The sequence below is a fragment of the Phytoactinopolyspora limicola genome, assembly GCF_011320225.1.
Taxonomy (GTDB): Bacteria; Actinomycetota; Actinomycetes; order Jiangellales; family Jiangellaceae; genus Phytoactinopolyspora; species Phytoactinopolyspora limicola.
Genome location: NZ_JAAOEN010000003.1, coordinates 173015 through 229331, shown reverse-complemented (window position 1 = coordinate 229331; position 56317 = coordinate 173015). Strand labels below are relative to the sequence as shown.

Sequence of the window (56317 nt, the reverse complement as noted above, 5' to 3'; positions counted from 1 at the left end):
GGACCTTGTCGGGCGGGATGCTCAATTGAACAGCCATGCACGACCCCCTAAGTATTGAGACCAGTGGCCTAACCTGACGGGAAATCTTCCCACGGTCGACGTCGGCAACCGCAAGTCTTACGGTACCAGCCGGACATCGCCGCGGCCGATACCCCCAACTCCCGCGCCACCGCGGAAAACTCGATGCAACGGCGTCGGGTTCGGCTACGCCGACATTTCCATCACCACCCTCTCCGTGATCTAGGGGATGTTTATGACAACGATCATGACTATGTCATAGCTAGCGGTCGCACAAATGTCCCCGCGGATTCCACAATCTGCCTCGACAGGCTTGGAGAAATGATTTATTTCATGATCGATTTTCTCCGGCCGAAGGGCTCTGACCAGGCACGATTCCATGTTTGCCCAGGTTGGGGCGAGGTTGACATGTTCGGCCTACTGGAGCAGAGTCGCATGAAGTCCACCAGCGGACGAACCGTTATGGGTAGACGTCCCGGGTCAGCAGCGTGACCGGGGCCGAGGCGCCTAGCGGTGGACATCGCGGCGCCTCAGCAGCCAGGCCCGCGCTTGCGCGGCGGGGCCCGGCATGTCGCCCGTGGCGGCACGGGGTGAGACCAGGTCGGGCCCGGCCGTCCAGTAGACAACGGGTCGTGAGCCGCATCCGGCGGCATCGCGATTCGGTCCGAAGGGCGGCCGGGCCGCGTCCCTGGCTTGATGTCCGTTCTGCCCTGATCCGGGCACTACACCGGTTTCCCGTTCGTTGTACTGTCCTCTGAGGACAAAACGCGAGCTGGTGGATGGAGCCCGACACGTGAATGCCAGTGCCCCGGGCCAGGTCGCCCGGAACTCCGCGTGGATCCGGGCAGCCGGCGCCGCGATAGCCGGACTGGTGCTGGTTCTGGCGTTCTCGCCATTCGATCTGTGGTTCCTCGCCCCGCTCGCGCCGGCTGGTTACGTCCTTCTGGTCCGCGAGCAGGGCTTGAAGCGTTCGGCCGCCTACGGCTTCGTGTTCGGCCTCGCGTTCTTCCTGCCGCTGATGTGGTGGACGGGCCTCGAGGTCGGCCCCATTCCGTGGATTCTGCTGGCCATACTTCAAGCCGCGTTTTTCGTTCCGCTCTCGATTGGCCTCACGCTGGTCCAGCGGCTGGCCGGCTGGCCGGTGTGGATCGCCGCCGTATGGGTAGCGGTCGAGGCGCTACGCGGCCGGGTGCCATGGGGCGGGCTCACCTGGGGAAAGCTCGCGTTCTCCCAGGTCGACGGCACCTATATCGGTTTGGCGGCATTGGGTGGGACCCCTCTGGTCTCGTTCGCCGTCGCCTTGACCGCCGGATTGCTGGCCTGGATCGTGATCCGGCGTGACCTAGGCGTCCGCCTGGCCGCGGCCACCTGTGCCGTAGCCCTCCTCCTGGCCGGCTTGCTGGTGTCACCACCAGCCGCCGACGGTGAGACCATCACCGTCGCCACCGTCCAGGGCAACGTGCCCGTCATGGGCCTGGACTTCAACTCCCGCGCCCGGGTGGTGACCAACAACCACGTCGAAGCCACGACGCAGCTGGCCCGCGACGTGCGCGCCGGGCTGGTGGACCAGCCCGACATCGTCGTCTGGCCGGAGAACTCCTCCGACATGAACCCCTACCGCGACCAACGGACGTACAACAACATCCAGGGCGCGGTCGACGAGATCGGCGTCCCCGTCTTCGTCAACGTACGGGTCCCCACCGACGACGAGCAGAACATCGAGAACACCGCCGTTCTCTGGCACCCGGGCCGTGGCCCCGACGAAAGCTATGTCAAACGCCACCCGATGCCGTTCGGCGAATACATCCCGATGCGCCGGTTGGCCCGGATGGTCACCGCCGAGGTCGACCGTCAGCCACGTGATTTCGTCGCCGGAGACACCGTCGGCCTGTTCGATACGGCGGCCGGAGCCATCGGTATGGCGATCTGCTTCGAGGTGGGCTTCGACGGGATCGTCCGCGACACCATCGCCGAGGGCGGGCAGCTCCTCGCCGTGCAGACCAACAACGCCACCTTCCGCGACTCACCCATGACCGAACAACATCTGGCCATGTCCCGGTTCCGCGCGGTGGAGCACGGACGCACCGTCATCGTGTCCGCGCTAGCCGGAGTGAGCGCCATCGTCGGCCCCGACGGCACCGTCCTGCAACGAGCCGAGCTGTTCACCCAGGACGTGCTCGTGGCCGACGTCCAACTGTCCGACGCGAAGACCCTCGCCACCGTCGTCGGTGCCTGGCCCGAAGGGATTCTGGTCGTACTCGCGTTGGGTGTCCTCGGGGCCGCCGGGTTGGTTACGCTACGCCGCAACCCGCGATCCGACCCCGAGCCGGAGGAGCAGCCCGTGATGGTGGCCGCCGCCCTGCCGTCCGACGCGAGGGAGCGGTGATGACCGAGCCCGAAGCGGGAGCCGCGCCGGACCTCGAGGTCCTCGTCATCATTCCCACGTACAACGAAGCACTCACCGTCGAGAAGACCGTCGCACGGGTCCACACGGCCACACCCGACGTACACGTGCTGGTGGTCGACGACAACTCGCCGGACGGCACCGGTGCCTTGGCCGACGAGCTCGCCTCCCACGACACCCGGGTGCACGTGCTGCACCGCACGGCCAAGAACGGCCTCGGGGCGGCCTATGTGGCCGGATTCCGGTGGGCGTTGGATGCCGGGTACCGGTACGTGGTGGAGATGGACGCCGACGGCTCCCACCAACCCGAAGAGTTACCCCGCCTACTCGCCGCATTGGCCGACGCCGACCTCGTAGTGGGCTCGCGTTATGTGCCCGGAGGCACTGTCGTCGACTGGCCGCGCCACCGGGAGATCCTGTCCCGCGGTGGCAACACCTACACGCGGATCGTGCTCGGTATGCAGCTGCGGGACGCGACCAGCGGCTACCGGGCATTCCGGGCAGAGACCCTTCGATCGATCGACCTCGACGCGGTAGCCTCGCAGGGGTACTGCTTCCAAATCGACCTCGCCTGGCGCACCGTGAGCGCCGGGCTCCGGGCCACCGAGGTCCCCATCACCTTCAGCGAACGCGAGCAAGGGGAATCGAAGATGGGTGCCGCGATCGTCCGCGAGGCGCTGGTGCGGGTGACCCGCTGGGGCCTGGAATACCGCCTGGGCCAGATAACGTCCAAGCTCAGGTTACGACAACGGAGGAGAAGGTGATCATGAGCCAGGATCAGGTGCGGCGCCGCCGCCGGCGGACCGTCGGCGCGTTCGCCCCGTTCCTCGGCGGCGTGCTTGAGATCGTCGTGTTCGTCGCGATCGGACAGGCGATCGGTTTCGGCCTGGCGATCATCCTCGCCCTGGCCACAAGTGTCATCGGCCTGTGGCTCATGCGCCGGGCCGGGTTCAACGCCTGGAGGTCATTGCGAGCCGCCGCGGCCGACGCGGCACGTGTAGCCGATGCGAACACCCGCAACCCGCTCGCGCCGCAGGATGGCCCGACCCCGCAGGAACGCATCGCCGACGCTGGGGTCACACTTCTCGCCGGGACGGTTTTGGTCTTTCCCGGGTTCATCACCGACGCGGCGGCGTTGCTACTGCTGGTACCTCCGGTGCGGCGGAAGGTCGGCCGCCGGCTCGCGGCGGCCGCGCTACGCACCCTTCCCACCCCGACCGGACGTGGCCCCGCGAGTGGTGGCGACGTGGTCGAGGGAGAAGTAGTGCCGGACAGTCCTATCCGCGATCAACTGTCGGCCGATCCTGAAGAACGGGACAGCTGAACCGGCGATCAGGCGGTCTTCTTGCGCTCCCGTGCGTTGGCCGCCAGGTGTGCCGCGCCAGGCAATAGGCCGGCCCGCAGCAACTCCAGACGCTCGTCCAGCAGGGCTTCCAATTCTTCGATGGAGCGGCGTTCGAGCAACATGTCCCAGTGCGTCCGGGCAGGCTTCAACGGCTTCTCTTCGGGCCGCTCGCTTGCCTGACGCAGCGCCTCCGCGCCGCAGCGCGGGCAGTCCCAGAGGGCAGGCACCTCAGCCTCGGTGGAGAAGGTCACGTCGAAGCGGTGACCAATGGGGCAGCTGTAGGCGATGACCTGTCGTTCAGCGAACTCGACGCCGCGCTCGTCCTCGTAGCTCCGGGCGCCAAGGCGGGAGCCACGTAGGGTAGAACGCTCAGACATGTAGAAACCCTTCCGGAGCCTAGGCCCCTGAACAACCTCTTGGCGGACATGGTCGGCACTAGAAGAACGAGTAAAGCCACGCCAGTGTTCCGGACAACTCGGTGCTGACGCCAACCGAACCGCGTGATCTCGCTCACTCCGCCGTTGAGGCGACTACCTCGTTGTTCGTTCTCCATGGTAGCGCGGGCGGTCGCCGCACGGCGACGATTCACCCTCGACATGCCAGACCGGCGCGGCTTTTGGACCCCGCCTTTGAGGGTTGGCCGAGGAGGTTAGGGTAGTCGGGCGGTCGAACAAGAAGGAGAGTTGAGCGACGTTGGCGGTCCGTGAGATCCGGTTGTACGGCGACCCTGTGCTGCGCACTGTCACCGACGAGGTCACCGAATTCGGCGAGTTCAGCCGATCCCTGGCCCAAGATCTGCTCGACACTCTCGACCTTCCAGGGCGCGCCGGCGTGGCGGCACCCCAGATCGGCGTGCCTGCCCGGGCCTTTTCGTACGGCATCGAAGGACAACGTGGGGTGGTGTTCAACCCCGTCCTCGTAGAGACCTCGGGTGACCAGGGCGGCGACGAGGGGTGTCTCTCGGTGCCGGGGCTGTGGTATCCCACCCAACGGGCCGCGTACGCCGCGGTCGAGGGGGTCGACGCCGACGGCCAGCCGGTCCGCGTCGAGGGCCAGGGCGAGCTGGCCCGATGCCTCCAGCATGAGGTGGATCACCTCGATGGCATCGTGTACATCCACCGCCTGGAGCCGTCGACCCGGCGAGGGGCCATGAAAGCGATCCGCCGAAGCGCGTGGTTCACCGCCTGATTCCCTGATGGTCGGGGCGCTCACGCCGCCTGCGCGGTAGGCCGGTCGATCCGCCCCACCTGCCCAGGCGTCACCAGGTAGACGCCGTGGCTGGTGATACCCGCGGCCATCGTGGCCGAGCCGAAGGCGTCGCTCCAGTCCACGTCGCCGCGCTGGGTCGGGTCGGGGCCGGAGCGGCTGATGGCCATCAGCACGCTGTGCACCGTCATGACATCAGCAAGGGCCCGCAGCGAGCTCTGCAACACATGGATCCGCTCGGCCAGCGGCGGGTCCGGGGGAACCTCGTCGACGAAGATGGCGATCGAGGCGAATCCGTGGACGTCGCCGACCAGCACGTGCAATGAGCAGTCTGGCAGGGCGCCGGCGTCGCGCGCCGCGGTGAGGTGGTGGCGGACATCGTCAGCGGAGGGAAGGTAAAGCGATTTCGTCATGTGGTGATGTTCGGCCGGGCCGCCTGTGGATCGCACGTTGCTGTCCACAGGCACATCGTGATATTCGCAGGTTGGCTACGACGGTTCCGCTGGCCTCACCCGGGCCAGGCACCGCGCTGGATCAGAACGTCCCGGAGGACGTCGGCCCGGTCGGTGACGATGCCGTCGACACCAAGATCGAGCAACTGGTGCATCTCGGCGGCGTCATTGATGGTCCACACGTGTACCTGTCGCCCGCCGCGGTGGGCCTGCGCCACCAGCCGGCTCGTCACCACCGGCAGCGAACCGAAACGTACAGGCACCTGGAGGCAATGGACTCCAGCCAGCCAGCGTTGCGCCCGGCTGGCCAGACCGGCCCGGCACGCCAACACGAAACTCGACACGAGTGAACGTCCCGCCGACGTGGCGACCGCACGCGAGAGCCGGCGGGTCGTCGCACGGCGACGCGCGTCGGAGAAGGACGCGATGCACACACGATCATGAGCCTGAGTGCGCTCGATAGCACGGACCGTGGGCTCTACCGCGGCCGCCGCCTTGATGTCGATGTTCACCCGCAACTGTGGCCACGTTCCGAGGACGTCGTCCAGCCGTGGCACCGGCTCGGTGCCGCCGATGTTCGCCCGGTTGACCTCCGGCCACCGCAGTTCGGCGATCACCCCTGAACCGTCGGTGACCCGATCCAGGGTGGTGTCGTGGAAGGCCACCGCGACGTCATCGAAGGTGGCATGGACATCGGTCTCGATGTAGCGGTATCCAAGGTCCACGGCCGCGGCGAAGGCAGCCATGCTGTTCTCCAACCCGGCGCGGGAGAAACCCCGATGGGCAAGGGCGAGCGGCCCGGCATGGTCGAAATACGGGTGTGGAGGTTGTGGGCGTCGCAAGGCCACAGAACCAGCCTAGTGCCTCGGGGGAGAGGTGCCCCGCGGCCCGGCGACACCACCGCCGCACGAGGGGCGGTGTCGCCGGTCGGCGTGAGCCGCTATCGTGAAGGCCGTGGCGACTGGCGCAAAACGAGCCGCGATATGCGGCTCGAGGTGGAACTGACCACCGGGGAGCTGACGGCGGAGGCACCGCGCGCCTGGGTGTTCCGGACCACCAGCGGACGAGGGAAAGGAAGTGACCACCGCGTCATGACCGCAACTCCGAACCATCTGCGCAGCGTCGACCCCCAATTGGCCGGACTCATCACAGCCGAGGAGGCCCGTCAGCGCGACACGCTCAAGTTGATCGCCTCCGAGAACTACGTCTCGGCGGCGGTGCTCGAAGCCAGCGGCACGGTGCTGACCAACAAATACTCCGAGGGTTATGCCGGTCGCCGCTACTACGAGGGCCAGCAGGTCATCGATCAGATCGAGACGTTGGCGGTGGACCGGGCCAAGGCGCTGTTCGGGACCGAGCATGCCAACGTCCAGCCCTACTCCGGATCACCGGCCAACCTCGCCGTCTATCTCGCCGTCGCCAAACCGGGCGACACCGTGATGGGTATGGCGCTGCCGATGGGTGGGCATTTGACCCATGGCTGGAGCGTGTCGGCCACCGGCCGCTGGTTCAACGCCGTGCACTATGACGTCGGCCGCGAGACTGGCCGGGTCGACATGGACGAGGTCCGCGACCTCGCCCGCCGGGAGCGGCCCACCCTGATCTTCTGCGGCGGTACCGCCATCCCGCGGGTCATCGACTTTCCCGCCTTCGCCGAGATCGCCCGTGAGGTCGGCGCCGTGCTGGTGGCCGATATCGCGCACATCGCGGGTTTGGTCGCTGGTGGCGCCCACCCCTCGCCCGTGGGCCATGCGGACATCATCACGACCACCACCCACAAAACCCTGCGGGGGCCTCGCGGCGCCATGATCATGGCGGCCCCGGAGCACGCCAAAGCCATCGACAAGGCGGTCTTCCCTGGTTTGCAGGGCGGCCCGCACAACCACACCACCGCGGGTATCGCGGTGGCCTTGCACGAGGCGGCTCAACCGGGCTTCGCCGACTACGCCCACCAGATCGTCGCCAACGCTCGGGCGCTGGCCGAGGAACTACAGGCGCGCGGATTCGACCTCATCTCCGGCGGGACGGACAACCACCTGATCCTGATCGACCTCACCTCGAAGGGGGTCGGCGGCAAACCGGCCGCGCAGATCCTCGACCAGGCGGGGCTTGAGGCCAACTACAACACCGTGCCGTATGACACCCGCAAGCCGTTCGACCCGTCCGGGCTGCGGCTGGGCACGGCGGCGCTGACCAGCCGGGGCATGGCCGAGCCGGAGATGCGTGAGGTCGCCCGATGGATGGATGAGATCGTCTCCACCCTGGCCGGTGACGACACCGAGGCGGTCGAGAAGGCCGTTGCCAGGGTGCACGGTGAGGTGTCCGAGCTCACCGGCCGGTTCCCGGTTCCTGGCCTGGACTGACCGGCGCAGACGTGGTGCGGCGCTGGGCCTGGCAGGCACCCGCGGGCGGGCCCAGCGCCGCACGGACATTCATCGGCGGCCAGATCGATGGGCGGCCAGCGCCCTAAGCCGTGGGCGCCACCATCCGGCTATGCAACTCGACGCTGGCTGTGCTGCCTGGTCCTAGCAGGCGACTCGCCGCGAGCCAGGCGGCGCCGGCGGCTCCATCACGAGCGGCGCTGATCGTGGCTTTCGGCCACTGTTCGACCAGCCGTGGCTCCAGCAGCCGCCGCAGTGGTGTGTCCGAGGTGAGCAACGATCCGGCGAGCACCATCGGCGTGCCGTCCGTAGTGCGCACGGTTGACGCCGAGGCGAGCAGGTGGTCCGCGGCACGTTCCAAGACGCGAGTGGCGTCGGGGTCGCCAGCGGCGTTGTCGCTGACCAACGGGGCTAGCTCGGCCAAGGCGATGGGCGGTTGTTGGTGCACGTTGAGCACGATCCGGTCGGCCAACGCCCGGTAGTCGGTGGAGGTCGACAACCGTTCGAGGGCCGCACCTGCCGGGTCGGCTTCGTCGCCTCGTGGTGTCAGCAGCGCTGCCAGTACGGCGCGGCCGAGCGGACCGGGCCGTTCGTGGCGGGCCAGTACGTCGAGGGTGGTCCGAACCGCTTCGCGGCCGAGCCAGAATCCGGATCCGAGATCACCGAGCAGCCAACCATGCCCGTCCACCGTGTGCACCCGTCGTTGCTGCTCGAATCGGGCGGCGATAGCGCCGGTGCCGCACAGGAGCAGCGTGCCGTCCGGCTCGGCGGTACCAGCGACGAACGCTACCCGGGCGTCGTCGGTGATCTCGTAGTCGCAGCGCAGCCCGAGGTCACGCCAGATCTGGTCGAAACCGGCGGCGACCTCTGGCTGGGTGAAGTTCTCCGGACCTGCCGTACCGATCACGGCGGCTTGAACTCGAGCTGGGTCGAGGCCGGTCAGGGCCACGCGCAACGCCGTCGACAACGCGTCGAGTGATTTGTCGGCGCCGTGCGACGTGACGTTGGCGCCGGGTCCACGCCCGGTGCCTTCTCGCCGGCCGTTGGTGTCGGCGACCAGGACCCGCGTCGAGGTGCCGCCGATGTCGAGACCGAGAACCAGACCTGCCGGATGTGCCACACGCCACCTCACGTCTCGTTCGAGCCGGCAACGATGTCACGCTTTCGGCAACCTATGGAGAAAGTCTTGACACCGGAGAGCTGCCAGAAATAGTTTTCAGAACATTATCGCACGCCATGAGATGTGAAACTCACAACCAAGGGTCGCTCAACCGCCATCACTGGCCGATACGCCGGTGCCTACCAGGACAGTAACGCTCAGCTGCGCACGAGGGAAGCAAAGGAGCCAACCGTGACGGAGCAATCGGCCCCGCCGTCCGGACCGACATCCGGTGACGACGCGGGGTGGCCGGGGGAGCGGCTCAGCGGTGACGCCGTCCTGGCGCGGACTCGGGCGATGCTGCCCAACCTGCCGACCGCGCTGCAACGGGTGGGGGAGCAGGTCCTGTCGGCCCCGGCGTGGGTGGCCAGATCCACCATCTTGGAGACGGCCGAACGTAGCGGGACGTCTCCGGCGACGGTGACCCGTTTCTGCCGGGCGCTGGGTCTGCCCGGGTATGCCGATCTGCGCCTGGCGATGGCGGAGGAGACCGGGCGATCATCGTCGGTCGCCGGCTGGGAGATCGACATCGGGCGGGAGATCAGCCCCACCGACCCGCTCGACCGGGTGGCCAGCCTGGTCGCGACCGCGGAGATCCGCGCCATTCAGGAGACGGTGGCCCAACTCGACCTCGCAGCGGTGGACCGCGCGGCCGATGCCATCAACAGTGCGGGCCGGGTCGACCTCTACGGTGCCGGCGGCAGCACCCTGGTGGCTGGGAAGATGCAGCTCGGCCTGCATCGGATCGGTGTACCAACCTGGGCCTGGGGCGACGTCCACTCCGGCTTGACCAGTTCGGTCCTGCTCAAACCCGGAGACGTCGCCATCGGCATCTCGCACTCCGGCGCCACTCGGGAAACGCTGGAGATGTTGTCGGTCGCCGCCAGCAGCGGCGCCACGACCGTGGCGCTGACCAACGTGCCCGACTCGCCACTGGTGGAGGTCGCCGACATCGTCCTGACCACGGCCACTCACGAGACGACCTTCCGCCCGGCGCCGATGGCGTCCCGGCTCCCGCAGATCATCGTCCTCGACCTCGTTTACGTGGCGGTGGCTCAGCGGCGGCACGAGCAGACGATCGCCGCGCTGAAGATGACGGCCGACGCCGTCAGTGGCCATCGAAAGGGTCCACGAGTGAAGAAGGTAGGGCAGTAGGTGGACGACGACATCGCGAAGCCGCCAGATGCGCACCCGACCACGAGTCCGGCCGGGCCGGTAAGTGCACAGGCATACCTCACCGAGATGCGCGACGCTATCCAACGGGTTACCGAGCAGGAGATGGAGAACGTCGCTCGCGCCGCCGACCTGCTCGCGGAGTCCATCCAGCGAGGCGGGGTGATTCAGGCGTTCGGCACCGGCCACTCGCAGGCAGTGGCGATGGAGATCGCCGGCCGAGCCGGTGGCCTGATCCCGTCCAATCGGATTGCACTGCGCGACCTAGTGGTGCAGAACGGGGAGTCGCCGGGTATTCTCGCCGACCCGCATGCCGAACGTGATCCCGACATCGGGCGGCGCCTGTACGAGGCAACCCCGGTCGACCCGGCTGACGCGTTCGTGATCGTGTCGAACTCCGGGATCAACGGGAGTGTGGTGGGGTTGGCCAGCCTCGCAAAAGAACGTGGTCACGCTTTGGTCACCATCACTTCCCTCGCCCATAGCGCACGAGTAGAGTCGCGACATCCTTCTGGCAGGAAACTTTCCAATTTTGCGGATGTGGTGCTCGACAACGGTGGCCCGTTCGGAGATGCCGTGCTGCCCCTACCCGGCGGCGGCGCGGTCTGTGCGGTGTCGACCATCACGTCGGCACTGCTGGCGCAGTTCCTCACGGCAGAGGTGGTGCGTCGGCTGCTCGCGGCCGGCGAGGACCCCCCTGTCTACCTCTCCGCCAACGTGCCCGGCGGGGACACCCACAACGAAGCACTACTCAAGCGGTACCAGGGCCGAATCCGGCGCGGCGGCTGAGCGTCGCCGTCCAGCGCCGGCCGGGCACCTGCCCCATCAAGCCTGAACAGAGCGGTTCGAGAAGGAGTGGCAGAGATGGCGAGTAGCACCAATCGGAAGTTGATCACCTCGACCGAGCCCAGCCGGCGCACGTTCCTGCAACGGCTGGCCGTCGGTGGCATGGCGTTGGGCCCGGGGAGCGCCTTCCTGGCCTCGTGCGCCACCGGAGGCGGAGACGACAACGGGGACGGCAACGGCGACGATAGCGGCGACCCACCGCCCGAGGTCAGCGACGACAACCCCTTGGGAATCCCGGAGAACGAGCCGGTCGAGATCTACATCTTCGACGGCGGCTTCGGTGACACCTACGCCACCGACGTGCACCAGCCGATCTTCGGCGAACGCTGGCCCGACGTCGAGATCAACCACCGAGCCGCCGTTGATATCGGTGGTGAGCTTCAGGCTCGGTTCGCCGCCAGCGACCCGCCGGACTTCGTCAACAACTCCGGCGACGGCCAGATGGACACCGGCCAACTCATCGCCGACGGCCTGGTCCAAGACCTGACCGACCTGCTCGACGCACCCAGCTGGGACGACCCCAGCGTCCCGGTGCGGGACATGCTGCTGCCCGGCACCGTCGAGCTGGGCAGCCGCGACGGGATCCCCTACGTGTTGAACTACACGTTCACCGTCTACGGCACCTGGTACAACAAGACCCTCATGGACGAGAACGGCTGGCCGGTCCCGACCACCTGGGACGAGATGCTGGACGTGTGTGCCGACATCGCCGATCACGGCATCGCCCCGTGGGTCTATCAGGGAGTCACGGCACCGCGGTACATGAACTGGCCACTGCTGTGTATGGCCACCAAACTGGCCGGGCCCGACATCCTGGTCGCGATCGACAACCTGGAAGAGGGTGCGTGGGGCCACGAGGCCATCCGCGAGGCCGCCCATGCCCTGTGGGACCTGGGGCAACGCGGCTACTACCTCGAAGGTGTCGAAGGCATGGAGTTCCGGGACGCCCAGGGGCTCTGGGCCCGAGGTGAAGCCGTGTTCTGCCCCTCTGGTTCGTGGATCGAGAACGAAGAGGCCGACGCCATCGCCGAGGACCCAACGTTCGAGCTGGCTATGATGCCCGACCCGCTGCTGTCCACGGACGCGGTGCTGCCCGTGGAGACGCTGCGGGCGACGGCGGGGGAGCCCTACTTCGTTCCCGCTCAGGCAAACAACCCCCGCGCGGGTATGGAGTACATGCGGGCGATGATCTCGCTCGATGGAGCCCGCGGCTTCACCGAGACGGTCACCAGCCTCACGTCGGTGGTGGGTGGTTCGGAAGGTGTCGAGCTGGAGGCCCCTGGGTTGTCGTCGGCCCAGGCGGCTTTGGAGGCCGCTGGTGAGAACATCATCAACTGGCTCTACCCGACGTGGTACCCGACGATGGAGAACCCGGGGATCGACCAAGCCACCGGTGCGCTGCTGCGTGGCGCCGTGGACGTCGATGAGTGGGTCGAGCGGTGTGAGGACGTCGCACGGGAGTTCCGCGAGGACGACTCCGTGAACAAGCAGTCCCGGTAAACACACCGTCGTCGAACGCTCGAGGACCCATCAGTATGACGCTGTCGACACCGGCCGGCCGGGCGCCCGCGAAACGCGCCCGGCCACACCGGCCCCAGACCCGACGGGCCAGCGACCCGATGAGGCGCGGCAAATACCTCTTCATCGTGACGTTCCTGCTGCCTCCGGTCGCGGTCTACGCCATCTACATGTTGTCGCCCTATCTCCAGGCGATCTATATCTCGATGACCGACTGGAGCGGGTTGACCGCTACCCAGAACTTCATTGGGTTCGACAACTACGTCCGGATGTGGAACGACGACCAAATCAGGACGGCGCTGCGGAACAACCTGATCCTGTTGGTGTTCGTGCCGGTCCTCACGCTGGCGCTCGGGCTGTTCTTCGCATCGATGCTGAACGTGGGTGGACGGCGGCGCAACGCCGCCGTCGCCGGAGTACGTGGCTCGTCGATCTACCGAGTGGTGTACTTCTTCCCGCAGGTCTTGTCCATCGCCATCGTCGGGGTCCTGTTCAAGTACGTCTTCGCCCCGGAGAGTGCGGGCGGGATCATCAACACCTTCCTCAGCAAGATCGGTCTCGAGTCGCTGACCCGGCTCTGGCTAGGTGAACCCCGGTACTTGATCTGGGTTGTTGTTCTCGTCATGACGTGGTCGTTCGTCGGCTTCTACGTGGTGTTGTTCTCCGCGGCGATGCAGTCGGTTCCACGTGACATCTACGAGGCGGCCCTGCTCGACGGGGCCAGCCGGTTCACGACCTTCCGCAAGGTGACGTTGCCACTGGTATGGGACACCGTCCAGGTGGGCTGGGTCTACATGGCTATCCAGGCCATGGACGGCTTCGCCATCGTGCACATCATGTTGGGGGTCAATGGCGGCGTCGAGGGTGCCGGCGACGTCTTAGGGGTCGCCATCTACCGGGAGGCGTTCGCCAGCAGCCGGTTCGGTTATGCCGCCGCCATCGGCGTGTTGATGTTGTTCCTGACGATGACCATCGTCGTCATATTCATGCGCGTGTTGCGCCGCGAGCGAGTGGAGCTAGGGTGATGGCGAAAGACCTGGTGACCCCACCCCCCACGGCGCAGCGACCGTCGGCGGGTGGCCCCGCGCCCGGACGTCGCCAGCCGGGCGTCGGCATCGGCGCGAAAGCCGTCGGCATTCTCAACGGTGGTTTCCTTCTGCTCTGGGGGCTGATCACGACCCTGCCGTTGCTCTGGGCGATCATCTCGTCGTTCAAGACCAACGGCGAGTTCCGCACCGATCCGATGGGTTTCCCCAGCGGGCTGGAGTGGGACAACTTCGCCCGGGCGTGGTCAGCGGCCAACATCGGCCAGTACTTCCTCAACAGCGTCATCGTCGTGTCGATGTCATTGACCATGACGATGCTGTTCGGCGCCATGGGCGCCTACGTGTTGGCGCGCTACGACTTTCCCGGCAACCGGATCATCTACTTCGGGTTCGTCGGCGGACTCGTCCTGCCGGTCTTCCTGGCGTTGGTGCCGATGTTCTTCATCGTGCGCAACCTCGGCGACCTTCCGTTCGTCGGGCAGTTCCTCGGGTTGAACAGCTACTTCAGCCTTGCGCTGGTGTATACGGCATTTTCGATGCCGTTCACGGTGTTCTTCCTGACCGCGTTCTTCCGCACGCTGCCGACGGCGGTCGCCGAAGCCGGCATCGTGGACGGCTGCTCCCATTTCTCGCTGTTCTTCCGGGTGATGTTGCCCATGGCCAAGCCCGGGTTGATCAGTCTTGCCCTGTTCAACTTCCTTGGTCACTGGAATCAGTACGTGCTGCCGTTGGTGATCATGCAGGACAGCGACAAACGGGTACTCGCACAAGGTCTGGGTGTGCTCGCCGCGCAGACGGGGTTCCGGGCCGATTGGACCGCTCTGTTCGCTGGCCTGGTGATCGCGCTGCTGCCGGTGTTGATCGTCTACATCCTGTTCCAGAAACGTATCCAGGCCGGGCTGACCGCGGGTGTCCTCAAATAGCCGGTGCTCGAATAACCTTCGATCACCGGGAACCGGCGATGAGCGCCTCGATACCGTCGAGGATGACGTCCAGGCCGTACGCGAGATCCTGATACGCCTCATCGTGGGCAGGGTCGGCCGGCACCTCGCCGAGCTGCTCCGGATCCTGCACACTCGTACCGCGGTAGGTGAAAGCACGGTCCTTCACGAGTTCGGCCACCGCGGGGAACTCACGTGGGTCGACCACCTCGGCCAGCATGGTCGTGTAGACGGACTCCCATTGTTCGGGATTGACGCCGGTGCGCACCGCACCGCGTCGCATGGACTGGTCGAGCCGGCCGACGCTGAGTGTGTACATGCTGATCAGCATCAGCACGCCGAGCTTCTGTTCAGCCGCTAGACCGGACGGGGCCAGCGCCCGCAGCATGAGGTCCATCCACCGGATGTGGTGGGGGCCCATGGGCGGCGTGCTGATCGGCAGATCCAGCCACCACGGGTGGCGCCGGAACATGGTGATGTTGTGCCGCGCCCACCAGTGCACCGCGGCGCGCCAGTCGGCCGGCATGGATTCGGGGTCGACATCGGCCGGAAACTCCGCGGCGGCGTCCTGCATGAGGTCGAGTAGGTCTTCTTTGCTCGGGATATGCCGGTAGATCGACATGGTGGTGAAACCGAGCTCTTCGGCGACCCGACGCATCGACACGGCGTCGAGGCCCTCCTCATCGGCGATCCCGATAGCGGTGCGGACGATCTTCGGCACGCTCAGGGTTGGCTTGGGACCACGGCTGGACGGGGCGGTACGTCCCCATAACAGCTCCAGGGTGCGCAAGGGGTAGCTGTCAGCTGGCAGGTCCGCGCTCATACCGTCCTCTCGATGGATCCGTGTTGACGCCAATCCTAGAACTGTGTATAGCATAGATCTTAGTCTATAGCGCATACAGTTTACAGCGCACACACATATCTGAAGGGGAACGGCAACTCATGACCGAATCGCCACCAGCTATCGAAGCCAGCGGACTGCGAAAATCCTTCGGCAAGACGGAGGTGTTGAAGGGCGTCGACCTCGTCGTCGAGCGCGGTGCCGTGCTGGCCCTGCTGGGGCCCAACGGGGCCGGCAAGACAACCGCCGTGCGGATCTTGAGCACGCTCCTCCCGGCCGATGGGGGAGTAGCCACCGTCGGCGGACACGACGTCTCGCGGGCACCGAACGAGGTGCGTAGCGTCGTGGGGATCGCCGGACAGTACGCAACCGTCGACGAGATCCTGACCGGACACGAGAACCTCGTAATGATCGGCCGGCTTTACCACCTCGGTAAGTCCGCCGCACGACAGCGGGCGGACGAGTTGCTCGAGCAGTTCGACCTGGTCGAGGCGGGAAAGCGGCCGGTCAAAACCTACTCGGGCGGGATGCGTCGCCGACTGGATCTCGCCGCCAGCCTGATCGCCAAACCGCCAATCATCTTCCTGGACGAACCCACCACAGGGCTGGACCCACGCAGCCGCCAGAGCATGTGGAACGTGATCCGTGAGCTGGTGGAGTCCGGTATCACCCTCCTGCTGACCACCCAGTATCTGGAAGAGGCCGACCAACTGGCCGATCGGGTAGCAGTGATCGATCACGGCCGCATCATCGCCGAAGGTACCCCGGCCGACCTGAAGTCGACCATCGGAAACGAACGGCTGGAGCTGGAGTTCGCCGGCTCGGCCGAACTCACGGCGGCAGCCGGCGTCATAGGCGTCGACACGATCCGCCGGCACGAACCGGACACGAAGCTGAGTTTGGCCGTGGACGGACCGGACGACGTCCGGCAGATCCTGACCGCACTCGATGCGGCCGGTGTCAAAGTCGCGGATCTCGCATTGCTGAAACCGACCCTCGACGACGTGTTCTTCAGCCTGACGGGCACCATCCAGGACGACGCGGAAGGAAACGCGGCATGACCGCCATCATCGACCAGGCACCCGCCCACAAGATCCGTCGACACAATCCCCGACCCCGGCTGCGGTGGGCGGTCAGCGACGCGTTGGTGCTCGTGGGCCGCGGCATGCGCCACACGATCCGCAACCTCGACGCGCTGTTCATGAGCGTGTTCCTGCCGATCATGCTTCTGGTCTTGTTCGTCTACGTATTCGGCGGCGCCATCGAGGTCGGCACCGAATACATCAACTATGTCGTTCCGGGCATCATCCTCCTGTGTGCCGGCTTCGGCGCCGCCGTCACCGCGGTCAACGTCACCAACGACATGGCCACCGGCGTCATCGACCGCTTCCGCACCTTGCCTATCGCGAACTGGATCGTGGTGTTCGGGCACGTGGTCGCCAGCATGGCGCGGAACCTGTTCGCCACCGGCTTAGTGATCAGCTTGGCCCTGGTCATGGGGTTCCGCCCGACCGGCTCGGTGCTGGACTGGTTGGGTGCGGTCGGTGTCATCGCCCTGTTCATCCTGACGATGACGTGGGTGTCGGTGATGTTCGGACTGATCGCGAAGAGTCCGGACGCGGCGTCGGGGTTTACCTTCTTCATCCTCTTCCTGCCGTACGTCAGCAGTGCGTTCGTGCCCACCGATACGATGCCGTCGGTTTTGCACGGGTTCGCCGAACACCAGCCGATCACCCCGATCATCGAGACTGTGCGTGGCCTGCTGATGGGCACGCCGATCGGGAACAACGCCTGGCTGGCCGTGGCCTGGTGCGTCGGGATCCTCGTCATCGTCGTCCCCGTCTCTGGACAGCTGTTCCGGCGGCGTACCTCACGGTGATCGGCCGGGCGGCGGTCGAATCTGCTGGGCTGGTGAGAAGATCGGGGGCGTGGTGGCTGAACCTGTTCTCGACATCCTCACCTGCCCGGTCTGCCGTTCCCACCTGTCGCCGGGCAACCAGGGGCTCCACTGTCTAGCCGGCCATTCGTTCGACCGGGCCCGGCAGGGGTATGTGAACCTGCGCTCCGGACGGCGCGGCGCCGTCGCCGGCGACACCGCGGACATGCTGGCCGACCGCGCCGGGTTCCTGGGTGCCGGGTACTACGCGCCGATCGCCGACTCGGTCACCGCCTCGGTGGCCGCCGGGCTGCCGGCGACCCCGGGGGAGCGGCCGGTGGTGCTCGACGTCGGTGCGGGCCCCGGCTATTACCTGGCCCGCGTCCTCGACGCCGTGCCCTCGGCCTGGGGAGTGGCGATGGACGTGTCGACACCAGCGCTGCGGCGGGCCGCCCGCGCCCATCCACGTGCGGCCGCGATCGGCGCCGACGCCTGGAGCACCCTGCCGATCCGCGACGGATCCGTCGCCGCGGTGACGGACATCTTCGCCCCGCGCAACGTCACCGAGTTCCACCGCGTTCTGCGGCCCGGCGGGTGTCTCGTCGTGGTGACGCCCGCGGCGGAGCATCTGACCGAGCTCGTCGAGACGTTCGGCCTGATCAGCGTGGACGAGAACAAGGAGCGACGGCTTGACGAGGTGATGAGCGGCTGGTTCACGGCTGAGCGCAGCGACGAACTGCGCTACTCGATCCACCTCGATCGGGCCGCCGCCGAGCAACTGATCGGAATGGGGCCCAGCGCCTTTCATCTGACCGCCGCGGAACGCGCCAGCCGGCTGTTGGCCGTGGCCTCCCCGCTGCGCGTGACCATCTCCGTCCATGTCACCCGGTTCCGCCCCGCCATCCGATGACGGGGCGAGGCACCACCCCCAGTATTGATCCCACCCTGACAAGATCATGAAGAGCAGGTCGGGGATCTCCCTGTCTTGTCCCTGACGTTGTGCCGCCAGGGTTGCCCCGCGGAGGACGGGCCCAGCAGTCTGGTGATCACGAACGGTTCGTCGACCCGTCAGGGCACCGGCGACGAGGGGAAGCGACCACAATCATGGCTCTTTGGACGACGATGGCTCTGGCGACGTTCCTGCCCCAGGTGGACACCACGCCGCCGGCACCCGACAACCCAACCGAGCTCGACAACCTAGCCGAGCCCGCGGATTCCGACGGATAGACGGGGCCCGCGATATGAGGAGACAGCCATGCGCTCGAAGCAGCGCCAACCAGCTACGGATGATCTGCTGCGGTTGGAGGACGTCCACAAGGTGTACGGGCGGTCACGCAACACCGTGACGGCGCTGGCCGGGGTGTCGCTCAGCGTCCAGCGCCACACGTTCACCGCGGTGATGGGGCCCTCCGGCTCGGGCAAGAGCACCTTTCTGCACTGTGCCGCCCTCCTGGACCGTCCGACGTCGGGCAGTGTCGTGCTGGAGGGCAGGGATCTCACGGCGATGAAAGAGCGTTCGCTGACCAAGCTGCGCAGGAATCAGATCGGGTTCGTCTTCCAGAGCTTCAATCTGCTGCCCGCACTGAACGTGGTGGACAACGTCACGTTGCCGATGCGGCTGGCGGGCAGCCGGCCGAACCGAAGGCTCGTGGACGACGTCATCGAACGTACGGGGCCTCACCTCCCGCCGCAAACACCGCCCGGGTGAGCTCTCCGGCGGCCAGCAGCAACGCGTGGCGATCGCCCGGGCCTTGGTCACCCAACCGGTCCTGTTGTTCGGCGACGAACCGACGGGTGCCCTGGACACCCAGACGGCGCTGGAGATCCTGGGGCTGTTGCGCACGGCGGTGGATGCCGGTGAGCAGACCGCGGTGATCGTGACGCACGACCCGGTGGCCGCGGCGCACGCCGACCGCGTGGTGTTTCTGGTCGACGGCCGGGTGAGCACCGAACTCGAACGCCCCTCGGTTCAGCAGGTGGCCAGCCAGATGACCCAGCTCGGGGCGTGGGCCGGGATGCACCGGCCCGCGGCCCCGGACCGGGCGCGCTGATGTTACGCGTTGCGCTCAAGACTCTGCGGTACCGCAAAGGCGGGTTCGTTGCGCTCCTGATCGCGCTGTTCATCGGCGGCGTCGTCGTCCAAGCCTGCGGCGGTCTGCTGGAAACCGGCATCCGCGGACACGTCGAAGCCGAGCGGCTGGCCGCGGCGCCCATCGTCGTCAGCGGAAGCCAGGGGTATCCCGGCGCCAACCCGGTCGGCAACCATACCGAACCGATGACCGAGCGGGTGCTGCTCGACGAGAGCCTCGTGGACGCCGTCGCCGAGGTGCCCGGCGTGGCCGCGGCGGTGCCGGACGTGTCGGTGCCGATCACCGCGGTGGATGGCCAGGCGGTCACCGCGGCCGGGCACGGATGGTCCAGTGCGTCGCTGGCGCCTTTCACGCTGGTCGCGGGGGAGGAGCCGAGGGGGGCCGGAGAGGTCGTTGTCGACAGCATCACCGCCGGCCGGCTGGACCTAGAGCTGGCTGCGCAGGTGACGGTGTCGGTGCGTGGGACCCCGCAGGACTACGAGGTCAGCGGGATCGCCGAGAGCCGGACCGGCACCCGGGCCGCGCTGCTGTTCACCGACGACGAGGTTATGCGGCTGTACGATCGGCCCGGAAAGATCGACGCGATCGGGGTGCTGGCTGATCCGGGCACCAACCTAGCGGCGCTGGCCGGCGCGGTCCGCGACACCGTGGCCGACCGTGGAGCGCGGGTGTTGCGCGGCGACGAACGCGGGCGCGCCGAGTACCCGGAGTCGATCACTGGCTCGCAGAACCTGATTCCGCTCGCGGGCGCCTTCGGTGGTCTGGCCACCATGGTCGCGATCTTCGTCGTGGGCAGCACCGTGGCCTTGCTGGTGCAGCAGCGTCGCCGGGAGATGGCGCTGCTGCGCACCGTCGGAGTCACGCCGGGGCAAGTGCGCCGCCTGGTGATGGCGGAGACCTCGGTGATCGCGCTGCTGGCGGCCGGCCTGTCGCTCGCGCCGGGCGTGGCGTTCGGTCGGTTCATGTTCGACGTCCTGGTCCGGCAGGATCTGATCCCGGACGTCATGATCTTCAGTCAGGGCGTCATTCCGAGGCTCGCCGGCGCCGGCGCCACTCTGGTCGCGGCGCTCGTCGCGGCCTCCATCGCCTCTCGCCGGGTGTCGAAGGTCCGACCGACCGAGGCGATGGCCGAGGCGACGTTGCAGACCCGCTGGGTCAGCCCGATCCGGGTGATCCTGGCCGTCCTGTTCTTGGGCGGGGCGGCCGCGCTCGCGATCGTGACCGCCCTGGTGATGACCGGACCGATCGCGGCGAGCACATCCGCGCCCGCCGCGATGCTCTGGGCGGTCGGGATCGCCCTGGTGGCCCCCGGTCTGTGCCGGTGGCTGGCGGCACTGCTGCGCTGGCCGGTCACCTGGCTCACCGGTGCACCGGGCCGGCTGGCCATGCTGAACGCGTCCGTGCGCAAGGTCCGGCTGGCCTCGGCGGTCATCCCGATCATGCTGGTCACCGGGCTGGCAACCGCGTTGATCTTCCTACAGACCAGTCAGGAAGATGCCAGCAGCCGGATGTTCGCCGAAGGCCTGAACGCCGACGCCGTGGTCAACTCGGATACCGGCGCGCTGCCGCCGGAACTCGTCGATGACCTCTCCAGCCTGCCGGAGGTCGCCGGAGCATCCGCCTCGGTGCCCAGCCAAGGTCGGCTGGAAACCATCCTCGGTCCGGGTAAGGACAAGTACGGGAACACAGCGGATGAGCGGGTCAGACCTAGCCGGCTCGAGCTACAGGGAGTCACGGCGTCGGGCGCACCGCAGACGATCGCACATCCGGCGGAACAGGGCGACTACGAGAACCTCACCGGCAACAGCATCGTGCTGCCGACGAAGGTACTCGACGACAGCGGCACGAACCTCGGCGACAGTGTCCAGCTGCGTTGGGGCGACGGCGAGGTGACCACCATGGAGGTGGTCGGATCGTTCAGCCCGCCCGACGGTTTCGGCTACGCGATGGTACCCGCGATGACGCTGCTGCCCCACACCACCAACGGCGCGTTGCCGCAGATCCTGGTGAAGGCCGCGCCCGGCGTGTCACCGGCGGCGCTGACCGCGGCGATCCGTGCGGCGGTGGATGGGGTGCCCGGCGTCGTCGTCGCGGACCGAGCCGCGGCGAGCGCCGCACATGCGCAGGGTGACGAGACCGGTCGGGTGGCGAGTTTCCTGCTGGCGGCGGTGGTGGTCGGCTACGCCGTGATCGCGCTGATCAACTCGCTGATCGTGGCGACCGCCGAGCGGCGCGACGAGTTCGCCCTGCAACGGCTGATCGGCTCCACCCGCGGCCAGGTTCTGCGAATGATGTCGGTCGAGGCGTCGGTGACGGCGCTGATTGGAGTCTTGCTCGGCACCGCGGTCGCCGCTGGAGCTCTCATCCCGTTCGGGCTGGCCCTGGACGGGACGATCCTGCCCAGCGGGCCCGGGTGGATCTACCCTGTGATCGTCGGGGCCACGGTGACACTGACGTTCGCGACCATCCTGTTCCCGACCTGGGTCGCGCTGCGGGCGGCGCCGGTGGAGGCCGCCGAGGCTCCTTGAACCGTCCATCGGGAGGAGATAGGATACTCGGAACCGATTGATTGGAGGCGACGTATCGATGTCGACTTCCGGACGCCGCCCCGTCTCGAACATGCTCGGCCTGGCCATCCTCGGACTGCTACACGAACAGCCGATGCATCCCCACGGCATCGCGGCCGAGCTCCGTGGGCGCGGCATGGATCGCTCCTTCAAGCTGCGTACCGGGTCGCTCTACGACACGGTACGGGCGCTCGAACGGGCCGGATGGATCGAAGCTCAGGAGAAGGTCCAGATCGGCGCCCGACCGGAGCGAACGATCTACGCACCCACCGCCGACGGGCGGACGGCGTTCGTCGACTGGATCGATGAACTGGTCAGAGAGCCACGTGACGAGTTCCCCACCTTCGGTTCAGCGGTCACCTATCTCGGTGCGTTAGGTACGTCGGGAGCGCGGAGCGCATTGCGGGAACGCGCCCGCCGGCTGCGCACCGAGATCGACCAGCTGCGGGCAGAACACCAGGATGCGCTGGGGGAGCTGGAGGCGGCCGGACACCCGCGACTCTTCGTCCTCGAAGTGGAGTACGCCCTGCACATGCAGGAAGCCGAGCTCGCATGGGTGGAGCGCACCATAGACGAGATCGACGCTGAAACTCTCACCTGGCCAGCCGATCTGGTCACTGGCAGCGCATCGTTGTGAGGGTGTCAGGCCGGAGAGGCTGAAGTGAGAGTCTAGGGTCATGGGCGATCCGAGCCAGCGGATGCTGACGCTGCTCTCTTTACTGCAGACCGGACAGCAATGGACCGGCCCCGAACTAGCCGCCCGGATGGACGTACCGCCCCGCACATTACGCCGTGACCTCGACCGGTTGCGCAGACTGGGCTACCCGATCGTGGCGCGCACCGGCCCCGGCGGCCACTACCGGCTCGAGGCGGGCGCCGCGATGCCGCCGCTGCTGCTCACCGACGACGAGGCGGTCGCGGTGGCCGTGAGCCTCCGGACCGCAGCCGCCGTCGCGCCCACGAACGGTGGGCTCACTCACGCTCCTGACGACGAAGCTCCCATCGACGACGCGGCCGGCCGGGCGCTGCGCAAACTCCAACGAATCCTGCCCGTACGGCTCCGGGCAACGGTCGCAGCCGTCCGCGACGTCACCGAGGCCGTACCGCCTGCCGCGTCCGCCACGATCCCGGTTGAGGTGTTCGGCGTCGTCGGCCGGGCGGCCCGCAGCCAGCGGCGGATCCTCTTCAGCTATCGCGACCGCGATGGCGCACCCACCACACGCGAGATCGAGCCATACCGTCAAGTCCTCAACCGCGGACGCTGGTATCTGCTGGGGTGGGACGTTCAGCGGCAGGACTGGCGTACCTTCCGGCTGGACCGGGTCGCCGACGTCACGCTCACCCCACACCACTTCACCCCGCGTGAATTGCCGGCCGACACCGGGGCGGCCTATGTGGAGATGTCGTGGCGGGAAGCCAGATACCGGGCGGTGATCACCTTCGGCGCACCGGTCGAGGTGATCGGAGCCCGCCTCGGCGCGCGGGACGGGTTGCTGGAACCCCTGGAGGACGGGCGGTGCCGCTACACAGCCTGGGTCGACTCGTTCGAGTGGCTCACGGCCGTCGTGATCATCGCCGGTGTCGACTTCGTCGTCGACGAGCCGCCCGAGTTCATCGAGTACTGTCGCGGCCTGCGGGCCCGGCTGAGCGGAGCGATACCGGAGTCAGATCCGGGGTAAAGACAAGGACATGGCTGAAGACCGACGCACCAAAGAGCCGGTGACCCCGGGGGAGGACCCACGGGAGATCGACCGCGAACGTCAGAGCGAACAAGCGGTCGCCGAACAGGAAGCACAAGATTCGCTGTTGAACCCACAACCACGAACCGGTGGCCTGGGAGTCAGCTCGGATGCACCGGGACACGATCTGCGGGATCTCGACGACGCACCCGACGTACCCAAGTACCGCGACGAGCACTGATCGACGTTCGTGCACGGAGTGGAGATAGTGCAACAACGGAGCGGCGAAGGTGTTGCTCTGGCGACACCGGCGCCACTCCGATCATGCACCAACTCCATTATTGCGCGCCGATAATGTACATTATGTCAAGTAGAAACCGCCGGGGCGGAGACCACGGTGGGGCTGGCGGTGATGGGTAATACTGTCGATATCACCTCAAACCGGTACGTCGAAGGAGACGGTGATGACGAGCCGGCTGACATTAACAACAGTTACGCTCGGTGCGCCGGATCCGCGGGTGCTCGCCCACTTCTATCAGCGGCTGCTCGGCTGGGAAATCTCCGTCGAGTCGCCGGACTGGGTGACGTTGCCTGATCCTTCCGGTGGAGTCGGGCTGGCGTTCCAGACGGAGTCCAACCACACGCCGCCGGTCTGGCCCGATCCTGGACCGACCGATCAACAGATGCAGGTGCATCTGGAGATCCGGGTCGACGATCTCGAAACGGCCGGTGCCCATGCCCGGACGTGCGGAGCGACCCTCGCCGGGGTGCAGCCTCAAGAGAAGGTTCGGGTCTACAAAGATCCGGCCGGTCACCCGTTCTGCCTCTGGGTCGGTTGACACCACGCGCGAGGAACGCGCCCTCGCCTGTTTCACGCCACGAACGGCTGCTCCCCTGTTTCGCTGACCATCGGCAAACCCGCCGAATCCCACGACTCCATACCTCCGGAGACGTTCACCGCCGACCGGCCGATGCTGTTCAGCCACGCTGCGGCATGTGCCGAACGCCCACCCACTTTGCACACCACATACACCGGATCGCCGTCTGGCACGTCGTCCACGCGGTCGATGAGTTCCCCAAGGGGGATGTGGACCGCCTGCGGTGCGTGACCTGCGTGCCACTCCCCTGGTTCGCGCACGTCCAGGAGCACACCGTCGTTGGGAACGGCGTCGACGCCGACCTCATGAACTGTCATGCCGACCATTGTGGCAACAGCTGCGCGTTGGCCAGTCGCCGGTTCGGATGTCCTTGCGCATGGGGCGCCGCCCGGCGCACCCTGGTATTGAGGGGTCGCCCTCCGCCGGGACCCCTTGAACAGTTGACGAGGGAGGACGACGTGCAGGCACACACCGGAGACCATCTCGTCGTGGAGGGAGCCAAAGTCGGACTGGCCCGCCGTGACGGTGAGATCCTCGAGACACATGGCCCCGACGGCGCTCCGCCGTTCCTGGTCCGGTGGACCGATAGCGGCGCCGAGGCACTGGTATATCCGGGCCCCGACGCCCACATCCAACCGGCTGAGGAGCACCCCGCGAGGTAGGCGGGGCTGCCCCTTTTCGCGCAACGATCCCCCACAGCCACGAGGTGATCGTTTACGATCGGTGAAGAGTCCATGTACCTCGGGTAGGGAGGCACATGAAGGTACCGGCGCCCGTTGTGGCAGGCCTCGTCGTCGGCCTTTTCGCTTTTATGATGGCGAACAACGGCTCAGCCGACGAGTCCCCTGGGGCTGCCTCCCCCACGTCTGGAGCCGACCGCACCAGCGCCCCCGAAGGCGACGGCACCAGCGGTGATGCTGGCAGCGGCAGTGATGCGGACGAGTCCGGGTCGTCGCGTTCCGGTGGTGGTGCGTCGTTTCCCGACACGGGTGGCCTGGCAGTACCGGACCCGCCCGACGCACCGGGGGCCGACGCCGTTGTGACTCTGACGTTCGACGACGGCCCACATCCGGTCTACACCCCACAGATCCTTGACCTGCTGGCTGAGAACGATGCCACAGCCGTGTTCTGCGTCGTGGGCGAGCAGGTTCGCCGACATCCCGACCTCGTCCGCCGGATCGCCGACGACGGCCACGCCCTGTGTAACCACACCGACACCCACGACCATCGTTTGGCCACCCGATCGGCTGACCGGATCGAACGAGAGATCGCCGACACCGCGCAGGCCATCGCCGACGCCGCTCCCGGCCTGGGGGCGGCGTTCTTTCGCCAGCCTGGTACGGCGGTCACCTCCGAGGTCGCACCGATCGCCCGGCGCCACGGCTTGACCGTGCTCAATTGGACGGTGGACCCGAGAGACTGGAGCCGCCCCGGCGCGGAGGCCATCGCCCGTGCGGTGGTGGAAGGGGTGGCGCCCGGCGCGGTCATCCTCCTCCACGACGGGGGCGGCGACCGGAGTCAAACCGTGCAGGCTCTGGCGTATGTGTTGCCGGTGCTGCACGAGGCCGGGTACGCCACGGGAACGCCACCGCCACCCGCCCGGGGTCGCTGAAACCGGGCGATCGCCGAGCCGTCATCCCGAGAACACCTCGGCGCCCCTCGCCCAGGTGATGTCGAGCGCTGAGTCCGGAGGAAATCGCCCGTCGATCTCCAGGATCACCATCCCGTGGGCAAACGACCACAACGCCTGGGCACGATACGGGTCGCCGGTGGCGTGGTAGAACGGAGCGCCCGCCCAGTCCTCCAGACCTGGTGTCAGCCGGGCCCGGGGAAGCTCGCCCGCGGTGCATAGCCGGTACAGGTTCGGCCGGCTGGTGGCCTGTGCACGGTAGGCCCGGAGCAACCGGTGTACAGCCCCGCCTTCGCGGAGGGGACGGGGTGGTTGAGTCTCCGGCGGCTCGCCGTCGCCGAGTGCGGCATACAGGTGTTCGGCCATGGCGAGCAGGCCACGCTCGATCAGGGCGGCTTCGAGAGCTGGCTTGTCCGGTAGGTGTTTATACAACGACGGCGCGCGGATGCCGAGCCGTTCGGCGAGGGTGCGCATGGTCAGAGCCTCGGGCCCAGAATCTTCCAGCAGGTGCAGGGCGGTGTCGACGATCTGCTCCGCGCGCGGCGTGAGTGGCGACAGTGGCGGCGCCGACGGCCAGCCCATCAGTGGGTTCCCTCTACCCGCGCCTTCAATGCTTCGTTCATGGCCACAAAGTTATCGGTGACGTCGAGGGCGCTGCCGGCGAAGGGCACCAGAATGCCGGTGAACTTCTCCCCGTGAATCATTCTGGTGCCGCCGTCCGGAGTCGGTTCGAGGACGAAGTAGTGCTCACCGTCGATGATGCCGGGAACAACGAAGCGGCCCAGCCAGCGGAACTCGCGGCCCGGGTCGGCCACCGTGATGGTCGGCTTGATCGTCATAGTGCTGTTCCCATGGCTCATGAGCAGTTCGTTGACCAACCTCTCCCCCACCTCGACGGCGCCCTCGGCGCTGACGATGAATGGGTTCCACGCCGGGTAGTCGTCAAGGTCGGTTAACACCTCCCACACCTCGTCGGGTGTGGCATCGATCTCGATCTCGGTATGGATCTGCCCCGGCGAGATCCGCGTCCAGGTATACAGGCCGGCTCCGATCACGACGAGTGACCCTAGGGCGATCAGCAGTATCCGAGTCCACATGGGCGCACAACTCCTTAGCTAACGCTGTTAGCCACCACTCTAAGCTAACAGCGTTAGCCACGCAACCGAGCCGTCAGCCAGCCGGCTCCGGAACCGCGTCGGCCGCCGCCGAAGCCTGCTCCTGGTACTGAGTGCGATACAACTCCTCGTACCGTCCACCCCGCGCCAGTAGTTCGACGTGGGTCCCCCGCTCGACCACCTCACCCGCCTCGATCACCAGAATCTGATCCGCGGCCCGGATCGTCGACAACCGGTGCGCGATGACCAGCGCCGTACGTCCGGCCAGCGCCTCCCCCAGCGCCTCCTGCACCGCGGCCTCGGACGTCGAGTCGAGGTGTGCGGTGGCTTCATCGAGGATGACGACACGTGGTTGGGCCAGCAACAGCCGGGCGATGGTAAGGCGTTGCCGCTCACCGCCGGACAGCCGGTAGCCGCGCTCCCCGACCACTGTGTCCAGCCCCGCGGGCAGACTGGCTACAAGGTCGTCGAGGCGGGCCCGGCGCAACACGTCCCACAATTCGTCTTCGCTGGCCTCAGCCCTGGCCAGCAGCAGGTTCTCCCGGATGGATTCGTGGAACAGGTGGCCATCCTGCGTCACCATGCCGATGGCCCGACGCAACGATTCGATCGACAACTCCCGGACGTCGGCACCGGACAGGCGCACCGCGCCGTCATCGACGTCGTACAGCCGTGGGATGAGTTGAGCGATGGTGGACTTGCCCGCACCGGACGACCCGACGAGGGCCACCATCTGGCCGGGTTCGGCGCGGAACGATACGTCGCGCAGGATCTGGTCGCCACCGCGCACGTCCAGCCGCGCCACCTCCTCCAGTGAGGCCAGCGAGACTTTGTCCGCGGAAGGGTAGGCGAAGTCGACGTGGTCGAACTCGACGGACACCGGCCCCTCGGGCACTGGCCGAGCGTTCGGCGGCTCGTCGATCAGCGGCTTCAGGTCCAGTACCTCGAAGACACGAGAGAAACTCACCAACGCACTCATCACCTCGACCCGGGCGCTGGCCAGGGCCGTCAGCGGCGCATAGAGGCGGGCGAGCAGAAGCGACAGCGCGACGACCGAGCCGGCGTCGAGTTCACCGCGCAGCGCGTAGAAGCCACCCAGTCCGTATACGAGAGCCAGCGCCAACGCTCCGACCAGCGTGAGTGCGGTGATGAACACCCACTGGACCATGGCGGTCCGGACGCCGATATCGCGGACCCGGCGGGCTCTCGACGCGAACTCCGACAGCTCGTTCGCCGGTTGCGCGAACAGTTTGACGAGGGTCGCGCCGGGCGCCGAGAAACGTTCGGTCATCTGGGTACTCATGTGTGAGTTGTGATTGGCGGCCTCGCGCTCCAGCCGGGCTAACCGGCGGCCCATCCGCTGGGCGGGCAGGACGAACACCGGAAGCAACACCAATGCCAGCAGGGTGATCTGCCAGGAGATCGTCATCATCACGACCAGCGCCAGCACGAGTGTGACGATGTTGCTCACCACACCCGACAAGATGTCGCTGAACGCGCGCTGAGCTCCGATGACGTCGTTGTTGAGCCGGCTCACCAGGGCGCCGGTCCGGGTTCGGGTGAAGAAGGCGATGGGCATCTTCTGCACGTGACCGAATACCGCGGTACGCAGGTCGAGGATGATGCCCTCGCCGATGCGGGCGGAGAGCCAGCGCTCGAACAGGCCGAAGCCCGCCTCGGCCACCGCGATGATGGCGATCACCACGGCGAGAGTGATCACCACGCTGGTGGCTTCTCCGTTGATGATGCCCTCGACCACCCGCCCCGCCAATACGGGGGTGGCGACGGCCAGGCCGGCGCCGATGGCGCTGAGCACCAGGAACCCGATCAGCTCACGCTTGTGCGGCTGGGCGAAGCCGAGAATCCGCCGGATCGTCGCTTTGGAGAACGGGCGGCGGTCCTCCTGGGCATGCATCGCGTTGTACACGGCATTCCATGCCGTGACTTCCATACTCATGTGTGTTCCTCCTGGCGAAGACAACCCCGGGTGGACCGCGGATCTTCCACGAGGCTAAAACCTGAAGCAAACTTGAGGTCAACCTGACCGGTCCGGGCCGCCGGCCACGGGGCACTCCGGCGGGATGATCAGCCGAGTCTGCGGGTGCCTCAAAGCGCCAGGTAGGCGTCGACGAGTGGTTCGCCCCAGACCACCGCGACCAACGCGCCGAGCAACATGGCCGGGCCGAACGGGATGGAGGTGCGCCGCCCGGCCCGACCGGCCAGCAGCAAACCCGCTGCCAGGAGCGCGCCCACCACGAACCCGGCGAACACCCCGAACACCAGTACCGGCCAGCCGATCCACCCCAACAACAGACCCAGCACCGCCGCCAGCTTGACGTCGCCGAGGCCGAGGTCGGCTGGGCGCAACAGGACCAGCAGGAGGTAGAACGCCAATACCACTCCGGCGCCGGCCCACGCCCGGCCGTAACGTGCCCAGCTATCGTCGACGGCGGCGGCGCCAGCCAGCGCGATCGCCGCTGCTACCAACGCCGGCACGGTCAGCCAGTCCGGCAACCGATGCTCCCGGATGTCGACATAAGCCATCGCCACCCCCATTGCCGCCACCACCAGGAAGGCGGTCGTCGCGGCGCCCAGGTCAGAGCTGGCCACGCCGATCAGCGCCCACGCCGCTGCCGTGCAGACGGCGAGGATCACCGGCAACCCACGCGCCGCGGCGAGTTCCCGATACGGGGTGGGTGGCGGTTCATCCTCGTCGGGGCTGCGGTCCGGGATCCAGGCGATCACCCAGGGCAGCACGGCGCCGACCACTAGGCCGGCGCCGGCCAGAACCGGGGTCACGGCATGGCCCGTGCGGCGAGTCCTTGCTCGGCGGCCGCCCGCAGGACGTCGATGGGTGCCGGGCGTCCGGTCATCGCCACCACCTGACCGGCGGCCTGATGAACGAGCAGGTCCAGCCCGCCCAGGACCACCCCGCCGGAGGCGTCCCAGTGGTGCGCGATCGGTGTCGGCCATGGGTCGTACAGCACCTCGAACAGCACCCGCTCCGGTCCCCCGCGCGCGCTCAGCTGGGCAGCCAGCCCGTCGAGTGCCCCGGCCGGCGCGGTGTTCACTGTCAGCCGGGCGGTCAGACACTCATCGCCGATCTGCCAGGGGCGGATGTCGACCGCTGGGGCCCCCGGCCATTGGCGGGTGACGGCGGCCACCCGCTGAGCCCGCTCGGGTGACCGGGCATGCAAATGGATCCGACCGGCACCGAGCTCAACGCTGGCGGCGAGCGCGGTGGTGGCGGTGGCACCGGCACCCCAGATACACACCACATCCGGGGCCTGGTCGCTGAGCTGACGTTCGGCCAGCGCGTCGAGAAAACCCGGCAGATCGGTGTTGCTGGCTCGCCAGCCATCATCAGGTAGCCGGACCAGCGTGTTGGCCACCTCGAGCTGTTGGGCCTGCGGGCTGATCTCAGTGGCGACCTCGAGCGCGACCTTCTTCAGTGGCATCGTCAGCGACAGTCCACGCCAGCGATGATCGAGGCCGGACAGGAAACCCGGGAGTTCGTCCTCGCCGACCTCGTGGGCGGTGTAGGTCCAATCGAGCCCCAGATGGCGATAGGCGGCGCGGTGGATCACCGGAGACAGCGAATGGGAGATCGGCGCTCCGAGCACCGCACACCGCCGGGCCGGGCCTGGGTCAGCAGTCGTTCTCACGGCAATACGCCCGCAGCAGCTCGACGTTGTCGTTGTGTTCGGCCTCGGTAGCAGCGAACCGCGTCTCGCCGGTTTCCAGGTTCACCGTGACGAAGTAGCAGCTATCTTCGTCGGCTGGATCGAGGGCGGCGGAAAGGGCGGCCTCCCCTGGCGAGGCGATGGGTCCAGGCGGCAAGCCGGGGTTCAGATAGGTGTTGTACGGCGAGTCGATCTGGCGCATCTCCGACGAGGTGAACACACTCGTGTAATCGTCCACGGCGTAGTGGACGGTGGAGTCCATCTGCAGCATGTTGTTTGCGACTCCGGCGGCTGAGCACTCACCGGAAAGCCGGTTATAGATCACTGCGGCAACTCGAGGCATGTCTTCATCGGAGCGGACTTCGCGCTGGATGATGCTCGCTACGGTGACGACTTCCCGGACGGTCATGTCCCGGTTGTCGGCTGCGTCTCTGAGGTCAAGGGAAAGTGCTGCCTGGTTAAACCGATGGAGCATCGCTGTCAGTAGCGACTCGGCGGTACCGTCGTGGCGGAGATCGTACGTGGCTGGGAACAGGAAACCTTCGGCGTCGTCCTCGGCGTCGTCAGGCAGTTCCACCTCTTCAAGGGCTTCTTCCAGCTCCTCGAGCTCGAATTCGGACCCTTCGGCGAGGCGCTGTAATGTCTGGCGCACCCGGAAACCTTCTGGGATAGTCACCCGTTCCGACGTGCTGCCGATCTGGATCAGTGCGTCGACGGCATCCTCGGCGTTCATCTGGCGGTAGAGGGTGTACGTGCCGGGCTGGATAGAGCCGGGGTTCTGCTCGGCGGCCTGGACGAAAGCCTCCTGGCTGGCGACGACGTCGGCCTCGGCCAGCGCCGTCCCCATGGCGCGCAGGGTGAAACCGTCCTCGATGGTGACGGTGACCTCGCCGAAACCTGGCCCTGGGTAGTCCTCGGCGTCCCCGAACCAGCCTGACATGGCGTTGAGGACGGCGCTTCCGCCGTAATACAAGCCGGCCAGCACTCCACCGATCACACTCAGCGAGATGAGGACGGCGAAGAACGAGCCGAACCGGCGTTTCTTGCGCTTCTTCCGCCGTCCCCGGCGCTGCGAACGGGGTTGGCCGTCCGCATCGCTCGACGCTCCCGCGTGACTCATCAGGCTCCCGTCACTACCTCTCCTGGTGGCACGCCTCGTGCCCGTTCCATGTCGAGCGCATCTTGCAAGATCACCATCGCCGCGGCTTGGTCGATGGTACGCCGACCCTCCCGCGACGACACGCCACCGGCCTGCCTATGCCGGGTGGCGACCGACGTGGTCATACGTTCATCGACCAGACGGACAGGACATGGTGCCACATATAGTGCCAGTTCGGTAGCAAACGCGCGCACCTCGGTGGCCGCCAATCCTTCGTCGCCGCGCAACGTACGCGGCAGCCCGACCACCACCTCGACCACCTCTCTTTCCGACGCGAGCGCGGCGAGACGGGCCAGGTCGCCACGTCCGCGCCGAACCGTCTCGACCGGAGTGGCCAGCACGCCCCCGGGATCCGATGCCGCCACCCCGATACGTACCCGGCCGACGTCGATACCCAAACGGGGTCCCGGACGGATCGTCAAGAGCCGTGGGTCACGTTCTCGCCGACGACGTGCTCGATCCGGCCCAGCGCGTCGGCGATCTTGGACGGGTCCGACCCGCCGCCTTGAGCGACGTCGTCCTTGCCGCCACCGCCACCACCAAGGGTTTGCGCTGCGGCCCTCACCAACTCGCCCGCTTTGAGACCCCGGCGGCGGGCTTCGTCGTTGGTAGCGATCACCACGACCGGGCGGCCGTTGCCGCCCTCCGCGGCGACGGCCACCACGGCCGGGCGTTCGTTGCCTAGGCGCGCCCGCACGTCCAGGGCCAGTGTGCGCAACTCGTCGGCCGTGCCGCCGGCAGCCGCCTGGTGCGCGACGAACGCCACACCGTGGACGTCGAGGGCTCCCCCGGCGAGTTCCGCGGCCTGAGCGCCAAGGGCGCTGGCCCGCAACTGGTTCACCTTCTTCTCCGCCTCGCGGACCTGGCCCAGCAGCCGGGCGACCCGCTCCGGCAGTTGGTCAGGCTGCACGTTGAGCAGGTCGGACAGCTGACTGACCAGGGTGCGCTCACGGGCTAGATAGCGGAACCCTTCGATGCCGACGTAGGCTTCCACCCGCCGGGAGCCGGCACCAACCGACCCCTCGCCGACGAGTGTCACCAGCCCGATCTGAGCCGACCTCGCGACGTGGGTCCCGCCGCACAGCTCCCGCGACCATTCGCCGCCCATCTCGACGACCCGAACCTCTTCGTCGTAGGTCTCGCCGAACAGCGCCAACGCGCCGATCTCGCGGGCCCGCTCCAGCGGCATGTACGTCGCCGACACCGGAAGGTCACGGCGGATACCGAGGTTCGCGGCCTCCTCGACCTCACTGCGGGTCTCCCGGCCAAGCGCCTGCCCCCACGCGAAGTCGAGGCGTAGGTAACCCGGCTTGTTGTACGAACCGCTCTGCAGCGCCTGCGGCCCCAACACCTCCCGCAGCGCGGCATGCACCACATGGGTGCCCGAGTGTGCCTGACAGGCACCGAGCCGCCACTCCGGATCGACCCGAGCCAGCACATCCTGACCGCTGACCAGCTCGCCCTTCAGCACCCGCACCTTGTGCACGATGAGGCCCTTGATCGGCCGCTGTACGTCGAGCACCTCCAGCTCGGTGCCGTCGCCGGTGATCCGGCCGGCGTCGCTGTCCTGCCCGCCGGACTCGGCATAGAACGGGGTACGGTCCAGGACGAGCTCGACCGTATCTCCCTCCTGAGCGGCGGGAACCGTGGCGCCATCCCGCAGCAGACCACGGACCCGGGTGTCGGTGTTCAGCTCTTGATACCCGGTGAACGGGGTGGGGCCGGGCTCACGAAGCTCCCGGTAAGCGCTCGTGTCCGCGTGGCCGATCTTCTTCGCCCGGGCGTCGGCCTTGGCCCGGTCGCGCTGTTCGGCCATCAGCTGGCGGAACCCGGCCTCGTCGACCGCCAAGCCCTGTTCGGCCGCCATCTCCAAGGTGAGATCGATCGGGAACCCATAGGTGTCGTGCAGTTTGAACGCGGTGTCACCAGCCAGGGTGACCTCGCCGGTCTTCTTGGTCTGGCCGGCGGCGAGATCGAAGATCTGGGTGCCGGTCTGCAGGGTTTTGCGGAAGGTGTCTTCCTCGGCGTAGGCGATGCCGGAGATCCGCGAGAAGTCGGACTTCACCTCCGGATAGGCCGCCCCCATAGCGTCTCGGCTCACCGGCAGGAGTTCGGGCAGGCTGCGCGCGTCGACACCGAGTAGGCGCATGGCCCGAACACTGCGGCGCAGCAGCCGCCGCAACACGTAGCCGCGGCCCTCGTTGGACGGTGTGATGCCGTCGCCGATCAACATCAGCGAGCTGCGGACGTGGTCTCCGACCACCCGCATACGGACGTCGTCCTCGTGGTTCGCGCCGTATCGTTTGCCGGAGAGCTCGGCCGCACGCTGGATGACCGGGAACACTTGGTCGATCTCGTACATGTTCTCGACACCCTGCAACAGGTAGGCGACGCGCTCCATCCCCATACCGGTGTCGATGTTCTTGGCTGGGAGCTCACCAACGACGCGGAACTCCTCCTGGCTCTTGACGTCGGTGATTTCCTCCTGCATGAAGACCAGGTTCCAGATCTCCAGGAACCGGTCCTCGTCTGCCACCGGGCCGCCGTCGGGCCCATATTGGGGTCCACGGTCGACGTAGATCTCGCTGCACGGCCCACCCGGACCTGGCTGATGGGTGTGCCAGTAGTTGTCCTTCAGGCCCCGGCGTTGGATCCGTTCGTCCGGAATCTCGGCGACCTTGCGCCACAACGCGGCGGCCTCGTCGTCGTCCTGATAAACGGTCACCCAGATCTTGGCCGGATCGAAGCCATATCCGCCGTCATCCTGCGACCTGGTGATGAGATCCCAGGCGTAGGTGATGGCGCCTTCCTTGAAGTAGTCCCCGAACGAGAAGTTGCCGTTCATCTGGAAGAACGTGCCGTGCCGGGTGGTCTTGCCGACCTCTTCGATGTCACCGGTACGAATACACTTCTGCACGCTGGTGGCGCGCGGCCACGGTGCTGCCTGCTGACCGGTCAGGTACGGAATGAACGGAACCATCCCGGCGATGACGAACAACACTGACGGGTCAGGGGAAATCAGCGGCGCGCTGGGGACGACGGTGTGACCGTTCCGGTCGAAATGCTCAAGGAAGCGGCGCCGGATCTCGGCGGTCTCCATACTTAGAAGGTGCCTCTCCGCTGGTTGGGATAGAGGAGACCATCAACGGCCTCCAAGTCGGGCTCTGCGTGCGATTCACTTCCATTGTCCGACACGCCAAGCGCATCCCGAAGTTCATTTTCTCGTTCGGCCATCCCGGCTTTGACGTCCTCGGCGAACTCACGGATGGATTGCGACACCGAGTTCAGCGCTTTGGACACCTGGTCCGCCGCACCTTCGGGGGTCATGCTGTCGGCCGCCTTGGTGAGTTTGCGTACGATCAACACCCCCGCCGTGGCGCCCAGTGCGATCCAGAAGACGCGCTTCATCCGCGTCCACCCCGGCCGGCCTTGCCTTCCTTACGGCTGGCCATAGCGCGGCGCACTCCGTAGGTGAATGCCGCCACCCGCACCATCGGCCCGCCGACGGTGGCCGCGAACAGCGACGACATCGCCGCGGCGTTGGTGGTGACCGTCTGTGCGTTGGCCGTGATGACCTCCACCCGCTGCAGCTGCGCGTTGGTCGAAGCCAGCAAAGCGTTGGTCTCGTCGACCGTCACCGCCGTCTTGGCCACGTGCTCGCGCCGCAGGTCACGGACGGTGTTGGTGAGCTCGTCGACGGTCTTGCCGAACTTGATGACGGGCAAGGCCAGGATTGCGACGAGTGCGACGAAGGCCACGGCCGCGATCAGGCCGGCGATCTCGCCTACGGACATGGAAGTGCCGCCCTTTCCGTGCGGGATGATTCGCTACGTGTTCAGGGCCCGACCCTACCGCGCCGGATGCGTTCCGCGCCTTGGGGCGTCGACTATCCGCGGCCAGGTGATCGCCGTCTCACGACAAGTCGGACATGGTGCAACATCAGGAACCTCTGAGGATCTGCCGGAGCCGGCTGTACCGCTCCGCATAGTCTCGCTCGGCGCCGCGGGCGCCGGGCTCGTAGTACTGCTTGTCGGCGACCGAGTCCGGGGCGTACTGCTGCTGGACGACGCCGCGTGGATCATCGTGTGCGTAGGCGTACGACGAGCCGTGGCCGAGTTTCTTGGCGCCGGAGTAGTGAGCGTCGCGCAGGTGCGGTGGCACAGCTCCGGCGAGGCCCGCACGGACGTCCCCCACGGCGGCGCCGATGGCCTTGACCACGCTGTTCGACTTCGGCGCCAACGCCAGGGCGATCACCGCGTGTGCGAGGGTGATCTGCGCCTCTGGCCAACCGATGAGCTGCACCGCCTGTGCCGCGGCCATCGCCGTCGGCAACGCCGACGGGTCGGCCAGGCCGATGTCTTCGCTGGCCAGGATCACCAGCCGTCTGGCCAGGAACCGCGGGTCTTCGCCGGCCTCGGCCATGCGGGCCAAATAGTGCAACCCGGCGTCGACGTCACTGCCGCGGATCGACTTGATCAGCGCACTGGTGATGTCGTAGTGCTGGTCGCCGTCGCGGTCGTAGCGGACCGCGGCCCGGTCCACGGCCTTCTCGGCGATCTCGACGGTGATGGTGGTGTCGGCGTTACTCAAGGCCGCGGCGGCGGCCGCCTCGAGATAGGTCAGCACCCGACGGGCGTCGCCGCCGGCGAGCCGGACCAGATGCTCACAAGCGTCGTCGTCGATCGACACCTGCCCAGCCAGTCCACGCTCGTGCTCGAGCGCGCGCCGGACGACCTCCTCGATACCTTCCTTCGCCAAGGGCTCCAAGGTGAGCAGCAACGACCGGGACAACAACGGGCTGATCAACGCGAAGAACGGGTTTTCGGTGGTTGCCGCCACCAGTGAGACCCAGCGGTTCTCGACGCCGGGCAGGAGCGCGTCCTGCTGAGTTTTGGAGAATCGGTGGACCTCGTCGACGAAGAGAACCGTGCCGGTGCCGGTCCGGACCAGTTCGCGCCGGGCCCGGTCCATCACCTCCCGGACATCCTTGACACCCGCGGTCACCGCGGACAGCTCCACGAAACGTCGCTCGGTGGCGCGGCTGACCACATAGGCGAGGGTGGTTTTGCCGGTACCTGGCGGCCCCCACAGCACCAAGGACATCGGCTGGTCTTCCTCCACCAGCCGACGTAATGGTGTACCCGGGCCCAGCAGGTGGCCTTGGCCGATGACGTCGTCGAGGGTGCGCGGACGCATACGTACCGCCAGCGGCTGACCTTCATACTCCTGATCAGCTCCGGCCAGCGAACCACCCGACGGCGCGGGAGACCCCGCCGCGGGCCCGAAGAGCCCTTCCTGTTCCATGTTCCGAGCTTATGAGGCGGCATGACGAGGGCATCGCCGGGCTCGCGAGCCCGGGCGAGCTGTCTCGTCACGGAGTGAGCGGAGCTCGTCGCGGAGTGAGCGGAGCTCGTCGCGGAGTGAGCGGAGCTCGTCGCGGAGTGAGCGGAGCTCGTCGCGGAGTGAGCGGAGCTCGTCGCGGAGTGAGCGGAGAATGTTCCAGAAATGCGCAGTGGCGCGGATCCGGAACGGATACCGCGCCACTGCTACTTGGGGGGCCTTGCTTCGATACCGACGTTGACACATGGATCAGGACCCTGTCAAGGCGAACCGCGTAGTCGCTTGTCAACACCTGCGACCCACAGCAAGATCGAAAGGAACACCCAACTCGTACACCCTCCCAAAGGTGTCCAAGTTGTCCGCTTTGGGGCGCGGCGCCCCTTCAACTCATCGGCGACGCCGGCGCGACACGCCATACCGGCGACGCAGTTCGAGGCGCAACGCGTGCACCGTTCCCCGGTCCAATCCCCGGCGCCGTCGGATCCGCACATGGGCAGAGGCGACCGACGGTGCCGGTATGAAACTAGTGGGCGCCACCCGACGCTCGATCGACATCTCGAACCTCAACTGCCACCACGCCACCTCGTAATCGCGCGGTTCAGTCGCCGTGATTCGCTTCGCGAATCCCCACTCCACCAGCAGATCGGCGGATCGCAGGAAGGTCTCGTCGGGGGTCAGCAACCGCCTGACCAAGCTCGTCGAGATGGAGTACGGGATGTTCGCCACCACGAAGTACGGCCGACGCGGCAGAGGCACCACTCGGGCGTCACCGGCCACCACCCGGACAGAGTTGTGATCACCGAAGCGACGCCCGAGCCGGGTGACGAACGCGGGGTTGCGTTCGATCGCGATGACCCGTGCACCGGTGGCGCTCAGTGGACCGGTCAGCGCGCCGGTGCCGGCACCGAACTCGAGCACGAGGTCGTCGACGCCGACGTTCGCCGAACGGATCAGCCGTCGGGCCACCGAACGATCGTTGAGCAGATGAATGCCGGATCGGTTGTCCGGCAAGGAAAGTGTGCGCGTACGCGCGGACATGGTTCACCACAGCCAAGAAAGCCTTGGGAGCGACCCGCAGGGCTGGGCGGGCCGGCTCGCCTCCGTCATCTGGACACGACGAACCGCGCCGTCGACCTGGCCAAACAGGTCAGGGACAGGCGCGGTTCACGGCACTACCCACGTCCGGCTCAACAGCCGGCGAAAGGTTATGCCGTGACGGAACGGCGCAGCCGAATGAAGAAGGCGGCGCTGGTGGGGGCACTAGCCATGGGCGCTAGTGTAACCCAGTTGTGACGCCGGGACTCAACCCACGCGCTGGAGGAGCTTCTCGCGGCGTGCGGCCACTCGGGACCCAGACTCGCGGCGCGCCATCCGCCGCAGGACCACCGGTGCGACGATGAGTCCGAGCAACGCCCAGGCCCCCAGCACCGCGCCGGTTTCCAGGTGGCGCCACGATGCGCCGATCTCCACACTGACGGCGTCGTTGGGTAAGAAAGCTGAACGCATACCCAGGCCAAGCCAATACATGGGGAACACCTGGGCGATCCACTGCACCCAGTCCGCGAGCGCCGTGATCGGATAGAAGATGCCTGAGATACCCACGAGGCCCAAGACCGGAAGTGCAAGATAGCCCGCGGCCCGAGGACTGGGAAGCAGCGAACCTATCACCACGCCGATCGACTGGGTCGCGATGAGGCCGAGCGCCAACACCCACAACAGCGTGGCCCAACCGCCAATACTGCCGACCACCACACCGTCCACGAGGAACAGCCCAGGTAAAAGCAGGATCAGCAGGTACACCAGGATGGTTCCCGAGACGGTGACCAGCTTGCCGATGAAGTAGCCCTGGATGCCGTGCGGGGTGGCCTTGGCACGCAGCAACGTGCCATCCTCTCGCTCCGCGCTGAGATGCTGCACCATCAGGAGCATGCCGAAGGTGACGAACATCCCCAGGGCGCTAGGCAAAGCCCAGCCACCCAGGCTGACGTCGCTGTCGCCGGCGCTCCGGTTCCGGACGAGAAAGAGCGCGGCCAGCGTCACCATGGGCCAGAGCAGCTGACCCGCCAGCTCAACACCGGTGAAACCCTGGCGTAGCTCGACCAGGCCACGGGCGACCCCCGTGCGTAATGTCCTGGTGCTCCCGGGCATCAGGCAACCTCCCCCAACTCTGGCGACGTGGTGGTCCCGGCGCCGGCTTCGGCCTGACGCACGAGGTGCAGATAGGTGTCTTCCAATGACGACCGCTGTATTTCGAGGTCGGTGATGGCGTCGCCATACTGTTGGAACAGTTGGAAGATGAATGATGTCGAGTCCGTGGTCGAACGTACATACCGCTGGCCGTTGTGGGTCCACCGCACAAGGTCGTCGCCGACGATCTGCCGGGCAAGCTCGCTCGGCGTACCGTCGGCAACGATCCGTCCACGGTCGAGGATCAGAATGCGGTCGGCCAGCTTCTCAGCCTCATTGAGGTCGTGGGTGGTGAGCAGGACGGTTGTGTCACCTTCCGCCGCCAGCCGTAGCACCAGGTCGTGAAACTCCCGCCTGGCCTCGGGGTCGAAGCCCGCGGTCGGCTCGTCAAGGAACAACAACTCGGGCCGGCCCACCACCCCGATGGCGACGTCCAGCCGCCGCCGCTGCCCGCCGGAGAGCAGCCTGACCTGCTGGTCGGCATGATCGGTCAGGCCAACCACCTCCAGCAGGTCATCGACATCCCAGGGTCGTTCGATCAGATCGGTGGCGTAGCGGGTGTAGTACCTGCCCTGGTGCGCTAGCAGTTCCCGAACCCGCCACCGTGCGTGGTCCCGCCATGACTGGAGCACGACGCCCACCCGTGCGCGCCATTGGGAGCCGCCCTGGGCCGGGTCGGTGCCCAGCACCTCGATCTGACCACCGGACGGCTGCCGGAATCCTTCGAGGACTTCGATCGTGGTGGTTTTGCCGGCGCCATTGGGCCCGAGGAGGGCCGTGATCTCGCCATGGCGCATCTGAAACGTGACGTCCGTCAGGATCTCAGCCGTGCCGTAGCGCATACGCAGTCCGTCGATCCTGAGCGCGATCTGCTGGTGTCGTGTCATTCTCACCCTCGTCGTACCGTCGCGGTGATCTGCCTGATGAGGCGATCTGCCTGATGAATCGTGTGCCGTCTGGCGGGTTGGTCACTTCTGGTCGGCTAGGACCTGCTCGATACCGGCCAGCAGCTCGGCCTGACTGATTCCGGCGAGGGCGAGTGCCCGCGGCACGGTGCCAACCGGCGCCTGGACAACCCCGAGGAGCAGGTGCGCCGGGTGGAGGTCCTTCTTCCGGGTCACCGCGGCCAGGCTGCGTTCCAGCGCGAGTTTGACCGATGTGCCGACTTTCGGGCGCCCCGGCCCTGGAGTGGGCTTCGGCAGATCGGCGCTGGCCAGCGAGACCCCGGCGGTACTCAGGCTGTGCTCGAACTCTCGCTGGAACATCTCCTGGATGGCTTGGTAGTTCAGGCCAGCCGACTCAAGAGCGGTTGTGGTGGTCCCCTCCCCCACTGCGGAGATAGCTAGAAGCAGATGGTGCACCTCGAACGTCGAAGCACCGTCACGCTGAGCTTCGCGTTCTGCCTGCTCGAGGATCGCGGGCAAGTACGTGTCAAAACTAGTCATTCTCACGCCTCCGTAACTCCACGCCAGCAGCAATGAGGCGTTTGGCATGTTTCTTGTGGACCGCCTGGCGAGTAACCCCGAGAGCCTCGGCGACCCGAGGCCAACTCCAACCGGCCCGCATCGCCTGCTCGACGGCGGCGTCTTCCAGTTGGTCGGCCAGGCGCCGTAGAGCGGCGACCGAAGCTAGCTGATCACCCGGATCGGCGGAGCTCACGTTCTCTGCACCGGACATATAAGCAACCGTAGTTGACTAAATTCCGATAGTCAACCTTGGTTGCTTATATCGCTCGCGCGGGCCAGCTCAAACCTAGACGCGCCATCGGGTGGTGCGGTGAATCAACACTGCTCGCGGAGCCGCTCAAACGATTGAATAGGAACACGTGTTCGGCTATGATGTGAGGATGACGATGCCGCAGTTGACCCCACAGCCGGACACCCCAATCGGGGGTGTTGGAGTGTGTGCCGCGGGCGATGTGGATGCTGAGTGGGTGCGGCTGGTCGATGCTGAGCGCGCCCGGTTCGAGGCGGGTGACGCTGCGCTGGGCGACCTTAACGATCTCGATGATCTGGGCGGCGTGGGCGTCGAGTCGGGGAATCTGGTAGGCGGGCTGGACCGTGAGTGGGTGCGGCTGGTCGATGCTGAGCGCGCCCGGTTCGAGTTCGCTGATGAGCGCCTTGTTGAGGGGCCACGGGGCAGGGCACCGGGCGTGCCGGGTGTTGGTGCCGGAGATGTTGGTGCTGGAGATGTTGGTGGCGGGGATGTTCCCGGTGGCGACGGGTCGCGGTTTGCCGGAGTGCGGCCTGGTGTGGGGTTCGTGCTGGGATTGGATGCCGCGGTCCCGACGCAGTTGGAGGTGCATGAACTGGCCGATGCTGTCGCTGGTTGGGAGCGGATGATCGCGTGGTGCGCGGCGCGGCAGGCCGAGGTAGCTGCGGAGCTGACCGGTCGTGATGAGTTGTGTCCGGATGATGGGGGTGGGCGGTTCTCGTCGTTGCATCCGGTACCGGTGACGGCGGCGGCGTTGTGTGTGGTGTGGCCGTGGACCAAGCCGCAAGCGGAGCGGTTGGTGGATCAGGCGGTCACGCTGGTTCAGGAGTACCCGAGGGTGCATCGAGCCCTGATGGAGGGCCGCTTGGATGTGGCCAAGGCCAGGATCCTGACCCGGGCGTTGCGCAAGTGTGGGCCCGAGGTGGCCGAGTTGATCGAAAAGGCTGTGTTGCCGTTCGTGCACGCTTGGACCGAGGTCAAGTTGTCCCGGGTGGTCAACGAGTTGTTGCATGAACTTGACGCGGTAGGAGCCAAACGACGCCGGCGGCGGGCCCGTGACCGGCGAGGGGTGTGGATGGAGCCGGGTGAGGACGGGATGGCCTGGCTGACGGCGTACCTACCGGCCGAAGAGGCCGCCGCGGTGATGGCTGCGCTCAATGCCGCCGCCGATGCCGAACAGAGCGCCAGCTGTGAACACTCCCGCACGTGTACCTGTGCGGGCGCTGCCGACCGGCCGACATCCCCGGCAGGCGACCACGACCACGGCGGAGCCGACCATCGGGATAGTGAGCCCGTCGCGGATGGTTCGAGCGCCGCCGGATCGACCGGCGGGGATGCCGGCTCTGCCGGACCCGGCTATGCGGACCCCAGCGGATCCGGCCGCGGCGGAGCCGACCATCGGGATAGTGAGCCCGTCGCGGATGGTTCGAGCGCCGCCGGATCGACCGGCGGGGATGCCGGCTCTGCCGGACCCGGCTATGCGGACCCCAGCGGATCCGGCCGCGGCGAACCCGGCCACGGGGATAGTGGACCCGTCGCGGATGGTTCGAGCGCCGCCGGATCGACCGGCAGGGATGGTGGGCGGGTGCCTGAATGTGCCGGTCGGACCCGGGGGCAGCGGCGGGCGGATGCGCTTGCCTCCTTGGGGTGGTTGTCGTTGACCACCGGGCACCTAGGCGGGCGGGAGTGTGCCGGTTGTGGAACAGCCGTCGGGGCGCGGTTGGCCAAGGCACATGGTCGGGCGGTGACGGTCAACGTGACCGTGGGATTGTCGACCCTGCTCGGGTTGAGTGAACACCCCGCGTTTCTCGATGGATACGGCCCGATCGACGCCGACGCGGCCCGGGTGTTGGCCGCGGCTGGGGTGTGGCGGTGGGTGGGGACCGCCCCGGCGGGTGGGTACGCCCTCGATTACGGAACCACCCGGTATGTCCCGCCGCAAGAGCTGGTGGACTTCGTTCTCCTCCGCGACCGTGAATGTGTGATGCCGGGCTGTCATCAGCAAGCCCAGCGCTGCGAGATCGATCACCGCACCCCGTGGCCGTTCGGACCGACCTCGGCGTGTAACTGTTCGGCGCTGTGCAAAGGGTGCCACGTGCAGAAACACCGTGCCGGGTGGACTATCGAACACCTCGGAGGTGGCCGGCAGAAATGGACCAGCCCCACCGGGCACTCGTCCGTGGTCACCTTCCCCCGCATCGCGCCCGACGTACCGGCGGGAGCCAAAGATCAGAACGGCGGCGCCACAACGCCAGCAAGACGGGCCGCACCTGACGAGACGGACGATCCACCCTATTGAGCGTCCAGCGGCCCGCCCTGCTGGACGCTGCCCGGGAGGTGACACTGTCTCTGCTCGCCGCCCGGGAGGTGGCGCTGTCTCTAGTCGCCGCGTCCGGGGGCCGGCTCTACTCGTCGTCCGGGATCACGTCGATTCCGGCTTCTTTGCGCTGCTGTGCGGTGATCGGTGCCGGCGCCGCCGTCAACGGGTCATAACCACCGCCGGTCTTCGGGAACGCGATCACGTCCCGGATCGACTCCGAGCCGGCCAGCAATGCGACGACGCGGTCCCAACCAAACGCGATGCCACCATGCGGGGGCGCTCCGTACTTGAAGGCGTCGAGCAGGAACCCGAACTTCTCCTGGGCCTGCTCGGCCGACAGGCCCATGACATCGAACACCCGCTCTTGCACGTCCCGCCGATGAATACGGATCGACCCGCCACCGATCTCGGAGCCGTTGCACACAATGTCGTAAGCGTAGGCGAGTGCGTTCGCGGGGTCGTCGTCGAAGGTGTCGAGCCATTCCGGCTTGGGTGAGGTGAACGCATGGTGGACGGCAGTCCAGGCTCCTCCGCCCACCGCGACGTCGCCCGGGTCGATGTCGGCGACCGCCTCGAACAAAGGAGCGTCGACCACCCAGACGAACGCCCAAGCGGACTCGTCGATGAGGTTGGCCCGGTGCCCGATCTCCAGGCGGGCCGCGCCGAGCAGCGACTGAGCCTGCTTGCGTGGGCCGGCCGCGAAGAAGATGGCGTCCCCCTCCGATGCACCAACCAGCGCTGGTAGACCGGAGCGCTCGGCGTCGGAGAGGTTTTTGGCCACCGGGCCGGACAACTCTCCGTCGGCGCCGACCAGCACGTAAGCGAGTCCCTTGGCGCCGCGAGCCTTGGCCCAGTCCTGCCAGCCGTCGAGTTCCTTGCGGGTTTGCGCCGCCCCGCCCGGGTGCACCACCGCTCCCACGTACGGCGCCTGGAACACGCGGAACGACGTGTCAGCGAAATGGGCGGTCACCTCGGTGAGTTCCTGCCCGAAGCGCAGGTCTGGTTTGTCGGTGCCGTAGCGGTCGAACGCGTCCCGATACGTCAGCCTGGCAATAGGGGTCGGCACCTCGACGTCGATCAGCTGCCACAGCGCCGCGATGACCCGTTCAGCGAGGTTGATGACGTCGTCCTGCTCGACGAAGCTCATCTCGATGTCGAGCTGGGTGAACTCCGGCTGGCGGTCGGCACGGAAGTCTTCGTCGCGGTAACACCGAGCGATCTGGAAGTAACGCTCGAGACCCGCGACCATGAGCAACTGCTTGAACAACTGCGGCGACTGCGGCAACGCGTACCAGGACCCTGGGCGCAGCCGGGCCGGGACAACGAAGTCTCGGGCCCCCTCAGGTGTGGAACGGGTCATCGTCGGTGTCTCGACCTCGACGAAGCCGTCGTCGAGCAGCACGTCGCGGGCCACCCGGTTGACCTGGCTACGCAGCCGGATCGCCTTGGCCGGGCCGCTGCGCCGGAGGTCGAGGTAGCGGTGCTTCAACCGCACCTCCTCCCCCACGTCGACGTGGTCGTCGATCTGGAAGGGCAACGCGTCGGCCGGGCTGAGCACCTCTACCGTGTCGGCCACGACCTCGATCTCACCGGTGGGCAGCGCCGGGTTCTCGTTGCCGGCGGGGCGTCGACGCACCTCCCCGACCACCCGGATGCAGTACTCGGCCCGCAGATCGTGGGCGACATCCTCATCCCTAACCACCACCTGAGCTACCCCAGATGCGTCGCGGAGATCCAGGAACGCCACTCCCCCGTGATCGCGCCGCCGGGCAACCCACCCGGTGAGCGTGACGGACTGACCGGCATGGTCGGCACGGAGCGTGCCGGCCTCATGAGTGCGGAGCACGTTCGGATCCTCTTTCGGGCGACGGTGTGGTGGCGGAGCTGGCGGTGGACGCCACCCGCGATCCTACGTAAGGCCGGTGTCCGGGCGCGACTCGGTTCCACCCGGCTCGGGAGACCCCGCTGGGCGACAAAGACGTGAATCGTTGATAACGATCCTGGCGTGGCGCCTTGTCCAGACCCGGTGACCATCGCTACTCTCCCGGTCCATCTAGACCGGGACGCACGCAACGGGGACGTGTCCCACGGCGTGACCGGCTCAGGCCGGACAGACCGCGAGGCAGGTGCGACGCCCTGGCATTTCGACCAGCCAGGCCCGCTCACAAAGCGGGAACGAGGAGGCGACGCATGGAAGAAGAGAAGGATCCGACACTTCTCGAGAAGATCGTCGACAACATCAACAACTCGATCTGGGGCGGCCTCGACATTCAGATCGTCGAGTTCGGACTACTCGTGCCGCTCCTGCTCGGCACTGGCCTCTTTCTCACCATCCTGTTACGTGGTGTGCAGTTCACCAAGCTCACGCATGCCCTCTGGCTGGCGTTGATCAAGCGCAAGGAAGGCGAAGACGTCAAAGGCGATATCACCCACTATCAGGCGCTGACGGTCGCGCTGGCCGCCACGGTCGGAGTCGGCAACATCGCCGGGGTTGGTAGTGCCATCGCCATCGGCGGCGCGGGCGCCCTGTTCTGGATGTGGGTGACGGGGCTGCTCGGCATGGCCACCAAGTACGCCGAGGCGTTCCTCGGAGTTAAGTACCGCCGGACGGACGCCGCTGGGGAGCAGAGCGGTGGCCCGATGTTCTACATCAGCGATGGTCTGCGGGAAAAGTACGGCGAGGGCAAGATGGCCTCGCTCGGTAAGGTGCTGGCGATTCTCTTCGCGGTGTTCGGTGCGCTGGCGGCGTTCGGTATCGGCAACGGTGTGCAATCCGGCCAGGTAGCGTCCGCGCTGAACAACGAATGGGGTGTACCGCGATGGGTCACTGGACTCGTGCTGATGTTCGTCGCGGCTATCGTCATTCTTGGCGGCATCAAGTCCATCGGCCGGTTCACCGCGGCCTTCGTGCCGTTCATGGCGATCTTCTACATCCTCGGCGCCACCATCGTGCTGCTGCTTAATGCGAGCGAGCTACCCAACGCCATCCAAGCGATCTTCGAGGGGGCATTCACCGGTGAGGCCGCGGCTGGCGGGTTCGCTGGAGCCGCCTTCCTCGCCGTTCTGCGACGAGGGGTGGCCCGCGGGATCTTCTCCAACGAATCCGGCCTCGGCACGGGAGGTATCGCGGCGGCAGCGGCGAAGACCACCCATGAGGTCCGTCAGTCGTTGGTCTCGATGACCCAGACCTTCCTCGACACGCTCGTGGTGGTGAGCTTCACCGGCCTGGTCATCGTCACCACCGGAATGTACTTTGAGGTCGACGAAGACACCGGAAGACAACTCACCGACTCGGTGCTCACCGCCGAGGCGTTCCGGGAGGGTTTGCCCGGGGACTGGGGTGGCACTCTGGTCACGCTCGGGCTGGCGTTCTTCGCCTTCTCGACGCTCCTCGGTTGGGCCTACTACGGCGAAAGGTGCATGGATCGCCTGTTCGGACGGAAAGCCGTCATGCCGTATCGGGTGGTGTTCTGCGGATTCATCATCGTCGGCGCAGTGGCCAGCCTGGATCTGATCTGGAAGGTTGCCGACATCATGAACGGGTTGATGGCGCTGCCGAACCTGGTCGGTCTGATTCTGCTGGCATTCACGGTGCGTCGGGGAAGCCTCGACTTCTTCGGCCGTCCCGAATGGAAGATGATCACCGTCAAGCCCGACGACCCAGGGTCGACGTCAGCGGTGCGCTGAACCTGAGCCACCGGCGACACAGTAGCGGGCGGGGGGGGGGGCACGCAAGCGGAAGGCACCCCCCCCGGCGAGCGGCGGGGCAGGGTGAGGAGGGCGCTCACCCTGCCCCCCCGGCTACCCCGGCGCGGCGGGGTGCGCACCTCCTTGGGGTCCGCACCCGGCCGCGTCTTGCTTGGCTCTTAGCTGTCTAGTGCGGCACTCAGGGTGGTCACCAGGTCGGCGAGCGGCACCGGCCGCTGGTCGCCAGTGCCCAGGTCTTTAACCTGCGCCACCCCGTCGGCGAGATCCCGCTCGCCGACGACGATCGCCACCTGCGCGCCGCTGCGGTCGGCAGCTTTCATCGCGCCTTTCAGACCGCGCCCACCCACCGCGAGGTCGGCGCGGACGCCGGCCCTGCGCAGTTCGGTGACGACACCGAACAGCCGGGCGGCGGCTGCTTCACCGAGCGGCACGGCGTACACGTCCACCCCGGCCGTGCCGGGCAGCGGTAGCCCTTCGGCCTCGATGGCCAGCAAGGTCCGGTCGACACCCAGTGCCCAGCCCACACTCGGCAGGCGTGGCCCGCCAATCAGTTCGGCCAGGCCGTCGTACCGGCCGCCGCCACCGATGGCCGACTGAGCCGCGCCGAGACCGTCGTGGATGAACTCGAACAGCGTCCTGGTGTAGTAGTCGAGTCCCCGCACTAGGCGTGGGTCGTCGTCGAATGCGACACCGGCATCGGCCAACAGGGTCCGGACCGCGTCGTGGTGGGCGCGGTCGCCCTTCGACAAGAAGTCGGCGATGACCGGAGCGTCGGCCAGTGCCGCCTGAATCTCGGGCCGTTTGTCGTCCAGCACGCGTAGTGGGTTCACTTCGACCCGTTTGGCTGTTGCGTCGTCGAGGTCGAGGCGTCGGAGGAAGTCCTGGAGCGCCGCGCGGTAAGCCGGCCTGGACTCGTCGGAACCCAGCGAGTTGATGACGAGGCGCACACCGGTGAGGCCCAGCGCCCGGTAGGCATCCATGGCGAGCACGATCACCTCGGCGTCGCTAGCCGGGTCTTCCGTGCCGAGAGTTTCCGCACCCACCTGGGAGAAGTGGCGATAGCGGCCCTTCTGCGGCCGCTCGTAACGGTAGAACGAGCCCGAATACCAGAGCTTGACCGGCAGCGCGCCCCGGTGCAGCCCGTTCTCGAGCGCCGCCCGGACTACTGGCGCGGTTCCTTCCGGGCGCAGTGTCACGTCGTCGCCGCCACGGGTGGTGAACGAATACATCTCTTTCGTGACCACGTCGGTGGATTCGCCCACGCCGCGGACGAACAGTTGGGTGTCCTCGAACGATGGGGTCTCGACGTAGCCGAATCCGGCGCGGCTTAGTGGTTCGGCCATCGCCTCGCGCACCGCGAGCACCGCCTCGCCACGCGGGGGGATCAGATCGAACGTGCCCCTGGGGGCACGGAACAAGGGTTGGTTCACTGGTGTCCTCGCACATTCTGCAGGAACGGGTTGGTGGCACGGTGCCGGCCGAGGGAGTCGCTGTCGCCGTGTCCGGGAAGCACCGTCGTGTCGTCGGGCAATCCACCGTCCGCTTCCGGCCGAGCCAGCTCGGCGAGGGTGCGGTGCATGTCGTGTGGGTCGCCACCCGGCAGGTCGGTACGGCCGACCGTGCCGACGAAAAGTACGTCGCCGGTGAAGCACAGCGACCCGGTATGGTCCTCCGGCCGCGGCACGACGTACAGGGTGGAACCCTCCGTATGTCCGGGGGCGTGGATCACCTCGACGGTGAGGCCGGCGACCTCCAACGACGCGCCAGCCTGGAACGTCCGCACCCGCGGCGGCCGGGACCACTGCGCGCCCAGGCTGGCGAAGGCCATCGCCAGGTCAGGCCCCAACGTACGAACCGGGTCGTCGAGCCGGTACTCGTCCGCGGCGTGGATGTACACCGGGACGTCGTAGCGGCGCGACAAGGCCGGCGCGGAGAAGGTGTGGTCGACGTGTCCGTGGGTGATCAGCACCCCCGCCGGGCGCAACGAGTGCTGGGCGAGAACGTCGCCGATCTGCTCGTCGATGCCGACGCCGGGGTCGACCAACACGCATTCCTCGCCCGCGTCCGAGGCCACGACATAACAGTTGGCACCCAGCACGGGACTGGTGAGCGTCAGGAGGAGCACTCGGTGAAGGTTACCGGCCCGGCCGTGATTGCCGCGAACTCGTTATCTTCATCAGGGCCTATCCTGCCTAGACTGAGCCCTCGTAACATATGCCATCCCTATGGCTTCACCCCAGCCCCGGATGAGGACCCCACCGTGACGCACTTCCCCGGTAGCCCGGAGCCAGAGCAGGTCCAGGCAGCCGCCGACGAGCCGACCGCCGCGGCCCCGGCTCCCGCACCCGAGAACACTCCTTCCGACACTACAGCCGAACCACCGGCCACGGCCGAACCACCGGCCACCACCGAACCACTATCCACCGCCGAACCACTATCCACCGCCGAGACTGTCGCCTCCAACGACTGGGGTCGGGTCGACGCCGCCGGTGAGGTGTTCGTGCGTACCCCGGACGGTGAGCGCTCGGTCGGTTCGTGGCAGGTTGGTCAGCCCGAGCAGGCGCTGGCGTTCTTCGGGCGCAAGTTCAAAGACCTGGCCGTCCAAGTCGATCTGTTGGAGCAGCGGCTCGGGTCCGGCGCGGCCACTCCCGACGAGATCGCCTCCGGGGTGCGGCGGCTGCGCGAGGCGCTGGTCGACGCCAAGGTCGTGGGCGACCTCGAATCGTTGGCTACCCGGCTGGACGCGGTCGAGTCACACGTCTCCGAAAGACGAGCGGAGCGACGCGCGGCCCGGGCCCAGGCGCAGGACGAGGCACGCGACCGCAAGGAAGCCATCGCCGCGGAGGCTGAGGAGATCGCACACGGCAACGACTGGCGGCACGGCGCGGACCGTCTGCGGGCGCTACTCGACGAGTGGAAGTCTCTTGCCCGGCTGAACCGCGCTGTGGACGACTCCCTATGGCGACGCTTCTCCACCGCCCGGACCCAATACACCCGGCGACGCAAGGCACACTTCGCCGAACTTGCCGAACGGCGGGAGGGCGCCCGGGAGATCAAGGAGCGCATCCTCGTCGAAGCTGAGGACCTGGCCACCTCCACCGACTGGGGCGGCACGTCGCGCCGGTACCGCGAACTGATGGCCGAGTGGAAGGCCGCGGGCCCGGCGCCCCGCAACGTCGAAGACATGCTGTGGAAGCGGTTCCGCGCCGCTCAAGACACGTTCTTCGAGGCCCGTAACTCCCATCAAGCCGAACGCGACACCGAAGAGAGCGCCAACCTGCAGCTCAAGGAGGAGCTGTTGGTCCAAGCCGAGGCACTGCTACCGATCCAGGACTGGAAGGCCGCACGTGCCGAGCTCCGGTCGATTCAGGAACGGTGGGAGCAGATCGGTTACGTGCCGCGGGATGCCCGCCGCGGCGTCGAGGGCCGGCTGCGCCGGGTGGAGGACGCTATCCGGCAAGCCGAGCAGGCTGAGTGGCAGCGCAGCAATCCCGAGGCTTACGCCCGGGCACAAGACACCGTCGACCAGCTACAGACGCTGATCGCGGACTTGGAACAGAAGGTCGAGAAGGCCCGTGCGTCCGGCAACGAGCGCAAGCTGCGCGAGGCGGAGGAAGCTCTTACCGCGCGCCGGGCCTGGCTGGAACAGGCTGTCCAAGCGCGGGACGAGTTCGCCGGCTAGTGTCTACGCAGCCTCCACGTCTTCCACCTCGCTGGTTCGTCCGCATGTTCTGGCGAGCTCACCGGCTGGCCTATCGGGTCAGCGGCGGCCGGGTGGGGCTGCGGCGGCCACGACCCGGCCGGTGGGGCATGTTGCGGCTCACCACCGTCGGACGCCGCTCCGGCCAAGAACGCAGCGTGGTTCTCGCCTACATCGAGGACGGCCCGAACCTGGTCGCTCTGGCGATGAACGGCTGGGCTGACGCGGAACCAGCCTGGTGGCTGAACCTCCAAGCGCAGCCGGACGCGACGGTGGACCTGGCAACTGGTTCCTACGCCGTGTCAGCGCGGGCGGCCGAGGGTGCGGAACGGACGCGGCTGTGGGCCGAATGGCAACAGGTCAGTCAACGACTCGACGAGCACGCGGCGCTTCGATCGTCACCAACCGCGATCGTGGTCATGCAGCCTCGGTGAGGATGCGCCGAAGGCGCGCGGACGTGTGACGTCCGGACCCGCCGGTGCGACACACTAGTTGGATACCGCGGGCACACCGCTGGTGAGGCGGTAGGCGTCGAAGACACCCTCCACACTGCGCACGGCCTTCAACACGTGCCCGAGGTGTTTCGGATCAGCCATCTCGAAGGTGAACCTGCTCTTAGCGATGCGGTCGCTGCCGGTGACGACCGTGGCCGACAGGATGTTGACGTGTTGGTCGGACAAGACCCGGGTGACATCGGAGAGCAAGCGGGCTCGGTCGAGCGCCTCGACCTGGATCGCCACGAGGAACATGCTGTTGGAGGTCGGCGCCCACTCGACGTCGACCATGCGGCCCTGTTCCTTGCGCAACGCGTCGACGTTCACGCAGTCGCCACGGTGGACGGACACACCCGAACCCCGGGTGACGAAGCCGATGATGTCGTCGCCGGGCACCGGCGTACAGCAGCGCGATAGCTTGACCCAGACATCGCTGACCCCCTTGACCACTACCCCGGGGTCACCGGGGGTGCGCCGACGGCGCCGGTCTGGGCTGGCGGCTTCCGCGGCGTCCTCGGTGGTGCCTTCTTCTCCGCCGAGGGTGTGAACCAGCTTCTGCACGACGCTCTGTGCCGAGACGTGGCCCTCACCAACCGCTGCGTACAGCGCGGAGATGTCGCCGTATCGAAGCTCGTCGGCGACGGCGGTGAGCGCCTCTTGGCTGAGCATCCGCTGTAGCGGAAGATCTTGTTTGCGCATGGCCCGCGCGATGGCGTCCTTGCCGTGTTCGATGGCCTCTTCACGGCGTTCCTTGGAGAACCACTGCTTGATCTTGTTACGGGCCCGGGCACTGGTGACGAAGGTGAGCCAATCCCGGCTGGGACCGGCGCCCTGTGCCTTGGAGGTGAACACCTCGACGACGTCGCCGTTGTCGAGCTTCGACTCCAACGGGATCAGCCGGCCGTTTACCCGCGCACCGATGGTGCGATGACCGACCTCGGTGTGGACCGCGTAGGCGAAGTCGATCGGGGTTGCCCCGGCCGGCAGCGCGACGACGTCTCCCTTGGGGGTGAAGACGTAGACCTCGTTGGATTCCATCTCGAACCGCAACGATTCGAGGAACTCACCTGGGTCTTCGGTCTCCTTCTGCCAGTCCAGGAGCTGCCGCAGCCAGGCCATGTCGCTGGTGCCGTTGGTGTCGGGTGCGGTGGCCGCCTTGGAGGTGTCGCGTCCGGCGTTGCTGTCTTCCTTGTACTTCCAGTGCGCGGCAATGCCGTACTCGGCCCGCCGGTGCATGGCGTAGGTGCGGATCTGCAACTCGACCGGCTTACCCTGGGGCCCGATAACCGTGGTGTGCAGCGACTGGTACATGTTGAACTTCGGCATCGCGATGAAGTCCTTGAACCGGCCAGGCACCGGATTCCATCGGGCGTGCACGATGCCGAGCACCGCGTAACAGTCTCGGACCGACTCGACCAACACCCGGAGGCCCACGAGGTCGTAGATGTCGGTGAACTCGCGGCCACGGACGATCATCTTCTGGTAGATCGAGTAATAGTGTTTCGGGCGTCCACTAACCGACGCCTTGATCTTGGCCCCGCGCAGGTCGCCCTGCACTTGGTCGACAACCGTCACCAGGTAGTCGTCCCGAGACGGAGCCCGTTCGGCCACCAGCCGGACGATCTCGTCATACACCTTCGGATGCAACGTGGCGAAGGAGAGATCTTCGAGCTCCCATTTGATGGTGTTCATGCCCAGCCGGTGCGCCAGCGGGGCGTAGATCTCGATGGTCTCGCGGGCTTTACGCCGGGCCGACTCCTTGGACACATACCGCCAGGTTCGGGCGTTGTGCAGCCGGTCGGCCAGTTTGATGACCAGCACCCGGATGTCCTTCGCCATGGCGATGACCATTTTGCGGACGGTCTCGGCCTGGGATGCCTGCCCGTACTTCACTTTGTCGAGCTTGGTGACGCCGTCGACCAGCATGGCGATCTCGTCGCCGAACTCGTCGCGCAGTTCGTCGAGACCGTAGTCGGTGTCTTCCACGGTGTCGTGCAACAGCGCCGCCGCCAACGTGGGCGGGGTCATGCCCAGCTCAGCGAGGATGGTGGCTACGGCGAGCGGATGGGTGATGTATGGGTCGCCGCTTTTGCGCTTCTGCCCGCTATGCGCATTCTGTGCGACGTTGTACGCCTTCTCGACGACGGACAAGTCGGCCTTCGGGTGCACCGCCTTGATGGTGCGGAACAGCGGCTCGAGGGCAGGCTCGGACTGCTGGCGCTGCGACGTCAAGCGCGCGAGCCGCGCGCGGACTCGAACTGGCGCCAGCGCGCCACTAGGAGCGTTCTGCTCGGCCACTGGCCTCCTCTCGTCCCTACGAAGGAGACAACACAGTCTAGGCTGACCATGTTCCCTGGCCTAACCCAAAGTCACCAGATGGACCGACAGTACCCCATGCGTGGGCCAGGCCACGCGACGAAACCCTGGGAAGGACGGCATGGCGCCGTTGACCCGACGGCGAGGGTGGTCAGAACGAGCGGGTGGTCAGAACGAGTGGGTAGTCAGAACGACAGGAGAGCGGCGAGCGGCACGCCGGGTAGCTTGTCGCGGCCATTGAGGAACGTCAGCTCCATCAACACGCTCACCCCGACCACCTCGGCACCCGCGGCGCGGACCAACTCGACGGTGGCATGCGCTGTGCCGCCGGTGGCTAGGACGTCGTCGACGACGAGCACCCGATCACCCGGCTCGAACGCGTCCTGGTGCACCTCGATGGTGGCGGCGCCGTATTCCAGCTGGTAGCTGGTGGACGACGTGCTGGCCGGGAGTTTGCCCTCTTTGCGCACCGGCACGAAGCCAGCCCCCAGTTGGTGGGCGACCGGTGCGCCGAGGATGAAGCCACGTGCCTCGATGCCGACGACCACGTCGACCTGGCCACGTTCCGAGCCGGCCAGTAGATCGACGGCGGTGCTGAAGGCCGCTGGGTGGCGCAGCAGCGGGGTGATGTCCTTGAAGACGATGCCGGGTTCCGGCCAGTCTGGGATATCCCGGATGTGCGACAGCAGCAGCTCGCGGTGTTCGTCGGCCATCATGGCGCCGATGGGACTCGCCGACGTGTTCAGCGGCTCTCGCCGTCGTTGGCGCGGTCCCGCGATGCGTCGCTGGACGTGGGGTCGTCGTCCGAGGTGTCCAAACCCGCGGCGTCCGACGGGTCCTGCGACTCGCCGGTGGCTTCGGCCAACTCCATTTCGGGGCTGTCCGGGCTCTCCAGGATGTTGACGATGGCTCGGCGGACATACCGGTTGGTGACGCCCGGAGCCACCTCGATCTCAACCTCGTCGTCGTCGACGGAGACCACAGTACCCAGCAGGCCAGCACCCGTCATGACCTTGCTACCGACCATGAGGGTCGCCTGCATGTGCTGCATCTGCCGCCTTTGCCGCTGCTGCGGCCGGATAAGCAGAAAGTAGAAGACCGCGATCAGCAAGATGGGGAGCAGCAGCGCTTCCATGAGTTAACAGCTTCCTTCGGCTAGGGGTTGTCCGGGAACGTTCGCGCGATTCTAGTGCCCATGCAGCCCGACACACCATCGGGGGCACGAGCTACACCGAACCCCACTATCCTACTCATCTGCCACGCTGAACAGGTCAAGCTCACCGTCGATTCCGGCAAATGGCGCCTGGGCAGGCACCGCCAAGCCCAGATGGGTCCAGGCGGCCGGGGTGGCTACCCGACCCCGCGGGGTGCGAGCCAGCAGTCCGGCCCGCACGAGGAACGGTTCGGCCACCTCCTCGACGGTCTCTCGTTCCTCGGCCACGGCCACCGCGAGGGTGCCCAAACCCACCGGGCCGCCACCGAAGTTGCGGCACAGGGCGCTGAGCACGGCGCGGTCGAGGCGGTCGAGGCCGATGTGGTCCACCTCGAAGACCTCCAACGCCGACCGGGCGATGTCGCCGGTGACGATGGCGTCGGCGCGCACCTCGGCGAAGTCTCGGACCCGGCGCAACAACCGGTTCGCGATCCGCGGCGTGCCCCGCGAACGGCCCGAGATCTCGCGTGCCCCCTCCTCGCGGAGATCGACCTCCAGCAGGCCAGCGGATCGCACCAGCACGCGCTGTAGCTCCGCGGGTTCATAAAGCTCCAGATGGCCGGTGAAACCGAAGCGATCACGCAGGGGCCCGGGCAGCAACCCGGTGCGGGTGGTGGCGCCGACGAGCGTAAACGGCGGAAGCTCCAACGGGATAGCCGTGGCACCCGGACCTTTGCCCACGACGACGTCGACCCGGAAGTCTTCCATCGCTGTGTACAGCAGCTCCTCGGCCGCGCGCGCGGTGCGGTGAATCTCGTCGAAGAAGATCACGTCGCCTTCGCTGATGGACGACAGGATCGCCGCGAGGTCGCCGGCGTGCTGAATGGCCGGCCCGCTGGTGATCCGCAACGGCACCCCCATCTCGGCGGCCACGATCATCGCCAACGTGGTTTTGCCGAGCCCAGGTGGACCGGACAACAAGATGTGGTCCGCGGTGCGACCGCGGCGGCGGGCAGCGTCGAGCACGAGGGACAGCTGCTCGCGCAGCCGCTCCTGGCCCACGAACTCAGCCAGCGTCCGTGGACGCAGTGCCGCCTCGACTGCGCGCTCGTCCGGGTCGGCTCCCCCGCCGACCAGACGCGCCTCGATGTGGTCGGGCTCGTCGAACACTAGGGGTGTGCCCTCCCAGAGTGTGCGGGCGTGGTGGTCATGTCTTCGCCAATGTTCTCAGAGCGGCCTTCAACAGTGCCGACACGTCCGGCGGCTGGCCATTCTCGGTGGCGTCCGGCGTGACGCGATCGACGGCGATGTCGGCGTCACGCGCCGACCAGCCAAGACCCAGCAGGGCCGAGCGAACCTGGTCTTGCCACCCGCCGGCC

The 56317-nt window shown here is 67.1% G+C and carries 57 protein-coding genes, 1 pseudogene and 1 riboswitch (2 of these 59 cut by a window edge); of the genes and pseudogenes, 27 read left to right on the top strand and 31 right to left on the bottom strand.

All coding sequences use genetic code 11. The features are described 5' to 3' along the window. Window positions 1–37, bottom strand: the 5' end (the start) of a protein-coding gene (lat, locus tag G8760_RS10035) for an L-lysine 6-transaminase (RefSeq protein WP_166350456.1). The gene continues 1304 nt to the left of window position 1, outside the view; the window shows 37 of its 1341 coding nt (coding positions 1–37); the start codon lies at window positions 35–37; its stop codon lies beyond the left edge, outside the window. A 774-nt stretch (window positions 38–811) separates the two neighbouring features. Between lat and lnt the strand changes: the two genes are divergently transcribed. The 3 genes from lnt to G8760_RS10020 are packed head-to-tail and all read left to right on the top strand — an operon-like array spanning window position 812 to window position 3746. Continuing rightward, a complete protein-coding gene (lnt, locus tag G8760_RS10030; protein ID WP_207782206.1) occupies window positions 812–2404 on the top strand; it encodes an apolipoprotein N-acyltransferase in 1593 nt (530 codons plus the stop codon). Next, entirely contained in the window at window positions 2404–3186 is a 783-nt protein-coding gene (locus G8760_RS10025) for a polyprenol monophosphomannose synthase (protein WP_166350454.1), read from the top strand. Before lnt ends, G8760_RS10025 begins: the two co-directional genes overlap by 1 nt. A gap of 2 nt (window positions 3187–3188) precedes the next feature. After that, window positions 3189–3746 (top strand): FxsA family protein, encoded by a 558-nt coding sequence (locus G8760_RS10020; RefSeq protein ID WP_166350452.1) that lies wholly within the window; start codon window positions 3189–3191, stop codon window positions 3744–3746. Window positions 3747–3754: 8 nt separating this feature from the next. Here the strand turns inward: G8760_RS10020 and G8760_RS10015 are convergent, their stop codons facing one another. Next, a complete protein-coding gene (locus G8760_RS10015; protein ID WP_166350450.1) occupies window positions 3755–4144 on the bottom strand; it encodes an RNA polymerase-binding protein RbpA in 390 nt (129 codons plus the stop codon). Between the two features lie 316 nt (window positions 4145–4460). Between G8760_RS10015 and G8760_RS10010 the strand changes: the two genes are divergently transcribed. After that, window positions 4461–4955 carry a peptide deformylase gene (locus G8760_RS10010; protein ID WP_166350448.1) on the top strand — a complete coding sequence of 165 codons (495 nt, stop codon included), beginning with the start codon at window positions 4461–4463 and terminating at the stop codon, window positions 4953–4955. A 20-nt stretch (window positions 4956–4975) separates the two neighbouring features. Here the strand turns inward: G8760_RS10010 and G8760_RS10005 are convergent, their stop codons facing one another. After that, window positions 4976–5386, bottom strand: a complete 411-nt coding sequence (locus tag G8760_RS10005; RefSeq protein ID WP_166350446.1) for a hypothetical protein — start codon at window positions 5384–5386, stop codon at window positions 4976–4978. 95 nt (window positions 5387–5481) lie between these two features. Continuing rightward, entirely contained in the window at window positions 5482–6273 is a 792-nt protein-coding gene (locus G8760_RS10000) for a glycerophosphodiester phosphodiesterase family protein (RefSeq protein WP_207782205.1), read from the bottom strand. A gap of 100 nt (window positions 6274–6373) precedes the next feature. Then, window positions 6374–6477: riboswitch (ZMP/ZTP riboswitch) on the top strand. A gap of 39 nt (window positions 6478–6516) precedes the next feature. Here G8760_RS10000 and G8760_RS09995 point away from each other — a divergent pair. Continuing rightward, on the top strand, window positions 6517–7788 hold the full coding sequence (locus G8760_RS09995; RefSeq protein WP_166351108.1) for a serine hydroxymethyltransferase: 1272 nt from the start codon (window positions 6517–6519) through the stop codon (window positions 7786–7788). Window positions 7789–7891: 103 nt separating this feature from the next. Here the strand turns inward: G8760_RS09995 and G8760_RS09990 are convergent, their stop codons facing one another. Next, window positions 7892–8926 (bottom strand): N-acetylglucosamine kinase, encoded by a 1035-nt coding sequence (locus G8760_RS09990; protein WP_166350444.1) that lies wholly within the window; start codon window positions 8924–8926, stop codon window positions 7892–7894. Between the two features lie 231 nt (window positions 8927–9157). Here G8760_RS09990 and G8760_RS09985 point away from each other — a divergent pair, with 231 nt between their 5' ends. From G8760_RS09985 to G8760_RS09965, 5 genes are all read left to right on the top strand, one after another. Continuing rightward, complete coding sequence (locus G8760_RS09985) at window positions 9158–10120, top strand: MurR/RpiR family transcriptional regulator (protein ID WP_207782204.1); 963 nt, start codon at window positions 9158–9160, stop codon at window positions 10118–10120. Next, window positions 10121–10927, top strand: coding sequence for a sugar isomerase domain-containing protein (locus G8760_RS09980; RefSeq protein WP_207782203.1), 807 nt, complete (start codon window positions 10121–10123; stop codon window positions 10925–10927). It abuts the gene before it with no gap. A gap of 75 nt (window positions 10928–11002) precedes the next feature. Continuing rightward, window positions 11003–12484, top strand: a complete 1482-nt coding sequence (gene ngcE, locus G8760_RS09975; RefSeq protein ID WP_166350442.1) for an N-acetylglucosamine/diacetylchitobiose ABC transporter substrate-binding protein — start codon at window positions 11003–11005, stop codon at window positions 12482–12484. 119 nt (window positions 12485–12603) lie between these two features. Next, a complete protein-coding gene (locus tag G8760_RS09970) occupies window positions 12604–13527 on the top strand; it encodes an ABC transporter permease subunit (RefSeq protein WP_166351102.1) in 924 nt (307 codons plus the stop codon). After that, window positions 13527–14471, top strand: coding sequence for a carbohydrate ABC transporter permease (locus G8760_RS09965; RefSeq protein ID WP_166350440.1), 945 nt, complete (start codon window positions 13527–13529; stop codon window positions 14469–14471). The genes G8760_RS09970 and G8760_RS09965 overlap by 1 nt, the downstream gene beginning before the upstream one ends. A gap of 22 nt (window positions 14472–14493) precedes the next feature. Here G8760_RS09965 and G8760_RS09960 read toward each other — a convergent pair whose 3' ends face one another. Then, on the bottom strand, window positions 14494–15312 hold the full coding sequence (locus tag G8760_RS09960) for a TetR/AcrR family transcriptional regulator (protein WP_166350438.1): 819 nt from the start codon (window positions 15310–15312) through the stop codon (window positions 14494–14496). A 119-nt stretch (window positions 15313–15431) separates the two neighbouring features. On the opposite strand from G8760_RS09960, the gene G8760_RS09955 reads away from it, so the two are divergent. The 10 genes and pseudogenes from G8760_RS09955 (at window position 15432) to G8760_RS09915 (ending at window position 24381) form a co-directional block, all read left to right on the top strand. Beyond that, window positions 15432–16391, top strand: coding sequence for an ATP-binding cassette domain-containing protein (locus tag G8760_RS09955; protein WP_166350436.1), 960 nt, complete (start codon window positions 15432–15434; stop codon window positions 16389–16391). Next, window positions 16388–17209, top strand: coding sequence for an ABC transporter permease (locus G8760_RS09950; protein ID WP_166350434.1), 822 nt, complete (start codon window positions 16388–16390; stop codon window positions 17207–17209). Before G8760_RS09955 ends, G8760_RS09950 begins: the two co-directional genes overlap by 4 nt. Window positions 17210–17258: 49 nt before the next feature. Further along, complete coding sequence (locus tag G8760_RS09945; RefSeq protein WP_207782202.1) at window positions 17259–18116, top strand: putative RNA methyltransferase; 858 nt, start codon at window positions 17259–17261, stop codon at window positions 18114–18116. 194 nt (window positions 18117–18310) lie between these two features. Beyond that, window positions 18311–18433, top strand: a complete 123-nt coding sequence (locus G8760_RS30540) for a hypothetical protein (RefSeq protein ID WP_281355142.1) — start codon at window positions 18311–18313, stop codon at window positions 18431–18433. A gap of 28 nt (window positions 18434–18461) precedes the next feature. Continuing rightward, a pseudogene (locus G8760_RS30785) lies at window positions 18462–19257 on the top strand (ABC transporter ATP-binding protein). Beyond that, window positions 19257–21824 carry an FtsX-like permease family protein gene (locus tag G8760_RS09935; RefSeq protein ID WP_166350432.1) on the top strand — a complete coding sequence of 856 codons (2568 nt, stop codon included), beginning with the start codon at window positions 19257–19259 and terminating at the stop codon, window positions 21822–21824. The pseudogene G8760_RS30785 and the gene G8760_RS09935 overlap by 1 nt, the downstream one beginning before the upstream one ends. 58 nt (window positions 21825–21882) lie before the next feature. Further along, window positions 21883–22500 (top strand): PadR family transcriptional regulator, encoded by a 618-nt coding sequence (locus tag G8760_RS09930; RefSeq protein WP_166350430.1) that lies wholly within the window; start codon window positions 21883–21885, stop codon window positions 22498–22500. A gap of 40 nt (window positions 22501–22540) precedes the next feature. Continuing rightward, a complete protein-coding gene (locus tag G8760_RS09925) occupies window positions 22541–23542 on the top strand; it encodes a helix-turn-helix transcriptional regulator (protein WP_207782201.1) in 1002 nt (333 codons plus the stop codon). A 10-nt stretch (window positions 23543–23552) separates the two neighbouring features. Further along, window positions 23553–23783 (top strand): hypothetical protein, encoded by a 231-nt coding sequence (locus tag G8760_RS09920; protein WP_166350428.1) that lies wholly within the window; start codon window positions 23553–23555, stop codon window positions 23781–23783. A 223-nt stretch (window positions 23784–24006) separates the two neighbouring features. Beyond that, the gene (locus tag G8760_RS09915; RefSeq protein WP_166350426.1) at window positions 24007–24381 is read left to right on the top strand and encodes a VOC family protein; all 375 of its coding nucleotides are present in this window, start codon (window positions 24007–24009) and stop codon (window positions 24379–24381) included. A gap of 32 nt (window positions 24382–24413) precedes the next feature. Here G8760_RS09915 and G8760_RS09910 read toward each other — a convergent pair whose 3' ends face one another. Further along, window positions 24414–24737 carry a rhodanese-like domain-containing protein gene (locus G8760_RS09910; protein ID WP_246222498.1) on the bottom strand — a complete coding sequence of 108 codons (324 nt, stop codon included), beginning with the start codon at window positions 24735–24737 and terminating at the stop codon, window positions 24414–24416. Between the two features lie 141 nt (window positions 24738–24878). Between G8760_RS09910 and G8760_RS09905 the strand changes: the two genes are divergently transcribed. Both G8760_RS09905 and G8760_RS09900 read left to right on the top strand, forming a co-directional pair. Beyond that, on the top strand, window positions 24879–25082 hold the full coding sequence (locus G8760_RS09905; RefSeq protein WP_166350422.1) for a DUF1918 domain-containing protein: 204 nt from the start codon (window positions 24879–24881) through the stop codon (window positions 25080–25082). 95 nt (window positions 25083–25177) lie between these two features. Beyond that, window positions 25178–26032: a polysaccharide deacetylase family protein gene (locus G8760_RS09900; protein WP_166350420.1), complete on the top strand. Its 855-nt coding sequence runs from the start codon at window positions 25178–25180 to the stop codon at window positions 26030–26032. A gap of 21 nt (window positions 26033–26053) precedes the next feature. Here G8760_RS09900 and G8760_RS09895 read toward each other — a convergent pair whose 3' ends face one another. From G8760_RS09895 to G8760_RS09850, 10 genes are all read right to left on the bottom strand, one after another. Then, window positions 26054–26632: a TetR/AcrR family transcriptional regulator gene (locus G8760_RS09895; RefSeq protein ID WP_166350418.1), complete on the bottom strand. Its 579-nt coding sequence runs from the start codon at window positions 26630–26632 to the stop codon at window positions 26054–26056. Further along, window positions 26632–27147, bottom strand: a complete 516-nt coding sequence (locus G8760_RS09890) for an SRPBCC domain-containing protein (protein WP_166350416.1) — start codon at window positions 27145–27147, stop codon at window positions 26632–26634. Before G8760_RS09890 ends, G8760_RS09895 begins: the two co-directional genes overlap by 1 nt. Before the next feature lie 73 nt (window positions 27148–27220). Then, a complete protein-coding gene (locus G8760_RS09885; RefSeq protein ID WP_166350414.1) occupies window positions 27221–29122 on the bottom strand; it encodes an ABC transporter ATP-binding protein in 1902 nt (633 codons plus the stop codon). Between the two features lie 149 nt (window positions 29123–29271). Then, window positions 29272–29964, bottom strand: a complete 693-nt coding sequence (locus G8760_RS09880) for a prepilin peptidase (protein ID WP_166350412.1) — start codon at window positions 29962–29964, stop codon at window positions 29272–29274. Further along, the gene (locus tag G8760_RS09875; protein WP_166351096.1) at window positions 29961–30836 is read right to left on the bottom strand and encodes a shikimate dehydrogenase; all 876 of its coding nucleotides are present in this window, start codon (window positions 30834–30836) and stop codon (window positions 29961–29963) included. The genes G8760_RS09880 and G8760_RS09875 overlap by 4 nt, the downstream gene beginning before the upstream one ends. Next, window positions 30814–31968 (bottom strand): endolytic transglycosylase MltG, encoded by a 1155-nt coding sequence (gene mltG, locus G8760_RS09870; RefSeq protein WP_166350409.1) that lies wholly within the window; start codon window positions 31966–31968, stop codon window positions 30814–30816. The genes G8760_RS09875 and mltG overlap by 23 nt, the downstream gene beginning before the upstream one ends. Next, a complete protein-coding gene (gene ruvX, locus G8760_RS09865) occupies window positions 31968–32399 on the bottom strand; it encodes a Holliday junction resolvase RuvX (protein ID WP_343074391.1) in 432 nt (143 codons plus the stop codon). The genes mltG and ruvX overlap by 1 nt, the downstream gene beginning before the upstream one ends. Before the next feature lie 26 nt (window positions 32400–32425). Next, window positions 32426–35107 carry an alanine--tRNA ligase gene (alaS, locus tag G8760_RS09860; RefSeq protein WP_166350405.1) on the bottom strand — a complete coding sequence of 894 codons (2682 nt, stop codon included), beginning with the start codon at window positions 35105–35107 and terminating at the stop codon, window positions 32426–32428. A gap of 2 nt (window positions 35108–35109) precedes the next feature. Continuing rightward, complete coding sequence (locus G8760_RS09855) at window positions 35110–35415, bottom strand: DUF6167 family protein (RefSeq protein WP_166350403.1); 306 nt, start codon at window positions 35413–35415, stop codon at window positions 35110–35112. Next, window positions 35412–35765, bottom strand: coding sequence for a DUF948 domain-containing protein (locus G8760_RS09850; protein ID WP_425502302.1), 354 nt, complete (start codon window positions 35763–35765; stop codon window positions 35412–35414). Before G8760_RS09850 ends, G8760_RS09855 begins: the two co-directional genes overlap by 4 nt. On the opposite strand from G8760_RS09850, the gene G8760_RS31085 reads away from it, so the two are divergent. Continuing rightward, complete coding sequence (locus G8760_RS31085) at window positions 35661–35960, top strand: hypothetical protein (protein ID WP_425502301.1); 300 nt, start codon at window positions 35661–35663, stop codon at window positions 35958–35960. The genes G8760_RS09850 and G8760_RS31085 overlap by 105 nt on opposite strands. Here G8760_RS31085 and G8760_RS09845 read toward each other — a convergent pair. From G8760_RS09845 to G8760_RS09820, 6 genes are all read right to left on the bottom strand, one after another. Further along, on the bottom strand, window positions 35947–37311 hold the full coding sequence (locus G8760_RS09845; RefSeq protein ID WP_166350399.1) for a replication-associated recombination protein A: 1365 nt from the start codon (window positions 37309–37311) through the stop codon (window positions 35947–35949). The two genes, G8760_RS31085 and G8760_RS09845, sit on opposite strands and share 14 nt — an antisense overlap. Window positions 37312–37734: 423 nt before the next feature. Further along, a complete protein-coding gene (locus G8760_RS09840; RefSeq protein ID WP_166350397.1) occupies window positions 37735–38385 on the bottom strand; it encodes a 23S rRNA (adenine(2058)-N(6))-methyltransferase Erm(C) in 651 nt (216 codons plus the stop codon). Window positions 38386–38649: 264 nt separating this feature from the next. Next, entirely contained in the window at window positions 38650–39495 is an 846-nt protein-coding gene (locus G8760_RS09835; RefSeq protein WP_166350395.1) for an ABC transporter permease, read from the bottom strand. After that, complete coding sequence (locus G8760_RS09830) at window positions 39495–40421, bottom strand: ABC transporter ATP-binding protein (protein WP_166350393.1); 927 nt, start codon at window positions 40419–40421, stop codon at window positions 39495–39497. The genes G8760_RS09835 and G8760_RS09830 overlap by 1 nt, the downstream gene beginning before the upstream one ends. 81 nt (window positions 40422–40502) lie before the next feature. Then, complete coding sequence (locus G8760_RS09825) at window positions 40503–40979, bottom strand: Clp protease N-terminal domain-containing protein (RefSeq protein ID WP_166350391.1); 477 nt, start codon at window positions 40977–40979, stop codon at window positions 40503–40505. Next, window positions 40972–41211, bottom strand: a complete 240-nt coding sequence (locus tag G8760_RS09820) for a hypothetical protein (RefSeq protein WP_166350389.1) — start codon at window positions 41209–41211, stop codon at window positions 40972–40974. Before G8760_RS09820 ends, G8760_RS09825 begins: the two co-directional genes overlap by 8 nt. 169 nt (window positions 41212–41380) lie before the next feature. Here G8760_RS09820 and G8760_RS09815 point away from each other — a divergent pair, with 169 nt between their 5' ends. After that, a complete protein-coding gene (locus G8760_RS09815) occupies window positions 41381–43546 on the top strand; it encodes a DUF222 domain-containing protein (RefSeq protein ID WP_166350387.1) in 2166 nt (721 codons plus the stop codon). 106 nt (window positions 43547–43652) lie between these two features. Here G8760_RS09815 and aspS read toward each other — a convergent pair whose 3' ends face one another. Further along, a complete protein-coding gene (gene aspS, locus G8760_RS09810; RefSeq protein ID WP_166350385.1) occupies window positions 43653–45413 on the bottom strand; it encodes an aspartate--tRNA ligase in 1761 nt (586 codons plus the stop codon). 344 nt (window positions 45414–45757) lie between these two features. On the opposite strand from aspS, the gene G8760_RS09805 reads away from it, so the two are divergent. Further along, entirely contained in the window at window positions 45758–47254 is a 1497-nt protein-coding gene (locus G8760_RS09805; protein ID WP_166350383.1) for an alanine/glycine:cation symporter family protein, read from the top strand. A gap of 179 nt (window positions 47255–47433) precedes the next feature. Here G8760_RS09805 and hisS read toward each other — a convergent pair whose 3' ends face one another. Both hisS and G8760_RS09795 read right to left on the bottom strand, forming a co-directional pair. Next, a complete protein-coding gene (hisS, locus tag G8760_RS09800) occupies window positions 47434–48705 on the bottom strand; it encodes a histidine--tRNA ligase (RefSeq protein WP_166350381.1) in 1272 nt (423 codons plus the stop codon). Further along, entirely contained in the window at window positions 48702–49400 is a 699-nt protein-coding gene (locus G8760_RS09795) for an MBL fold metallo-hydrolase (protein ID WP_166350379.1), read from the bottom strand. Before G8760_RS09795 ends, hisS begins: the two co-directional genes overlap by 4 nt. Before the next feature lie 135 nt (window positions 49401–49535). On the opposite strand from G8760_RS09795, the gene G8760_RS09790 reads away from it, so the two are divergent. After that, the gene (locus tag G8760_RS09790) at window positions 49536–50957 is read left to right on the top strand and encodes a DUF349 domain-containing protein (RefSeq protein ID WP_211198959.1); all 1422 of its coding nucleotides are present in this window, start codon (window positions 49536–49538) and stop codon (window positions 50955–50957) included. 44 nt (window positions 50958–51001) lie between these two features. After that, window positions 51002–51409 (top strand): nitroreductase/quinone reductase family protein, encoded by a 408-nt coding sequence (locus G8760_RS09785; RefSeq protein WP_166350377.1) that lies wholly within the window; start codon window positions 51002–51004, stop codon window positions 51407–51409. Window positions 51410–51463: 54 nt separating this feature from the next. Here the strand turns inward: G8760_RS09785 and G8760_RS09780 are convergent, their stop codons facing one another. The 5 genes from G8760_RS09780 to ruvA form a co-directional block, all read right to left on the bottom strand. Continuing rightward, window positions 51464–53767, bottom strand: coding sequence for a RelA/SpoT family protein (locus G8760_RS09780; RefSeq protein WP_281355141.1), 2304 nt, complete (start codon window positions 53765–53767; stop codon window positions 51464–51466). A 203-nt stretch (window positions 53768–53970) separates the two neighbouring features. Beyond that, the gene (locus tag G8760_RS09775) at window positions 53971–54498 is read right to left on the bottom strand and encodes an adenine phosphoribosyltransferase (protein ID WP_166351090.1); all 528 of its coding nucleotides are present in this window, start codon (window positions 54496–54498) and stop codon (window positions 53971–53973) included. A gap of 29 nt (window positions 54499–54527) precedes the next feature. Beyond that, on the bottom strand, window positions 54528–54920 hold the full coding sequence (gene yajC, locus G8760_RS09770; RefSeq protein ID WP_166350375.1) for a preprotein translocase subunit YajC: 393 nt from the start codon (window positions 54918–54920) through the stop codon (window positions 54528–54530). Window positions 54921–55031: 111 nt separating this feature from the next. Further along, entirely contained in the window at window positions 55032–56108 is a 1077-nt protein-coding gene (gene ruvB / locus G8760_RS09765; protein WP_166350373.1) for a Holliday junction branch migration DNA helicase RuvB, read from the bottom strand. Window positions 56109–56145: 37 nt separating this feature from the next. Further along, on the bottom strand, window positions 56146–56317 hold the end of the coding sequence (gene ruvA, locus G8760_RS09760) for a Holliday junction branch migration protein RuvA (RefSeq protein WP_166350371.1). Its footprint extends 446 nt past the window's final position; only the last 172 of its 618 coding nucleotides appear in the window; its start codon lies off the right edge, out of view; the stop codon is at window positions 56146–56148.

Bases quoted from the DNA above. Each gene is read 5' to 3' on its own strand.
- G8760_RS10025 (WP_166350454.1), top strand. From the start codon at position 2,404: ATGACCGAGCCCGAAGCGGGAGCCGCGCCGGACCTCGAGGTCCTCGTC.
- G8760_RS10020 (WP_166350452.1), top strand. From the start codon at position 3,189: ATGAGCCAGGATCAGGTGCGGCGCCGCCGCCGGCGGACCGTCGGCGCG.
- G8760_RS10015 (WP_166350450.1), bottom strand. From the start codon at position 4,144: ATGTCTGAGCGTTCTACCCTACGTGGCTCCCGCCTTGGCGCCCGGAGC.
- G8760_RS10005 (WP_166350446.1), bottom strand. From the start codon at position 5,386: ATGACGAAATCGCTTTACCTTCCCTCCGCTGACGATGTCCGCCACCAC.
- G8760_RS09995 (WP_166351108.1), top strand. From the start codon at position 6,517: ATGACCGCAACTCCGAACCATCTGCGCAGCGTCGACCCCCAATTGGCC.
- ngcE (WP_166350442.1), top strand. From the start codon at position 11,003: ATGGCGAGTAGCACCAATCGGAAGTTGATCACCTCGACCGAGCCCAGC.
- G8760_RS09970 (WP_166351102.1), top strand. From the start codon at position 12,604: ATGAGGCGCGGCAAATACCTCTTCATCGTGACGTTCCTGCTGCCTCCG.
- G8760_RS09965 (WP_166350440.1), top strand. From the start codon at position 13,527: ATGGCGAAAGACCTGGTGACCCCACCCCCCACGGCGCAGCGACCGTCG.
- G8760_RS09960 (WP_166350438.1), bottom strand. From the start codon at position 15,312: ATGAGCGCGGACCTGCCAGCTGACAGCTACCCCTTGCGCACCCTGGAG.
- G8760_RS09955 (WP_166350436.1), top strand. From the start codon at position 15,432: ATGACCGAATCGCCACCAGCTATCGAAGCCAGCGGACTGCGAAAATCC.
- G8760_RS09950 (WP_166350434.1), top strand. From the start codon at position 16,388: ATGACCGCCATCATCGACCAGGCACCCGCCCACAAGATCCGTCGACAC.
- G8760_RS30540 (WP_281355142.1), top strand. From the start codon at position 18,311: ATGGCTCTTTGGACGACGATGGCTCTGGCGACGTTCCTGCCCCAGGTG.
- G8760_RS09935 (WP_166350432.1), top strand. From the start codon at position 19,257: ATGTTACGCGTTGCGCTCAAGACTCTGCGGTACCGCAAAGGCGGGTTC.
- G8760_RS09930 (WP_166350430.1), top strand. From the start codon at position 21,883: ATGTCGACTTCCGGACGCCGCCCCGTCTCGAACATGCTCGGCCTGGCC.
- G8760_RS09925 (WP_207782201.1), top strand. From the start codon at position 22,541: ATGGGCGATCCGAGCCAGCGGATGCTGACGCTGCTCTCTTTACTGCAG.
- G8760_RS09920 (WP_166350428.1), top strand. From the start codon at position 23,553: ATGGCTGAAGACCGACGCACCAAAGAGCCGGTGACCCCGGGGGAGGAC.
- G8760_RS09915 (WP_166350426.1), top strand. From the start codon at position 24,007: ATGACGAGCCGGCTGACATTAACAACAGTTACGCTCGGTGCGCCGGAT.
- G8760_RS09910 (WP_246222498.1), bottom strand. From the start codon at position 24,737: ATGACAGTTCATGAGGTCGGCGTCGACGCCGTTCCCAACGACGGTGTG.
- G8760_RS09900 (WP_166350420.1), top strand. From the start codon at position 25,178: ATGAAGGTACCGGCGCCCGTTGTGGCAGGCCTCGTCGTCGGCCTTTTC.
- G8760_RS09895 (WP_166350418.1), bottom strand. From the start codon at position 26,632: ATGGGCTGGCCGTCGGCGCCGCCACTGTCGCCACTCACGCCGCGCGCG.
- G8760_RS09890 (WP_166350416.1), bottom strand. From the start codon at position 27,147: ATGTGGACTCGGATACTGCTGATCGCCCTAGGGTCACTCGTCGTGATC.
- G8760_RS09885 (WP_166350414.1), bottom strand. From the start codon at position 29,122: ATGAGTATGGAAGTCACGGCATGGAATGCCGTGTACAACGCGATGCAT.
- mltG (WP_166350409.1), bottom strand. From the start codon at position 31,968: ATGAGTCACGCGGGAGCGTCGAGCGATGCGGACGGCCAACCCCGTTCG.
- alaS (WP_166350405.1), bottom strand. From the start codon at position 35,107: ATGGAGACCGCCGAGATCCGGCGCCGCTTCCTTGAGCATTTCGACCGG.
- G8760_RS09855 (WP_166350403.1), bottom strand. From the start codon at position 35,415: ATGAAGCGCGTCTTCTGGATCGCACTGGGCGCCACGGCGGGGGTGTTG.
- G8760_RS09845 (WP_166350399.1), bottom strand. From the start codon at position 37,311: ATGGAACAGGAAGGGCTCTTCGGGCCCGCGGCGGGGTCTCCCGCGCCG.
- G8760_RS09840 (WP_166350397.1), bottom strand. From the start codon at position 38,385: ATGTCCGCGCGTACGCGCACACTTTCCTTGCCGGACAACCGATCCGGC.
- G8760_RS09835 (WP_166350395.1), bottom strand. From the start codon at position 39,495: ATGCCCGGGAGCACCAGGACATTACGCACGGGGGTCGCCCGTGGCCTG.
- G8760_RS09830 (WP_166350393.1), bottom strand. From the start codon at position 40,421: ATGACACGACACCAGCAGATCGCGCTCAGGATCGACGGACTGCGTATG.
- G8760_RS09825 (WP_166350391.1), bottom strand. From the start codon at position 40,979: ATGACTAGTTTTGACACGTACTTGCCCGCGATCCTCGAGCAGGCAGAA.
- G8760_RS09820 (WP_166350389.1), bottom strand. From the start codon at position 41,211: ATGTCCGGTGCAGAGAACGTGAGCTCCGCCGATCCGGGTGATCAGCTA.
- G8760_RS09815 (WP_166350387.1), top strand. From the start codon at position 41,381: ATGACGATGCCGCAGTTGACCCCACAGCCGGACACCCCAATCGGGGGT.
- G8760_RS09805 (WP_166350383.1), top strand. From the start codon at position 45,758: ATGGAAGAAGAGAAGGATCCGACACTTCTCGAGAAGATCGTCGACAAC.
- G8760_RS09785 (WP_166350377.1), top strand. From the start codon at position 51,002: ATGTTCTGGCGAGCTCACCGGCTGGCCTATCGGGTCAGCGGCGGCCGG.
- G8760_RS09775 (WP_166351090.1), bottom strand. From the start codon at position 54,498: ATGGCCGACGAACACCGCGAGCTGCTGCTGTCGCACATCCGGGATATC.
- yajC (WP_166350375.1), bottom strand. From the start codon at position 54,920: ATGGAAGCGCTGCTGCTCCCCATCTTGCTGATCGCGGTCTTCTACTTT.